56 protein-coding genes and 2 tRNA genes (2 of these 58 running past the window's edge) are annotated in these 57,050 nt (G+C 47.4%); 14 read left to right on the top strand and 44 right to left on the bottom strand.

What is annotated here, in order from left to right; translation table 11 throughout:
* The 18 genes from GJQ69_RS03925 to GJQ69_RS03840 all read right to left on the bottom strand — a co-directional run.
* A protein-coding gene (locus tag GJQ69_RS03925; protein ID WP_174193013.1) for a lipopolysaccharide biosynthesis protein crosses the window boundary here: on the bottom strand, positions 1-1,231 show its 5' portion. The gene continues 311 nt to the left of window position 1, outside the view; the window shows 1,231 of its 1,542 coding nt (coding positions 1-1,231); its start codon is at positions 1,229-1,231; its stop codon lies beyond the left edge, outside the window.
* A gap of 21 nt (positions 1,232-1,252) precedes the next feature.
* Positions 1,253-2,410, bottom strand: coding sequence for a polysaccharide pyruvyl transferase family protein (locus GJQ69_RS03920; protein ID WP_174193011.1), 1,158 nt, complete (start codon positions 2,408-2,410; stop codon positions 1,253-1,255).
* 167 nt (positions 2,411-2,577) lie between these two features.
* Positions 2,578-3,639, bottom strand: coding sequence for an IS3 family transposase (locus tag GJQ69_RS03915; RefSeq protein ID WP_174192710.1), 1,062 nt, complete (start codon positions 3,637-3,639; stop codon positions 2,578-2,580).
* Between the two features lie 2 nt (positions 3,640-3,641).
* On the bottom strand, positions 3,642-4,163 hold the full coding sequence (locus GJQ69_RS03910) for an HTH domain-containing protein (protein WP_174192708.1): 522 nt from the start codon (positions 4,161-4,163) through the stop codon (positions 3,642-3,644).
* A 250-nt stretch (positions 4,164-4,413) separates the two neighbouring features.
* Positions 4,414-5,424 carry a glycosyltransferase family 2 protein gene (locus GJQ69_RS03905; protein WP_174193009.1) on the bottom strand — a complete coding sequence of 337 codons (1,011 nt, stop codon included), beginning with the start codon at positions 5,422-5,424 and terminating at the stop codon, positions 4,414-4,416.
* A gap of 12 nt (positions 5,425-5,436) precedes the next feature.
* Positions 5,437-6,552: a glycosyltransferase family 1 protein gene (locus GJQ69_RS03900; protein WP_174193007.1), complete on the bottom strand. Its 1,116-nt coding sequence runs from the start codon at positions 6,550-6,552 to the stop codon at positions 5,437-5,439.
* Positions 6,553-6,567: 15 nt separating this feature from the next.
* Positions 6,568-7,788 carry a glycosyltransferase family 4 protein gene (locus GJQ69_RS03895; RefSeq protein ID WP_174193005.1) on the bottom strand — a complete coding sequence of 407 codons (1,221 nt, stop codon included), beginning with the start codon at positions 7,786-7,788 and terminating at the stop codon, positions 6,568-6,570.
* Entirely contained in the window at positions 7,785-9,038 is a 1,254-nt protein-coding gene (locus tag GJQ69_RS03890; RefSeq protein ID WP_174193003.1) for an O-antigen ligase family protein, read from the bottom strand. Before GJQ69_RS03890 ends, GJQ69_RS03895 begins: the two co-directional genes overlap by 4 nt.
* A gap of 60 nt (positions 9,039-9,098) precedes the next feature.
* The gene (locus tag GJQ69_RS03885; RefSeq protein WP_236849733.1) at positions 9,099-10,202 is read right to left on the bottom strand and encodes a glycosyltransferase family 1 protein; all 1,104 of its coding nucleotides are present in this window, start codon (positions 10,200-10,202) and stop codon (positions 9,099-9,101) included.
* Between the two features lie 27 nt (positions 10,203-10,229).
* The gene (locus GJQ69_RS03880) at positions 10,230-11,135 is read right to left on the bottom strand and encodes a hypothetical protein (protein ID WP_174193001.1); all 906 of its coding nucleotides are present in this window, start codon (positions 11,133-11,135) and stop codon (positions 10,230-10,232) included.
* An 11-nt stretch (positions 11,136-11,146) separates the two neighbouring features.
* Positions 11,147-11,830 carry a class D sortase gene (locus GJQ69_RS03875; protein WP_174192999.1) on the bottom strand — a complete coding sequence of 228 codons (684 nt, stop codon included), beginning with the start codon at positions 11,828-11,830 and terminating at the stop codon, positions 11,147-11,149.
* Positions 11,827-12,627, bottom strand: a complete 801-nt coding sequence (locus GJQ69_RS03870; RefSeq protein WP_174192997.1) for a hypothetical protein — start codon at positions 12,625-12,627, stop codon at positions 11,827-11,829. The genes GJQ69_RS03875 and GJQ69_RS03870 overlap by 4 nt, the downstream gene beginning before the upstream one ends.
* 7 nt (positions 12,628-12,634) lie before the next feature.
* On the bottom strand, positions 12,635-13,108 hold the full coding sequence (locus GJQ69_RS03865) for a VanZ family protein (protein WP_174192995.1): 474 nt from the start codon (positions 13,106-13,108) through the stop codon (positions 12,635-12,637).
* A gap of 1 nt (position 13,109) precedes the next feature.
* Complete coding sequence (locus tag GJQ69_RS03860; RefSeq protein ID WP_174192993.1) at positions 13,110-13,817, bottom strand: CpsB/CapC family capsule biosynthesis tyrosine phosphatase; 708 nt, start codon at positions 13,815-13,817, stop codon at positions 13,110-13,112.
* Positions 13,818-13,830: 13 nt separating this feature from the next.
* Positions 13,831-14,574 carry a CpsD/CapB family tyrosine-protein kinase gene (locus GJQ69_RS03855; RefSeq protein WP_174192992.1) on the bottom strand — a complete coding sequence of 248 codons (744 nt, stop codon included), beginning with the start codon at positions 14,572-14,574 and terminating at the stop codon, positions 13,831-13,833.
* A complete protein-coding gene (locus tag GJQ69_RS03850) occupies positions 14,558-15,283 on the bottom strand; it encodes a YveK family protein (protein ID WP_174192990.1) in 726 nt (241 codons plus the stop codon). The genes GJQ69_RS03855 and GJQ69_RS03850 overlap by 17 nt, the downstream gene beginning before the upstream one ends.
* A gap of 112 nt (positions 15,284-15,395) precedes the next feature.
* Positions 15,396-16,847, bottom strand: coding sequence for a hypothetical protein (locus GJQ69_RS03845; RefSeq protein WP_174192988.1), 1,452 nt, complete (start codon positions 16,845-16,847; stop codon positions 15,396-15,398).
* A gap of 59 nt (positions 16,848-16,906) precedes the next feature.
* Complete coding sequence (locus tag GJQ69_RS03840; protein ID WP_174192986.1) at positions 16,907-17,611, bottom strand: sugar transferase; 705 nt, start codon at positions 17,609-17,611, stop codon at positions 16,907-16,909.
* A gap of 1,578 nt (positions 17,612-19,189) precedes the next feature.
* Between GJQ69_RS03840 and GJQ69_RS03830 the strand changes: the two genes are divergently transcribed.
* A complete protein-coding gene (locus tag GJQ69_RS03830; protein WP_174192984.1) occupies positions 19,190-19,486 on the top strand; it encodes a helix-turn-helix domain-containing protein in 297 nt (98 codons plus the stop codon).
* A 439-nt stretch (positions 19,487-19,925) separates the two neighbouring features.
* On the opposite strand, the gene GJQ69_RS03825 is transcribed toward GJQ69_RS03830, so the two are convergent.
* The 5 genes from GJQ69_RS03825 to GJQ69_RS03805 form a co-directional block, all read right to left on the bottom strand.
* A tRNA-Tyr gene (locus tag GJQ69_RS03825) sits at positions 19,926-20,009 on the bottom strand.
* A gap of 38 nt (positions 20,010-20,047) precedes the next feature.
* Positions 20,048-20,123 (bottom strand) — tRNA-Thr (locus tag GJQ69_RS03820).
* 105 nt (positions 20,124-20,228) lie between these two features.
* Positions 20,229-21,173 (bottom strand): homoserine O-acetyltransferase MetA, encoded by a 945-nt coding sequence (gene metA, locus GJQ69_RS03815; protein ID WP_174192982.1) that lies wholly within the window; start codon positions 21,171-21,173, stop codon positions 20,229-20,231.
* 44 nt (positions 21,174-21,217) lie between these two features.
* Positions 21,218-22,354 (bottom strand): toxic anion resistance protein, encoded by a 1,137-nt coding sequence (locus GJQ69_RS03810; protein WP_404352886.1) that lies wholly within the window; start codon positions 22,352-22,354, stop codon positions 21,218-21,220.
* Positions 22,355-22,413: 59 nt separating this feature from the next.
* On the bottom strand, positions 22,414-23,673 hold the full coding sequence (locus GJQ69_RS03805) for a 5-bromo-4-chloroindolyl phosphate hydrolysis family protein (RefSeq protein WP_157658948.1): 1,260 nt from the start codon (positions 23,671-23,673) through the stop codon (positions 22,414-22,416).
* Positions 23,674-24,258: 585 nt separating this feature from the next.
* On the opposite strand from GJQ69_RS03805, the gene GJQ69_RS03800 reads away from it, so the two are divergent.
* The gene (locus tag GJQ69_RS03800; RefSeq protein WP_174192980.1) at positions 24,259-24,846 is read left to right on the top strand and encodes a cytidylate kinase-like family protein; all 588 of its coding nucleotides are present in this window, start codon (positions 24,259-24,261) and stop codon (positions 24,844-24,846) included.
* 64 nt (positions 24,847-24,910) lie between these two features.
* On the opposite strand, the gene GJQ69_RS03795 is transcribed toward GJQ69_RS03800, so the two are convergent.
* The 3 genes from GJQ69_RS03795 to GJQ69_RS03785 are packed head-to-tail and all read right to left on the bottom strand — an operon-like array spanning position 24,911 to position 28,529.
* Positions 24,911-26,557: an acyl-CoA dehydratase activase gene (locus GJQ69_RS03795; protein WP_086035976.1), complete on the bottom strand. Its 1,647-nt coding sequence runs from the start codon at positions 26,555-26,557 to the stop codon at positions 24,911-24,913.
* Positions 26,554-27,822 (bottom strand): 2-hydroxyacyl-CoA dehydratase subunit D, encoded by a 1,269-nt coding sequence (locus GJQ69_RS03790; protein WP_174192978.1) that lies wholly within the window; start codon positions 27,820-27,822, stop codon positions 26,554-26,556. Before GJQ69_RS03790 ends, GJQ69_RS03795 begins: the two co-directional genes overlap by 4 nt.
* Positions 27,819-28,529: a hypothetical protein gene (locus GJQ69_RS03785; protein WP_086035978.1), complete on the bottom strand. Its 711-nt coding sequence runs from the start codon at positions 28,527-28,529 to the stop codon at positions 27,819-27,821. The genes GJQ69_RS03790 and GJQ69_RS03785 overlap by 4 nt, the downstream gene beginning before the upstream one ends.
* 224 nt (positions 28,530-28,753) lie before the next feature.
* Between GJQ69_RS03785 and GJQ69_RS03780 the strand changes: the two genes are divergently transcribed.
* Complete coding sequence (locus GJQ69_RS03780; protein WP_086035979.1) at positions 28,754-29,866, top strand: metallophosphoesterase family protein; 1,113 nt, start codon at positions 28,754-28,756, stop codon at positions 29,864-29,866.
* A 71-nt stretch (positions 29,867-29,937) separates the two neighbouring features.
* On the opposite strand, the gene GJQ69_RS03775 is transcribed toward GJQ69_RS03780, so the two are convergent.
* Both GJQ69_RS03775 and GJQ69_RS03770 read right to left on the bottom strand, forming a co-directional pair.
* The gene (locus GJQ69_RS03775; RefSeq protein ID WP_086035980.1) at positions 29,938-31,257 is read right to left on the bottom strand and encodes a hypothetical protein; all 1,320 of its coding nucleotides are present in this window, start codon (positions 31,255-31,257) and stop codon (positions 29,938-29,940) included.
* Between the two features lie 67 nt (positions 31,258-31,324).
* On the bottom strand, positions 31,325-31,828 hold the full coding sequence (locus GJQ69_RS03770; protein WP_086035981.1) for a glycosyl-4,4'-diaponeurosporenoate acyltransferase CrtO family protein: 504 nt from the start codon (positions 31,826-31,828) through the stop codon (positions 31,325-31,327).
* A 90-nt stretch (positions 31,829-31,918) separates the two neighbouring features.
* Between GJQ69_RS03770 and GJQ69_RS03765 the strand changes: the two genes are divergently transcribed.
* From GJQ69_RS03765 to GJQ69_RS03745, 5 genes are all read left to right on the top strand, one after another.
* The gene (locus GJQ69_RS03765; protein ID WP_157658950.1) at positions 31,919-32,224 is read left to right on the top strand and encodes a hypothetical protein; all 306 of its coding nucleotides are present in this window, start codon (positions 31,919-31,921) and stop codon (positions 32,222-32,224) included.
* Positions 32,208-33,284, top strand: coding sequence for a peptidoglycan-binding protein (locus GJQ69_RS03760; protein WP_174192976.1), 1,077 nt, complete (start codon positions 32,208-32,210; stop codon positions 33,282-33,284). Before GJQ69_RS03765 ends, GJQ69_RS03760 begins: the two co-directional genes overlap by 17 nt.
* Before the next feature lie 6 nt (positions 33,285-33,290).
* Positions 33,291-33,533, top strand: coding sequence for a hypothetical protein (locus GJQ69_RS03755; protein ID WP_086035984.1), 243 nt, complete (start codon positions 33,291-33,293; stop codon positions 33,531-33,533).
* On the top strand, positions 33,523-33,786 hold the full coding sequence (locus GJQ69_RS03750) for a phage holin (protein ID WP_086035985.1): 264 nt from the start codon (positions 33,523-33,525) through the stop codon (positions 33,784-33,786). Before GJQ69_RS03755 ends, GJQ69_RS03750 begins: the two co-directional genes overlap by 11 nt.
* Positions 33,787-34,218: 432 nt before the next feature.
* Positions 34,219-35,031, top strand: coding sequence for a purine-nucleoside phosphorylase (locus tag GJQ69_RS03745; RefSeq protein ID WP_086035991.1), 813 nt, complete (start codon positions 34,219-34,221; stop codon positions 35,029-35,031).
* Positions 35,032-35,099: 68 nt separating this feature from the next.
* Here the strand turns inward: GJQ69_RS03745 and galE are convergent, their stop codons facing one another.
* Positions 35,100-36,107, bottom strand: coding sequence for a UDP-glucose 4-epimerase GalE (gene galE / locus GJQ69_RS03740; RefSeq protein ID WP_086035992.1), 1,008 nt, complete (start codon positions 36,105-36,107; stop codon positions 35,100-35,102).
* A 239-nt stretch (positions 36,108-36,346) separates the two neighbouring features.
* Positions 36,347-37,648: a galactokinase gene (locus GJQ69_RS03735; protein WP_236849732.1), complete on the bottom strand. Its 1,302-nt coding sequence runs from the start codon at positions 37,646-37,648 to the stop codon at positions 36,347-36,349.
* A gap of 323 nt (positions 37,649-37,971) precedes the next feature.
* Between GJQ69_RS03735 and GJQ69_RS03730 the strand changes: the two genes are divergently transcribed.
* The 3 genes from GJQ69_RS03730 to GJQ69_RS03720 all read left to right on the top strand — a co-directional run bounded on the left by GJQ69_RS03730 (position 37,972) and on the right by GJQ69_RS03720 (position 40,210).
* Positions 37,972-38,913: a DMT family transporter gene (locus GJQ69_RS03730; protein WP_174192968.1), complete on the top strand. Its 942-nt coding sequence runs from the start codon at positions 37,972-37,974 to the stop codon at positions 38,911-38,913.
* Positions 38,914-38,986: 73 nt separating this feature from the next.
* Positions 38,987-39,964 (top strand): YihY/virulence factor BrkB family protein, encoded by a 978-nt coding sequence (locus tag GJQ69_RS03725; RefSeq protein ID WP_086035995.1) that lies wholly within the window; start codon positions 38,987-38,989, stop codon positions 39,962-39,964.
* A gap of 45 nt (positions 39,965-40,009) precedes the next feature.
* The gene (locus tag GJQ69_RS03720; RefSeq protein ID WP_086035996.1) at positions 40,010-40,210 is read left to right on the top strand and encodes a hypothetical protein; all 201 of its coding nucleotides are present in this window, start codon (positions 40,010-40,012) and stop codon (positions 40,208-40,210) included.
* Positions 40,211-40,365: 155 nt separating this feature from the next.
* Here the strand turns inward: GJQ69_RS03720 and GJQ69_RS09825 are convergent, their stop codons facing one another.
* Complete coding sequence (locus tag GJQ69_RS09825; RefSeq protein ID WP_274379845.1) at positions 40,366-40,488, bottom strand: hypothetical protein; 123 nt, start codon at positions 40,486-40,488, stop codon at positions 40,366-40,368.
* Positions 40,489-40,612: 124 nt separating this feature from the next.
* Between GJQ69_RS09825 and GJQ69_RS03715 the strand changes: the two genes are divergently transcribed.
* Positions 40,613-41,611, top strand: a complete 999-nt coding sequence (locus tag GJQ69_RS03715) for a helix-turn-helix transcriptional regulator (protein WP_086035997.1) — start codon at positions 40,613-40,615, stop codon at positions 41,609-41,611.
* Between the two features lie 63 nt (positions 41,612-41,674).
* On the opposite strand, the gene GJQ69_RS03710 is transcribed toward GJQ69_RS03715, so the two are convergent.
* On the bottom strand, positions 41,675-42,655 hold the full coding sequence (locus tag GJQ69_RS03710; RefSeq protein WP_086035998.1) for a D-isomer specific 2-hydroxyacid dehydrogenase family protein: 981 nt from the start codon (positions 42,653-42,655) through the stop codon (positions 41,675-41,677).
* A gap of 190 nt (positions 42,656-42,845) precedes the next feature.
* Between GJQ69_RS03710 and GJQ69_RS03705 the strand changes: the two genes are divergently transcribed.
* Complete coding sequence (locus tag GJQ69_RS03705; RefSeq protein ID WP_174192966.1) at positions 42,846-43,700, top strand: AraC family transcriptional regulator; 855 nt, start codon at positions 42,846-42,848, stop codon at positions 43,698-43,700.
* Positions 43,701-43,772: 72 nt separating this feature from the next.
* Here GJQ69_RS03705 and GJQ69_RS03700 read toward each other — a convergent pair whose 3' ends face one another.
* From GJQ69_RS03700 to GJQ69_RS03685, 4 genes are all read right to left on the bottom strand, one after another.
* Positions 43,773-44,084 carry a hypothetical protein gene (locus GJQ69_RS03700; protein ID WP_086036000.1) on the bottom strand — a complete coding sequence of 104 codons (312 nt, stop codon included), beginning with the start codon at positions 44,082-44,084 and terminating at the stop codon, positions 43,773-43,775.
* A 109-nt stretch (positions 44,085-44,193) separates the two neighbouring features.
* Positions 44,194-44,451, bottom strand: a complete 258-nt coding sequence (locus tag GJQ69_RS03695; protein ID WP_086036001.1) for a hypothetical protein — start codon at positions 44,449-44,451, stop codon at positions 44,194-44,196.
* A gap of 2 nt (positions 44,452-44,453) precedes the next feature.
* Positions 44,454-45,056, bottom strand: a complete 603-nt coding sequence (locus tag GJQ69_RS03690) for an NUDIX hydrolase (RefSeq protein ID WP_157658952.1) — start codon at positions 45,054-45,056, stop codon at positions 44,454-44,456.
* 169 nt (positions 45,057-45,225) lie between these two features.
* Positions 45,226-45,624, bottom strand: coding sequence for a secondary thiamine-phosphate synthase enzyme YjbQ (locus tag GJQ69_RS03685; protein ID WP_086036003.1), 399 nt, complete (start codon positions 45,622-45,624; stop codon positions 45,226-45,228).
* A 157-nt stretch (positions 45,625-45,781) separates the two neighbouring features.
* Between GJQ69_RS03685 and GJQ69_RS03680 the strand changes: the two genes are divergently transcribed.
* Positions 45,782-45,958 carry a DUF4250 domain-containing protein gene (locus tag GJQ69_RS03680; protein ID WP_174192964.1) on the top strand — a complete coding sequence of 59 codons (177 nt, stop codon included), beginning with the start codon at positions 45,782-45,784 and terminating at the stop codon, positions 45,956-45,958.
* 98 nt (positions 45,959-46,056) lie between these two features.
* Here GJQ69_RS03680 and GJQ69_RS03675 read toward each other — a convergent pair whose 3' ends face one another.
* The 8 genes from GJQ69_RS03675 to GJQ69_RS03640 all read right to left on the bottom strand — a co-directional run.
* Positions 46,057-46,464 (bottom strand): C-GCAxxG-C-C family protein, encoded by a 408-nt coding sequence (locus tag GJQ69_RS03675; protein WP_086036005.1) that lies wholly within the window; start codon positions 46,462-46,464, stop codon positions 46,057-46,059.
* Positions 46,445-48,463: an ATP-dependent zinc metalloprotease FtsH gene (gene ftsH / locus GJQ69_RS03670; protein ID WP_086036006.1), complete on the bottom strand. Its 2,019-nt coding sequence runs from the start codon at positions 48,461-48,463 to the stop codon at positions 46,445-46,447. The genes GJQ69_RS03675 and ftsH overlap by 20 nt, the downstream gene beginning before the upstream one ends.
* A 212-nt stretch (positions 48,464-48,675) precedes the next feature.
* The gene (locus tag GJQ69_RS03665) at positions 48,676-50,766 is read right to left on the bottom strand and encodes a glutamine synthetase III family protein (RefSeq protein ID WP_086036008.1); all 2,091 of its coding nucleotides are present in this window, start codon (positions 50,764-50,766) and stop codon (positions 48,676-48,678) included.
* Between the two features lie 301 nt (positions 50,767-51,067).
* The gene (locus GJQ69_RS03660; RefSeq protein WP_086036009.1) at positions 51,068-51,877 is read right to left on the bottom strand and encodes an HAD-IIB family hydrolase; all 810 of its coding nucleotides are present in this window, start codon (positions 51,875-51,877) and stop codon (positions 51,068-51,070) included.
* Positions 51,878-51,913: 36 nt separating this feature from the next.
* Positions 51,914-53,569: a putative manganese-dependent inorganic diphosphatase gene (locus GJQ69_RS03655; RefSeq protein WP_086036010.1), complete on the bottom strand. Its 1,656-nt coding sequence runs from the start codon at positions 53,567-53,569 to the stop codon at positions 51,914-51,916.
* 451 nt (positions 53,570-54,020) lie between these two features.
* Positions 54,021-54,962 (bottom strand): substrate-binding domain-containing protein, encoded by a 942-nt coding sequence (locus GJQ69_RS03650; protein ID WP_086036011.1) that lies wholly within the window; start codon positions 54,960-54,962, stop codon positions 54,021-54,023.
* A 60-nt stretch (positions 54,963-55,022) separates the two neighbouring features.
* Positions 55,023-55,973 (bottom strand): ABC transporter permease, encoded by a 951-nt coding sequence (locus GJQ69_RS03645; RefSeq protein ID WP_174192962.1) that lies wholly within the window; start codon positions 55,971-55,973, stop codon positions 55,023-55,025.
* On the bottom strand, positions 55,970-57,050 hold the 3' portion of the coding sequence (locus tag GJQ69_RS03640) for a sugar ABC transporter ATP-binding protein (RefSeq protein ID WP_086036012.1). It continues 434 nt past the right edge of the window; the window shows 1,081 of its 1,515 coding nt (coding positions 435-1,515); the start codon falls outside the window, past its right edge; it ends in the stop codon at positions 55,970-55,972. Before GJQ69_RS03640 ends, GJQ69_RS03645 begins: the two co-directional genes overlap by 4 nt.

The following is a 57,050-nucleotide window of genomic DNA, read 5'->3' as shown; positions in this document are numbered from 1 at the left end:
ACACTATCGTGCCTACATAAACACCAGGGAGACCCATTTTTATAACGCAAACAATACTAATAATGAGATTAAGTATTGCCTGTATAATGGATGCATATTTATCAGGATCAAAAAGGCCGCCCGCAGATTTAAAATTAAATACTGCAGCCCTTTGACCAACAAAATAATTATTGAACAAAATAAGGGCCAATGAAATATTATCTATTTTTTTATCTGCACCAATCCATAATGTAATAAACGGTTGGAACAGAATTACCAGTGCTATTGTTTCAAAACTATATAACCAAAATCCGCAGAAATCATAAACGTTAAAAACTTCAAACTGTTTATCTTTGTTCTCAGTTGCAATTAAGTTTCCGCAGCTTGAAACAATGCCTGTCATAGCAACGGTTATAAACCCTGTTGCAGCTGATATAATAATATTATAGTTTGATACCAGTCCAACAACCGCGACGTTGATAAAAGCCGATATAATAATATTATCAGTTTGATAAACACTGATATCCCCGATTTTATGAAGAATAAGAGCTTTAATGTTCTTAATCAAATTGTTCTTGGTCTTTTTATCAAGTGGTTTAACATCTTTGCTTCTTAGATATTCGTATCTTTTATCCAGATATAGCGCAGTGATAATCTTTTGAACAAGTTGTAAGCCGGCCTGAACAAGAAGATAGACAAGAAAATTGTGGTATAACTCTAACGCAATTATTTGAACAATAGTAATAACGATACGACATACAGAATCAATATTTGTAAGTATATAATTCTGTTGTTCCGCATTTACCAGTCCATATTTATAAGATACAAAATAGGAAGAAATCGTATTAAAAAGAAATATCAAATAATAAATTTGTAGATTTGCTACCCCTTCTGCACCTTTAATAAAGTATCTCAAAAAGGGTAGCAAGATAAGCCCAACCGTTGCAACAATAGCTGCTACAATCCGATAGGCTTTCTTATAAACATGCATTAAGGATTTGATCTTTTCTTTGTCATCTTCGGCAACTGGTTTATATAAGCTGTAATTCATAGCAGTACCGATGCCCAGTTCGGAAAAGGACAATATATTCAGCACATTGGTAAATAGCCCATTAATTCCAAGGTATGTAGTACCGAGCACATTAATAAATACAGTTCTTGAAATAAACGCGAGTAACAAATTTAATACTGTTCCCGCATATCCCCAAATAATATTTTTTGCCGAATTAACTGATCTGGACTTCTGTTGCATCAATCTTCCCACCTTTATTGTTTATCCAACAGCACCAGGCACCAGTTGCTTTACTTCATTTCCCGCCTCCATCGCCTTGGCACAATAAGACGGCATAAACTGCTGTAAATGTGTTCTAATGGTCACTTCGTTCTGCATAAGCCAGTCAAAGGCATGCATCAGCTCATCCGGGTCTTTAAGCGATTGTACCGGCAAAACATAATGGTCATATGTTCCGAAAATATCTTTTGCAATCCCTTTTGCTTTAACAGAATACCCCACCACCAAAGTTGGCACACAAGTTGAATACGCTGCTATAGTGGAATGCGTACGCGCGCCAACAAAAAACCGGCAGCGGCTGATATAGCCTTTCAGTTCCATGCAGTTGTGGTCTTCTATCATTACAACGCGGTGTGTGTCCTGAAAAGCATGGTACAATGCTCTGAGCGGTACACGGTCGTCATTGGCTTCCCAAACAACGTGAGGAATGAGAGCAACCGCCATATCTGTTGTATCAAGAATATACTGTATCAAATTTTCATAATTTTTATATGTAACTCCGTCAGCAGTTTCGTTGTCAATTATCATAGGACTAAGGTTAATGCCAACCGTATTGCCCTCAATAAAGCCATCCAGCAACGGTAATTTTACACAGTCCAGCTGAAAGGCCGGGTCCGGAAACAATCTTGTGTTCCCTACACCTGCATTTATAAGTGCGTGATAGGTAATAGATTCGCGCGCTGTAATGAGGGCATATCTATTCATATCCTCAACGATTTCTGGATTTTGAAGAATCTCTGGCTCGACTGAACAGCCCCACAGCACAGTTTTGCAACCCACTTTGTTAAGCTTGCTGTTCATATATGCAAGTGATTCCGGAAAACCATCATAGCAGTAATTATCGCCGCCTATAGATAAGGCGACATCTGGGGAATCTTTAAGAAAATAATAGTATATTTTTTTAACGGGATTTGATATTTTGAGTTTGCACAGTACTGACCAAAAAAACCATGTAAGTGTACCATGTTTAACTACACTCTCTTTAATACTTGCAATATCGTTTACTGAATATTTTTTGTCCTCTAAAGGGTTAAGGGAAAAGCAATCACATTTTAAAGGATTTAAAATTTTAGCTGTTGCCCGTACTAGTGCTTCACAGCCATGATTTCCGCTTCCACCATGTGCATACAAAGATATCATAAACAGCCCTTCTTTTTATGTTTGATATTGGACAGCATTTGAAGTGTACCCCGTTGTTCGGACAAAATAATCAAACTTGAAATCCGAAAGCTGAATCCGTGATATAATGTTCCTGCTTTACTGACAGACAGGATAGGGCAACGCTGGAGAGCGACCCGAGCGGGCTGTCAGGTTTGCGGGGAAGGCGGAGCTTTGGCTTCGTCTTTTTCTTTGCCTTTCCCGGAAACAAAAGCGTTAAACTCCGGGGGGTTGGGGGCAGCGCCCCCAAATGTATCCAACGGATAAATTCCCGTCATGACAAACTTGTAGTACTCACACGGCGAGAGCTTGGCAAGGCTCCATTGATACCGGTCGTTGTTATAATACTCAATCCAAGCGTAAACACGTTCAGCAATTACTGCATGTCCATAAGATCCAACCGGTGGCAGTTCATCCTTCATGTGTCCAAATAGGCTTTCCTGCGGTGCATTGTCCCAACAATTTCCTCTGCGGGACATGGATTGACGGAGGTTGTAATCATTCAGAATGGCAACGAATTTAGAACTGGTGTATTGGCATCCTTGATCTGAATGGATCAGGGCGTCCGTGTGAAGTTCAGACCCATGCTTTTCCATCAGTTGATTTACGGTGTCCAAGACGAAATCTGTATCACAGGAGTTACTGCAGGTACAGGCCAAAACTTCTTTTGTGAATGCGTCCATGATCACACAGACGTATGAATAATAGTAAGCTCGTTGGCTGCTATCTCGGTGTACCGGTCTCGGAATATATGTAATGTCCGTCAGCAGAACAGTGCGCGGTCCAAATGACTTAAACTGTCTGTTTAGTATGTTCGGAGCTGTCCTGTTTTCCTGTAGACGCTTGCCGAGCTTGCGGTACGGATTTACCTTTCGTACCGGACATACGAGGTGATACTTTTTCATCAGTCTGCGAATCTTCTTTGTGTTCATAAGCACCGGGGGATCCTGATGCCGCAGTCTCATGTGTATACCGCGTGCGCCTTTTGAATATCCGCGGAAATTGTATGCAGCCACAATGAGGTCAAAGTCTCTTTGATCGGCCTCATCGGATGCTGTCCGCTCGGTCTGATGTCCACGCCAGTAATAAAATCCCGAACGAGATACGCCTGCTATTTCACAAAGATAAGAAATATTCAGAAGATTGTCATCCTGGCTAATGGTTTCATTTATGATGCGGTAGCGGACTTCTGGGGAACCATTCATATACATGGCTATTTCCCTTTCTTCTCCGCAAATATAATTTTTTTTATAAACTCAATCTCTTGGGACATGTAGGCAACCTTCGCAGCGAGATGGTTTATTTCTGACTCGCTCATCAATGGAGGATGCCCTTTGTTTGCCCTACGAGGCGGCGCTGGCAGTGGAGGTGCATCCTCGTTGTCATCCGGATAAGGATCATTTCCTTCGGTAAACTCGAGGCCACGTCCTTTTGCTTGCCGCAGAAGCTTAAAAAAGCCGAGAATGCGTGCACGTCCTAATGTCTCCGGGTTGAGGCCGACCTCAGAAAAAATCTGTATCGGATCGACCCCATCGCAGTACCGTTGCCAAGCTGCATCTTTAAAAGCTTTTGTGTATGACACTGTTTTGCTTGAGACATATGCCACATGAGGCGAGTCCGTGAGTTCCTTGAGTTGTTCTGCAGAGAACGCAGCATGCTCATATGTGCCGTCAGGATTCTTTTTCTTACGGCCTGCACCAGGACGTGAACCCCCACGATTACTGCTGTTTGCCATTGATAATTCCTCCTTTTGCAGAGAGAAATGATTTCAAATACAGATATTATAGCATTATCTGTCCGGTCTGTGGATGCAAACTATATTATCTGTCCGAAAACTTGATTTCCAACTCTGCGATTTGTGTGATGATTTTGATTTCACACTCTCGAATTTCAATCAATGACTGTCCAAATTTCGGGGTACGGATCACATTAGCCCTATTTTTGGACAAACCGCAACACTTATTAGTGGTTTCACGATTATCCCCTCACTCATTTTTATCAATAGGGAACTTTCTTCTGATTTCCAAGTAACCTAAACCTGGGAACCACGCGGAAATTAAAACACCGATCTTAGTTTTAGTTGAATATTGGTCACTTTTCAAAAAAGCTTTTAAGTGGGCACGGACATACTGCTGCAACTCCTTACGTTTTCTCTTCCATTTGGGATATGGAAACATAAGTTTTGATTGTGTAGAAGCAACCCGGACTCTGCATGCATTCAAAATATTTTTTGACATTGTATCATCTTGAGAAATAACTTTGTCAATTTCCTGGTAAACAGTAAATACCGTTAACCATTTCGCATTGTATTCTTTAGAAAACAATTCTTTATGCAGCGCGCTCATAGTATGTTGAACATACGTATATTCTTCTTCTGATGTATACACAATTTTTGTACAATATTGCAGATAAGTACAAACAAAAAGTAAATCTTCAGCTATCGTAATCTTCGTATTAAACTGAATATGATTCTTGCGAATAATTGGAAGTTTAAAAAGTTTATTAACCGAAAATCCCTGAATATCATTTGATGAAAGGACGTTATGGATAGCTTCCACTTTGCTCCAAATAGTTAGAGCCTTAGCCGCCTTTGATAGTCGTTCCCTAATCCCAACATAATCTTTATCATATATAAAGTTAACACTGCAGATAGACAATTCGCAACCATTTTGCATGGCATTTCGTAATAATACCTCAATCCACTCTGGATTCACATAGTCATCGCTATCAGCAAATGCCACCCACTCTCCGTTGGCGATATCCAATGCAGCATTACGAGCGGCAGAAACGCCAGAATTTTTTTGGTGAATTTCTTTTATGCGTGAGTCTTTTTCTGCCCAATCGTCACACATCTGTGGACAGTTATCCGGTGAGCCGTCATCTACAAGTATAATTTCAAGATTTGTATACGTCTGATTGACTATACTTTGGACACACTTATTTAGATATTTTTCCACTTTATAAACAGGGACAATCACACTTACTAATGGTTTCATTCATCCGTCTCCTCATTTTGAAAAGAATACTTCCAATTCCTTTGCAGCATGATTTATATCATAACCAGCACTAACGACTTTTTCAATAGCTTCCGGGCTTCTGCTTTTTTTCAAAGCTTTATCCAATTCATCCCGCCATTCATTGATAGGTAAATCGAGGTTTACAAAGTCAACCAGTCCGGTCAAATCAACCTCTGGAGGAATCACATTGCTTGAAGCAACACAAGGAAGTCCTGCGGCCTGAGCCTCTACTAATACAATGCCCCAGCCTTCAAAACGAGAAGGAAGTAAAAAAGCATCCATCGCCTGGTATAGGTCAGCTACATCGTTCCGTTCACCAAGAAATTGCACAGAAGTTTCAAGTGCAGACTGCCTTACATACGCTTTGCATTCTTCTGCAAGCGATCCCGTACCAACCACTACCATCTTCCCTGCGGGATTGCCTTCGTGATACGCATGGAATATCTGCAGCATAAACAGCGGATTTTTCTGATACTGCAAACGCCCGACAAAGCCAATGACTGTTTCATTGTCTTTGATGCCAAGAAGTTTCCTAACCTCCGCACGTTTTTGTGTATTGAATTTATATTTTTCGGTATCAATGGCATTCGGGATTACACGAAATTTCTCACTATTCATGATTTCGGAAGAATAAAACCAACGGCCAGCGGTTTTTGAACAGGCCCAAAAATCCGTTGCCACCTTATCGATTTGTGCTTTGTTCCTATTGTGCAGGATGGTCATGAGGCGGCCCTTCGTACCAGTTTCCATATTTTCGGAGTTATGGCTGTGAATAATCCGTTTTGGTATTCCGTATTTTTGGGCGAATTTCAAATCATCGATATTGCTAAGCATACACTTGCTGGCCCAAATGCAGCTGTACTTCCCGGCATTTCTTCTAAAAAATGCTTTTGTATCTTTATGTGCCTGCAGTGGGTCCTTGCCGTAAGCACAGCCGTGAAAGACTTCACAGCCCAATTCTTTTAATTTATCTTCAAAAGCACATTGCGCGTTGTTGCACCAGAAATCAAAATGGATTTTCTGATACAGTCGTTGTACATAATTGAGTATAAACGTTTCAACGCCGCCTGTATTCGTTGTCATGCCGGTTATCAATATCTGTTTCATGTGCTTGTCACTTCCTCATTCTGAAAGAATGTTCATAAAATTACGATAATAATTATCCAAAGTAAGTTTTTCTGCTGCTCTCAGGCTTTCTTTTCCCATTCTCTCTCTTGCCTCCGGATTTTCAGCCAGATACTGAATGCCTTTTGCTAAATTGTCGACTATCTTCCCATCGCGCGGCAAAAGCAGTGCGCATTTATCATTTGCATATTCCGGTATGCCGCCAGAAAGCGTCGTTATTAGCGGAAGACCACAAGCCAAAGGTTCTATCACTGCCAACGGGGCTGGGTCATCCCACACAGAAGGTATACATACCACATCTGCTGCTGCATAAACGCCCGGTACGTCATTATACGGGATAAAACCTGTCAGCACGATTTTGTTTCCAGAAGACTCTGCTATATAGCAAAGTTTCTGCTCATAGGCACTTTTTACTCCGCTTCCATAAAAATAGCCGCCTGCCACTATCAGTTTTGTATTCGGTACATCCGCTTTACAAAAAGCCGTCATGAGTTCCTTAGCGCCTTTTTCCGGTGTAACACGGCCGCAGAAAAGAAAAACAATTTCATTTGATTTGATGCCGAATTTTTCACGCCATATTTTGCCGTCTTTCTGTGCCGCAGCACTTCCAAAGCGTTTCTCATCCACACAGTTACGCAGCACCACTGTCTTTTTCCGTGGCAGCCCACCGAGATATGTTGAAATCGACTGACTGATAAAATTACTGACAGTTATAATCTTATGTACCTGCCCCATCAGCTCTTTACAGCCGAAATCGTTTGTTATTTCGTTGTGTAGGTGATAATAGCACTTACCTAGGTATCTCTGCGCATTTCCATGTTTTTTTAGCACCATAAAAATAGTCGGGTGATTTTCAAGGATCAACTTGTCGTAATTGCTGACCGCTAAATCCGCACTGACTTTTTTAAAAAACCATAGCCGCTGTAAAATATATCTGTATTGTTTTGCATTCTTGCTCTTGAAAAATGTTTTGACTATCTGATAAATGGCCTTGTCCCCTGCTTTTATAAAGTCTGGAGTTTTAATGAATTTATATCTGCAATTGTGCTGTTTGCTTGCTTCTCTCTCCGCTCTTTCATCATACATGCTGTAAACGGTAAAATTGGCTTTGTGGTATTTTTCATTCATCTTTATGAGATAATCGACTAAAGACTCAACTGCGCCGCCGATCACCGCAGGCACCGGCAGATAGCCAGATGTAACGAATGCTATATTCAAAGTAAATCACTGCACCTTTCAGAAGTTTTACTGGTTTCATTCTCTGCATGACTCCGTACTGTAGCTTTTTTGTCCTGGTATCTGAGCGAAAGCATCGTAAACATAAAGCAAAGCATCAATGTTGGCGGATAATAGTAAGCCTGGTCTACACAATACATCATAATGACACATAGGATGCCAAACGACATTGGCCGTGCCTTTTTCCAGCAGGCGACAAGCAGTGTAATGAAACTTGCAAAAAATGCGACTGTCGCAATGAGACCAAAGTGGATTAAAAATTCTGGTAATCCTTCTCCCCCGCCTTCCTGTAATGCAGGTTTCCCAATCGCTAAAAATCTTAGAAATGTAGGCGTGTCATAATTTTTAATGGTTTCATTGATTGCAGCCCATTGCCCTGTTCGTCCTGCCATTGTCGTGTCATTGGAAGTTTGTATTACAAGTCTGTCAAAAAATTGATTTGCGACTTTAGGGAAAAAGATGTAAATGAACGCCCCAAAGGCTAGTGCCACCTCAAACAGTATCATCCAAAATTGGATTTTACTATTAAGTGACTTGTTTTGCTGATAACTGGCAAACATGAAAAGCGATGTTAATATGAATGGAATCTGCACAGAACGTGAACCGCAAAGAATGATTCCCGCAACCGCCATAAGCAGCGATACAATCTTGATTTTTTGCCATTTTGGCATAGTCGGTTTCCAGCACAGCAAGCACGGAAAAGCCATAGACAAAAACAAACCAAATCCATTTCCGTTTTGATAGGTCGATATCATTTTTGTTGATTCTGCATTGTCCGAAAACCCATATCCAATCGGCTTTTCTGTAATATTCTGCCCTTTCGTATATGTAATTCCCGGAATTGCCGTGGACGTAATTCCGGCCACCCACTGTACGGCAGCATATAAGCTGGTAATCATGATTGCCACACATATCATCTTATACGCTTTTTCTGGTTCCATGAGATAGGTCACCGCTATCGCTAAAGGTGACCCAAGCAAGACCAGCACTTCAGCCAAAGCAAAGGGCGGAATATCTCCAAGATTGAAAATACAGTAAAAGATGAGCGCAAAAAATAGAACTGCATAGCAAGTTAAAAGTCCCTTTACTTTGCGCATTGCCGGAAATATATAGTTTATATTTTTAAAAGCGGATAATGCCAATAATACAGTAGAAATTGTGAGTGGTACAGAAGCAATCTGTATTCCGGCTTTAGGAAACGCCATAGATATGAAAAATAAAAATGAATTCATTTACCAAGCATCCTTGTAACTCTCTTTTTACTTGCCCTGTTGAATGGAATAAAAGAAATTTTATAGACTGAGATAAAAATCCTGCAGCTTTTTTGCCTCACAGTGAATATCATATCCACTTGCCGACACATCTTTCCTTCTGTCTTTTCGTATATCATTCGAATGTACAAGTAACCTTTGTGCCCATCTTTCTGTGGTTTCCTGCAAAGGACAATATTCCATTGTTTCACATATTTTTGCTTCAGCAGGGACTTTTTCAGAGGCAACAACAGGTAGGCCTGCCGCCTGCGCTTCAACCGCAACTAGGCCCAGCCCCTCATAGTTGGATGGAAAAGCAAATACGTCCATTGCTTGATAAAGCTCATTGACGTCCTTTCGGACTCCGGTGAAAATGACTTTATCGGTTATTCCCAATTCGTTCGTCTTTTGCTCAATCTGTGGCCGCATATCGCCGTCCCCTACCAACAGCAGAAGAGAACGCGGATGATATTCCAGTACCCTTGCGAAAACATCCAATAAAAACGTTTGGTTTTTCTGGAAGCACATTCGGCCAGCATGCCCCACAACAAATTGGTCCGTAATTCCAAGCTCATTTCGCTTCTGTTTCCTTATGTCGGGGTTGTATGTAAAATCATCCGGATCAATGGCGTTTTTAACAATCCGTATAGGATTCGTTTTACAAAAATCTTCTCCAAACAGCCAATTCGCCGCATGTGTTGAACAGGCACAGTAATGCGTTGGATATACTTTTGAAAAAGATCTTAATATATTTTTGAGGATATTCTTTTTCGTTTCTCCTGGACTCGATGTACTGTGACTATGCGCAATACGGACAGGGACATTTGCTTTTTTCGCAGCATAAAGGGGGAACAAACTCAGCGAGTTCATATTGGAATGTACAATAGGATAATGGTTTTTCTGAAATAATATTTTCAAAGCCTTCGTATATCTAAAAATATGTTTATATGAAGGAATTTCATAAACGTGTCCGCCTAAAGAAGAAATCTCATCATAAGGAATGACTGTTGAATCATTGTTGACAATAAAATCAAATTGTACTTTTTTATGATCCATATGCCTGTAATAATTCATTACGACTGATTCCACGCCGCCAGCCATCATACGTCCCATCACTTGCGCCACTCGTACAGGTCTGCTATTCACTGATTGTCATCCTTTTAAAATTGTATATTATATTAACAGTTTTCCATCATATACACCTGGGCTATGCTGACTATCATGTTTCTTGCCCGTATGCTTCTGCCATTGCAGAATATAGGCAATGGTAAGCACTGCCGTGAACACCGCCAAAACAGCTGCCGCTATCAACGTGCCGAATACAATCTGGTGTAGGCAGGTTACCACTAACTCATACAAGGACTGCTCGACAATACCCACACATTCTATTTTCCCGGAACACAAAACACCTATTCCGGCAGCAAAAAACAGCAGCGCCGCTCCACTGGTTGCAAAGATACAATATCTGAAGAAGTGCCTTTTATGATGCATATTGTAAAGCAAAACAAGAATAATAACGGCCAATATTCCTAACGCTGCTTCAACCGGAACGAGTAATTTTTTTGCTTTTGGTATCAGAGAACGCATCGCTGATACCACCGGCGCCGAAAAAGATACATGCTTCCGATAAGATTCTGCACAAACCCGTGACAAAGCCTTGATTGCCTGCTTATTTTCTTCAGTCATTTGGATGTTCCGCTTTTCGGCATTTTTCGCAAACTGGCTATAAAATATTTTTTCTTTAGCATCATAGTCAGGTCCGGTTCTATTTTCGTAAATGGATTTTACAAGCTGATTGGCATCGGAAGATATTTCGCGCTCGCTAACCAACGACTTGCAGAAGTTCTGGTCAAAACCACTCGCCTGTCCATAGGATGTCAGCTCATTTTGTACGGCATAAAGCGCATATTGACTGTACTTGCTTTGAACAATTTGACGCTGCAAAAAATTTTCATTTGGAACAGTTACCTGAAAAACGGCACATAAGGAAAGACAGATAAATAACAGACACAAAACAAATGAAAGAATGTATGACATTACCGTCTTCACTCGTGAATGATGTTGTATTCTTCTTGACATGGCAATTCCTTTCATCCTGCGGAGCTAATTTGCTTTCCAGACACATATTTGGCATAAACATAATACCTCTGTGACGTTAAACCGACGACGTTACTGGAACGGTCACAAGTATACAAAACCAGGTTTTCTTCTTTTTTAAGCAGATTGATAGCCTTGCTATCTGTGTCCTTGGCGGATTTTTGGCCTGTCACCTGATATTCATAATCACCATAAGTGGTTTTAATTTTAATCAAGTCGCCCGTTTTGACGCTTTTTAAAGAGGAAAACACGGTATCAACATGCCCACTGATTAAGATTGTGCGCCTTTGCCCCGGAAGACCGCTGCCTACATAAATGCAGGCGCCCTTCTTTAAGTTTTGCGTATCATCACCATATATGACGGGAGTATCAATTTTTGCACTCTGGATTGTAAGTGTCCCTATCTGCTGTCCTTGAATCGGCATATCGTTGGGAGACTTCATGCTTGATTTGGTCAATTCACTTTGGCCATTATTCTGATAAATGTTAGATATTCCACCACTAAACGTAGGCGGCTTCTGCAAAAACGTCACCTGAAATAAATCTGTGTACGGCTTTATAATAGGATTCGCTACAACTATAATTAGAGAAGCCGCAATCGCACAAAACAGCAGCGGCGTGACGATAAACTTCACGATGTTGCGGAAACGAACATGACTATGATGACTCTCTTTCATATTGATTCCCCACCTGCATTCAAACGCTTTTTCTTTAACCAAATAAACACACACGCACTTCCAATGACAACCACAACGATACTGGAAGCAGCAAGAATGGCCGGTATCCATGAATAATGAATTCCCGTATCCTTAATAGGATTCGCTTGTTCAACATTGTATGTATTTCCATATTTGTCGACGATAACAACGTTGTCTCCATTTGTCGTTACGGTAGCACCTGCTGCTTCTGCCACTTCCACCACTGCACTGCTAAGTGCAAGCCGCTGCTGTGTCGTGAGATTTTTGTTTCCAAAGTCAAAGCTTTTTATAATTGCATCATCTGTTTTTGAAGGCAACGCAGAGCCTGTATTTATCTTGGGGGTACCAGCATAACTGTCTGCACTGGCTGTTCCCGTCATCGATGCTTTACTGGATGCTGTAGTGGATGCACTTCCAGCTGGCTGGCCGCTGGTTGTTCCATTATGATTGACAGCACTGTTTACTGATGACGAATTTACCTGTGAATTAGCATTTTCTTTCTCCGATAGCTTTTTTGCTACTTTAACCTTGACAATCTGAACGGCATTCAAGATGCGGGTGAGTTGCGCATCCGTAAGGTTGTGAGAATTCAAATAGCTCTGTGCCATAGCTACATACTTATTAGGAGCATATATCGTTCGGCCATTCACAACCACGCCGGCCTCAATTTCAGCCATAATTTCACCTTTTGAAGCCGCATATGATGGAATTGCCGCACTCATGAAAACCATGGCCGCAAGTGCAGCTGCAACGATTCTTTTCAATTTCATTTTCATCCTTATATCACCCTTTACCAGGATAGCTGGAGTGCTTTCTATGTTCCACAGAACGGACAATGAAGACTGCCAACAGCACACCCGCCGTATCTATACAAACATCACGGAATGAAGAAGTTCTTGCCATAACAAACCGCTGATGAAATTCATCTCCACAGGCGCATATAAATCCTGCAGCTAAAGAAATCACAAGCCTTTTGCTGTTTGAAAGGTGGCCAAAGGTCCACACAATCATGCTGATGTTTACACCGAGCAGAAAGAAAATAGTAAAATGTGCAATCTTTCTAATACAGACGTTTACCGCTTGATAAGCTGTGCTGCTTCCCGCCGGTACAGCGCCCACGTCTTTAGCAATTTGAACGATTACCATGGAAATTTTGCCGCTTGTGTTATTTGTCTGATAATAATTTTGACTTGAAAAGAAGAATATAGCGGCCAGACAAGCTCCCAATAATAGAACCCAGAAAATGCGTTTTTTCATATCATATCCGCTTCTGCGAAAGGAACCATTCTTTTGTTTTTTGCAGCCATGGTTCCCATTCCTTAAAACGATATTTGTGAATGGTTGCTTCCATGATATTGAGGTTTGGACACCTTGAGCCGCAGTTATGAGAATCCGTTCCAACTATGACCGGAGCATTCTGTTCATATAGTTCTTTTATCAATTTCCGTCCTTCACGCTTTCCAAATGCACTGGCGTTTATCTGTACAACAAGGCCTGGTATCTTTAAAAGTTCTTTTATATCTTCCGGCTCATACCACAGGTACCTTTCCAGATGTGCCAAAACGGGAAGTACCTTGAAACCATAACGGATGTTTTCAATTTCCTGCAGCACCCAGCTTTTATATCCCCTGCTAGGCAATTCCAACAAAATAGCTGAAAGATGCTCGTAGCAGAGCGGAAGACAATCCTGTTTTGAAATATCCGGCTCAATGGCAACCTCAGCTGCTTTCTGTACGGCCGGCAAATTTGGACGAAATAGTGGGCTGCCTGTTAGCTGCTGATAAGCATTTTCCCTTGCCTGTACAAATGTGTGGATGTCGGTATTGTGCAAGATAAAGTGGGGAGTTGCAAAGACGGAATCGACCTGCTGGCGGCTTAACGCTTCAAGCATTTTTATAGACATTTCGATGCTGGATGCACCATCATCAATCTGTGGAAGAACGTGCAGATGAAAGTCTGTCCACATTGTCAAATCCCCTTTATTTTGAAGAAGGGCCATCGCCATAGCTTCCATAACAGCTTCCATAAGAGCCGTAGTAATAGGAGCTGTATGGTTTACTCTTCTCCCGGACATCATTGATAACAACGCCCAGCACCGTACCATTTACTTTCTTTATACTGTCAATTGTCTTTTGCAGTGAGTCATATGTCGTTTGATTTTGTCTTGCAATTAAAACAGTGCCGCTGACATATGGTTCCAGTACCAATGCATCCGACAGCATATTGATTGGCGGTGTATCAATAAAAACGTAATCATAACCACCAGAAATGCTGTCAAGGAAATCCTGCATATTTTTTGAGCTCAGCAATTCCACCGGATTAGGTGGTATTGGGCCAGCCGAAATAACATCCAAAGATGTGTCTTTATAGTGGTGAAGTATTTTATCTGCATCGGCGGTTTTGCTTAAAATGGTTGAAAGGCCATCCGTATTGGCGAATTCAAAGATACGGTGCTGAACAGGTTTTCGCATATCCGCGTCTATGAGGACGACATTTTTCCCTGTTTGTGCCATGGAAATGGCCAAATTGGCGCAGGTGATAGACTTGCCGGCGGCCGCTTCTGGGCTTGATACCAAGATAATATTATTTTTGGCAGATGCCAAAGTAAACAGTAAATTTGTCCGAATGATTTTATAAGCTTCTTCAGCATGGAAATTTGTATGACTGCTTAGCCTATTGGACACCTCATTCTCAAAAGTATGCTTTTTATTTCTTAGCTTCATCAGTTTTACCTCCTGCACGAGTTTGATTTTCTAGATGAGGTATTTCGCCAAGTACAGGGATATTTAGCCGCTTTTTCACATCTTCTTCACCCTTAATCGTTGTATCCAACACTTCTGCCAGCAAGGATACAATAATCATAATCATCAAACCAATCAGAGCGCCTATCGCTGACTGCTTTGCAACATTTGGCGATGACGGTGACGATGCCGGCGTTGCCTTGCCGATTACTTCCACAGACCCAGCCTTTACAACCCGTTTCAGTACATCTGGGGCGACATCTGCGATTGTATTGCAGATTTCAGCGGATAACTCCGGATTGGTTGTTTCAGCCGAGATAGATAAAACCTCTGTCTTATTGGCGGATTCCATGTGGACCGCTTTCTTCATCTGCCCCACCGATACCGGCTTGCTCAGCTTGTCGGCAATGCTTTGCATGACTCGGTCGTCTTCCAAAATGACAATATAGGTATTAACTAACTGCTGTGAAGCATTCAAGTCATCTTGATTAACGGTATCCTGCGATGTGGCTTTCTGCTGGCTGTTGTTAACATAGAGAGAAACTGAGGAGGTATATTTTTTGGGTATTAAAAAACTAGAGGTGACAAACATAAGTGCCAGTCCTATGATGAACCCAGAAAGTATCCATTTCCAGCGCTGCCGAAAAATGAACAGGATTCTGTGCAGATCGAGTTCTGTCGTTTCATTCATTGTATCATTTCTTCCTTTTATTGAAAATGTCAATACTTATAAAAGCACAATCACTGTGCAGACAGTTTCATGATTCATACTGCCCGCACAGTGATTGTGTAATGGAATGTAATTATTTACAGCCAACTGCAAACAATTTATAATTCATATTGTCAATTTGGCAATAGACACCAACCATGCCGCTGTACTTCTTTGTAACCTTAACACGGCAGAAATATCTACCATTTTTATCCGGATATAGTCCTTTGACTATGCTTGTCTGCAGGACATTTCCATTGGCTGTGGTGAAAGTGTAGTTCTTATATGCGTTTTTCGGCTTTACATAAAATACATATGTCTTGCCAGGTTCCACATGAACATCACAGGTCGTATCAGAGAAGAGTGGACGTGCAATAATCTGCAGCTTAAAGACACACTTGCCATTGATATAAACGCCAGTTTTATCGCCGATATTGCCGTGCGCATATACGCTATAATGGCCGCTGGTGCCGTTCCACTTCGTCTTAGTTCCTGTATAAATCGTATTACCGTTGCCGGTTGTGTAGTTGAACTGGTCCATCTTTTCTGTGGACGAAAAGTCGACGTAATAGGTGCCCGAAATTGGAATCTGCAAAGTGTCATTTTCCGTTACCGTACGGGTTGTGCCGTCGTTCAGGGTGACCTTTGTTGTGAGCACCGGTGTAGTAGTCGTTCCACCGCCACCGCCGGGATGAGAGGACGTTTTATAAGCATTTTTAAGTGCTTCCGCTATCTTTGCATTGACATCATAATACTTCTTGTAGGTGTCAGAGTTGTCAAGTGCCTTTTTGACGCAGGTTTCTACAACTTCATCGCTGAAAATCTGGTTAAGTTTTGTATCAGAAGCGGTTGATTTTTCTATTGCACCTAAATAATCTTTGAGATTCTCGCTGTCGTTGTCTGAAACACCACTCAGTGCTTCCCCGAGTGTACAGTTTGGCAGCATAGCAGACTTAAAATAGCGGTTTATCATGCCCGCGAAAGCCGTTGTTTTCTTAACTTCCTGCGCATAACCATACCATGCAGAGTTTGCTGTTGTACCTTCATTCTCATGTCCAGACTCCGTCATGTAAGCACGAAGGCCTTTATTGTTATATGTTGTAGTATTCAAAATACCGGCAATGTCCGAAGTGCGTGCAGAATCATTTGGGAAGTCCGGTGCTATCTTGATAGCATTTGCAATACATTGGTTGAGACCGTCACCACTCACAGATGTTTCTGCACCATTGGGATGCTTTAACTGAATGCCTTCATCAATGATGCCAGTTGAAGATACGGTTGTCCCGTTATTAGATACTTTAAACGGGCGGTTATATGCTACCAATTCAATAGCTGTTTCGCCCTGTGTAGCATAGATAGAACTATCATTCTTCATCGTCTTCAGTTCACTATTAAAGAAATTGGTGAAAGATGTTTGTAAACGATTGTCAACAGTATTGGAATCTGCTGCAAAGGCACCACCTGTCATACCGCCGAAGCAGCTAAACGTCATGGCCGCAGACAGTACAGCTGCTGCAATGCGCCCGCCTGTGCTGGTTTTCTTCATGTTTTTTCCTCCTATGTTCAATTGTTTTTCGCTTAGAGCGTTTATCCTCTCGATACTGCTTACTCATCTCCTTTGTTTTTTAGGACAAAAGTAATCGTCTGCAAAATAAGCTTTGCATCCACTCGAAAGTTTTGATTTTGTATGTATTTGATATCCAGCCCAACCCATTCATTAAATGTAGATACTTTACCTTTATGTGTCTGCCAATAGCAGGTAAGCCCTGGCTTTGCAGCTAGCCGCTGATATTGATAAGGTGTATACTGCTCTACTTCCGCCGGCAGAGGTGGGCGTGGACCTACAATACTCATATCACCTTTCAAAATATTCAGCAGCTGCGGCAATTCATCTATGCAAGTGCGGCGAATCACCCGTCCCACCCTCGTAATACGAGGGTCATCACTTATTTTAAAAGCCGGGCCTTCCCGCTCATTTTGTGCAGCTAGTTTACCCAGATACCGATCCGCATCTACGCACATACTTCGGAACTTATACATTCGAAATGTTTTGCCGTTTTTTCCTACACGATTATGAATATAAAAGGCTGGTCCCGGGCTGTCAGCCTTAATCAGAATGGCAACAATTAAAAACAATGGGGAAAGTAAAATAAGGGCAAGCAAACTTAGTACAATGTCCATCACTCTTTTAACTGCAAAATACAGCCGTCGTTGTTTTACTCGGCTTTTAGAAGCAAAACATATCTTTCGTTCTTTTTTTGCATTGTCCTTTGCAAAGTCAGGGTTAAATAGCGCCTCTTCGGATTTCATCTTTCTCTTCCCTTCCATTTTTCTCTGTCTTAGCCATTCCTATTGTGATGATATACACCCAATTAACAAATAGAGAACCGGTCGTTCGACGATTTATATAAACACTTTTTATTATAATCTGCTTATATCCGTCCAAACTAAGTTCGATATATAATAAAAAATAGTCATTTCACAGGAGGGTAGAAGATGAAATTCATTGTTGGAATGATTCTTGGATTTTGGGCTGGCATTACAACCATGTGTTTATTCCAAATAAAGCGAAAAAAATAAGTTGAAAATTATTTAAATATATTTGAATGTCGCGACTTATTTCATGTTTTTTCTTTATTTATTCAGTTTATTTCTGGGGGCATTTCTTCCCTGTTTTATCTCTATTTCCATGTAACAGTCATATTGTACTACATTTCCCCATCTGTTGTCAATAATTACAACTGTGTTTATTCCAAATAAAGCGAAAAAAATAAGTTGAAAATTATTTAAATATATTTGAATGTCGCGACTTATTTCATGTTTTTTCTTTATTTATTCAGTTTATTTCTGGGGGCATTTCTTCCCTGTTTTATCTCTATTTCCATACAGTAACAGTCATATTGTACTACATTTCCCCATCTGTTGTCAATAATTACAACTGTATAGATCAGTCATTTTCCAAGTATCTGCCGGATTTTATCCTGCACAAATAAGTGCCCACTGAACAATAGGTAAAGAAAGCGCCTGTTTTCTATGGGTCCTTGTTCTATCGTAAAACATCATTGAAAGGGGACAAGCCTTATACACTTTTTTCCTTTAGTATAAAATAAACGATCTTTGATTCCCCCATTTTTTACCACCTGTTTTTTATTATATAGTCTGCTTTTTTACAATGTTCAACCGTTTTTATGAATATTTATAGATTAGGCCATTTTTTTGTTACCGTATGATTTTCAGTGATTGCGAAAAATGTTTTTCCGCACGTCAACTGAATTTGATCTGTTGTAAAACATCATTTTATAGAAGATAAGCCTTATACGCCTTTGTAATGGCAAGCAATTTTGTGTCCGCACCCCCTAGCATATAATAAAAAAGTTCGCAATTTTGAAATGGCAAAAAGGGTATAGAAAAGTCATTGGGATTCCGGTAAAATGAATGGTGTCTAAGACATTCAAAGAATGAGAATCCCAATGACTCAAAAATAGGGTACATTTTATTTTGACATTATTTTGACATAATAAAAAGCTGAAAGCCATGAATTACTGGACTTTCAGCTTTAACTATGCCGCAAATTGCAAGTGCAAGTTGGACACCCGCACAGTAAAAATTAGTTAATCAGAACCACGGACGAGATAGAAGCCTTGGCTTCCGTCGAGGGCGTGGTTGCCACAGCCGTCAGGTTGCGAAAACAGAATCAAGGAACACTTCAAACAGTTCCTCCGGGGTACGGTAGCCGAGTTTTTTGCGTGGCAGCCCGTTCAGATCGTCAGCGGCGGACAGGATGTACTTTTGAGAGGAGTCCTCAACAGATGCGCCCTTGGGAATGAAGGCTCGGAACAGACCATTTGTTAGGCAGTATGATATACTGAAAACAAATGGGGTGTTTTTATGCCAAAAGGTAAAGCAAAGAAACGATACACAGGAGAATTCAAACAGCAGGTTGTAGAAGCTATGCAAACAGAGAAACTCAGTTACAGTGAAGCAGCGCGGCAGTTTCACGTGTCTGACCATAAAAGCGTTGCTCAATGGGAACGAATTTATCTGGAAGAAGGACCAGAAGGGCTATATGTGGAACGCCGTGGTCGAGCCAACTCTAATGATAAATCACTTATAGCAGATGCTAAGGATTATGCTTCAAAAAATGTAGCCGGGATATTAGCTTCTTCTCAAGTAATTCCGACATAATAAATTCAAAAACCATCTTCATAATCAGAGGAGTCCGACATAATGTCGGACTCCTTTTTGTGTACAAAAGCGGTATATAAAAGAAAGAGCTTTCCCAAAAGGGAAGGATGTAAATTCTTACCAAATTATCATGCCATATAATGGTATAATAAAAGAAGTAAAAAATAATTTACACTCACAGGTGCGGAATGTTTGGAAGACATCCCGCAACCTTGCGCCATAAAGGTTTACGAGAACCATTATGACTTGTGAAATGCAGTTTATGCTTCATTATAGCATTTACTTCATACATTAAGCGGTTCACACCTTTCGCACAAGGTTGTGAGCCGCTTCATTTTTTACTTTTCAATCCGAACCTTGAAAGCTTATGATGATGTCTGCCCCCAACGATAACAAGGCCAAGCAGGAAACTGCTTGGCCTTGTTATCGTGGAACATTTTGGTGGAGGAGAATGGATTCGAACCATTGAAGCCGAAGCAGCAGATTTACAGTCTGTCCCCTTTGTCCACTCGGGAACTCCTCCATATCGCAGCCAACCAGCAGCTGCCTTGTCCGTCAGATTGGAGCTGGCAAAAGGACTCGAACCTTCGACCGGCTGATTACAAATCAGCTGCTCTACCAACTGAGCTACGCCAGCGTATCTCTGACTGACAAGTATATATTATAAAGGATACTCTTCAATTTGTCAAGCATTTTTTGTAATTTTTTGCTTTTAATTTAGAAAAAACGTCTGTGCTGTTTTTTAGAGCATAGCGCAGTCCAAAGAGTCATTTCCCATTGTGCGCAGGTCAAACGGTGTTGTCTGATACACAAAGTAGTTAAGCCAGTTGGTATACAGCAGCTGGCCGGTCGCACGCCAATTATTAACAGGCGCACGGGAAGGGTCATCACCGGGATAATAGTGCTTCGGCATGGCAATAGGCTCGCCTTTTTCTAAGTCACGCCGGTACTCCTGCCCCAGCGTTTCCGTATCATATTCCGAATGACCCATGACGAAATACTGGCGGCCGTCCTGGTCACTAACAATATGCACACCTGCTTCCGGTGAAACGGACATAATGCGCAGCTGCGGCACCTTTTCAATATCCTTCGCATGGACCTCTGTCTGGCGGGAATGCGGTGCCCAATAAACGTCGTCAAAGCCCCGAAACAAACGGGATTTTTTCTTCAGTGCATAATGTGGAAAAACGCCGAACAGCTTTTTGGGCAGAACATACTTGGGAATTCCATAATGGTAATATAGTCCGGCCTGTGCCGCCCAGCAGATATGGAAAGTGGAATGGACATTGGTCTTAGTCCACTCAAAAATGCGGCATAACTCCGGCCAGTAATCCACATCTTCATATTTCATCAGTTCCACCGGTGCACCGGTGATGATGCAGCCGTCATAAACACGGTCTTTAATGTCGTCAAACGTCTCATAAAAACGCAGGAGATGGTCCTCCGGCGTATTTTTAGACTTATGTGTGACGGTCTGCACCAAATCAACCTCTATTTGCAGGGGCGTACTGGCAAGGCAGCGCAAAATTTGCGTTTCCGTCGTAATTTTTGTTGGCATCAGGTTCACCAGCGCAATGCGCAGCGGACGAATATCCTGATGTAAAGCCCGTCGTTCCGTCATGACAAAGATATGTTCGTTTTCCAGTACGGAGCGAGCCGGCAGTGAATTTGGTATTTTAATGGGCAAGAAAGGCGCCTCCCGATAAATACAAAATGGGTTGCGGCCGTTTGTCAGCGCAGCTGCAAAAGCTTGTTCTTCAGGTCACTTTCCAGTTTGCCAAGTTGCTGTTCTGCCTGTGCGCGCTTTTCGCGGCCTTGCTGTTGAATCTGCATGACTTCATCCAGTGTAGAAATCAGCGTTTCATTGGTATGCTGCAGCGTCTCCATATCAACGACACCGCGCTCAGATTCTTTCTGCGTTTCAACCGTAGCTATCTTCAGGGTATCTGCATTCTTACGCAGCAGTTCATTGGTCATATCCGTTACTTCCCGCTGTGCTTTGGCAGCCTGGGTGGAATGTTCCACGCCCAGTGCCAAAACCATCTGACTTTTCCACAGAGGAATTGTATTCACCAGTGTAGACTGTATCTTTTCGCTCATCAGCAGGTCATTGTTCTGCACCAAGCGAAGCTGCGGTGCCATTTGAATGGCGACCATGCGTGTCAGCTCCAAATCGTGCAGCTTCTTTTCAAAGCGTGTACACATGTTGGAAAGGTCATTGGCAGACTGGGCATCCTCCGGCAGACCGGACACCTGTGCCTTTGCCTGCATTTGGGGAAGGTCCTGTGTACGCACCTGCTCCAGCTTTTTCTTGCCTGCAATCAGGTACATGGACAGTTCCTTAAAGTAAGTCTTATTGACCTCATACATTTTATCCAGTACAGAAATGTCCTTTAGCAGCTTCACCTGATGCTCTTCCAGTGCGTCGCAGATTTGGTCCACATTGGTTTCCGCTTTGGCATAGCGTGCTTTCAGGGCAGTAATCTTATTGCTGCTGCGTTTAAAGCGGGCAAACAGACCTTTATCCTTATCGTCCGTTTCAAAGCTTTTCAGTTCCGTTACCACGCCGGAAAGCATCTTGCCGACCTCGCCCAAATCCTTAGTGCGCACATTTTCCAGCGCACTTTCGGAAAAATTGGCCATTTTTTTCTGCGCACCGGAACCGTACTGCAGCACTTGGTTGCTGTTGGTCAGATCTATTTTGGTTGCAAAGTCGTCCACCATTTTCTGCTCTTCTGGACTCAGCTGCGGCTTTGGTACCTGCTGGGCCGCCATGTTTACCTGCGGTGCTGTCTGCAGGTCGGGTGCAGCCGGTGACGGCGTTGGGTCCAGTATCAGTTCTGGAGTAGGTATTTTATTTTGTTCCATATCCATATTGTGACCTCCTTGTTCCTATCACATCGTTCACGACGTGTTCGGCCGGACTCTTATTTTTCTTCCGTAGACTCCATTTTCGGCTGCTTTGGGGTAAAGTCGCTGCCGGTCAGTCCCTCCTGTTTCAGCATGGTTTCCAATGTGGAAATATCCGCTGAAACATCCAGTACATCATTTGCAAAAAGGCTGTCCAACAGATTTGCAAAAGCAGTATTGATGGTATCCAGCGAGCGTTCAATTTCCTGTTTTGCCTTCGTGATATTCTCACCCTGCACCGGCTGTGTATCAAATTCTTGATAAGATTTCACCAGTTTTAAGGTCGTGGGCAGATAGTAGCGCATGAACCGGCGAATTTCCGGCAGCTTCTCCGGGTGCTGTTCCACACACTGAAAGATACGGCCGGTGACCTGTTCCAGTTTGTCCAGCTTGGCGGATACTTCTTTTCCTGGAATCGCATCATTCGCAGCCTGAATTTCCTGCAAATATCGATTTCCCTCCTGCCGAACTTCCTCCAGTTGTGCCTGCTGCGGGTTCTCTTTTTTCTTTTCCTCTTTTTCTTTTGCAGCCTCTTCACGGGCGTTGTAGTTTTTCTCCGCGTCCAGATATGCCTGATATGTTTCATCATCAATCATAAAGCAGGTTTGGTCCTTATCCAGATGTCCCTGCGGATAAACGCCGTCCATAATCATTTTCTTTAAATCTTTCACGGCGCGTTCATGTGTTTCGCCGGCAGAGTCCGCCAGCTGGTCCACCATACCAAACGCGGCACCGTCCAGTGCATCCCGATAGCGCCGGAAACGGCGGACCTGACGGCGCTTGCGGATACCGTGCCCCACAGCAAAAAAAGCCGCCGCTGTCATAGAAAACGTAACCGCCCCGGCAACCATGAACTCCGAAAAAGCCACCATGCCCGTAGCCGCGGCCGCCACCATGGCGATATCCGCAATCAAAAGCGGCACACCCATGACCAGACCAGCTATCGCCCATGTCATGCCGGATATTGCACCCGGAATTCGGCTGTTGTGCAGATTGGGCGAAGAATAAGAGGGCCGAATAGGCTGTTGCGGTGGTCTCTGCCCATTTGGCGGACAGTTGTCCGGTGTCCCCTTCGGCGGTGTCGGCGGCGCATACGGGTGCGGCGGACGATGTCCGGCGCTGCCAGGCCCGCCGAAAACTTCATTGATGTCATCGGCAAAACCCTTTACATTATCTTCTACGGTACGTCCGATATTTTCAAAATCAGCCGCACGCATGGCTTCCCGTACTGCGTGGCTGATTTCCTGTCCTATTTTAGAATAATCCTTCTTCCCCATGATACCCTCCGGAAGGCCCTGCTTGTGCGGCATATGCCGCAATGCATAATTTCTTTTATTATAGCGCATAGGCAGAAAAATGACAACTTCACGGGCACACAGTTTTTTGAATCTTTTCTGGAAAGGGTTCACATTTTCTTCACGTAAACTTGACCGAATCTTCGGCTGTGATTAAAATTCTGTACATAAAATTTCAATATACTAGAATTGTTCCAAGAGAACAGGAATAAAAGATTCCAACTGATATACACTGTGCAGACCTTCGGAATGGACGGAATACCGAACCGACAGGTGCACAGACAAACTACAAGCTCCCCAGCGTGGGACTTTTCATAACTTTTTTCCTCTCCCCGCCGTGCCTTTCCGCACGGCAAAGATTACAAGCTCCCCAGTGGGGGACTTTTCATACACTTTTTCATAATTTTCTTCCTTTTTTTAAACTCCTATACCAACAAAGCAGTTGCTGATTGTAAAAAACCGGCAGCTGCTTTTTGTATATCAATTTCATAAAATGCGTGCATTTTCGTCAGATTTATTGTATAATCAATCTATCTCCAGAGTTGGACCATGAAAGGGGTTTTCTTGATGTCACATCATGTTATTTCCATCAGCAGACAATTTGGCAGCGGCGGCCATGAAATCAGCGAAAAGCTTGCCAAAAAACTTGGCCTGCCTTTCTATGACAAAGAGCTCATCACCCGCGCCGCCCAAGAAAGCGGGCTGAGTGTGGACACGCTGAAAGCTTCCGATGAACGCTACGACAGTGCTGTTCCGGAAGATGAGCGTAAAACCTACTTTGGCCTTTCCAACAGTGACACACTGTTCGTTGCACAGGCAAAAATCATTCACCGCATTGCGCACCAGGAAGACTGCATTATCATTGGCCGCTGTTCCGACGTGATTCTGCTGGACGATGATGTCAGTCTGCTGCGGGTATTTATTCATGCTCCGCTGCAGGACCGTATTCAGCGCATTCGCCGCCTGCACAATCTTTCCGCACAGGACGCCCAGCTGATGATTCGCAAAAGCGATCAGGAACGCCGCAGATACTACAGCTGCTACACCGAAAAGGCATGGGGAAACCAGGAAAACTACGATATTTCCTTAAACAGCTCCTACTGGGGAATTGACCGCTGCGTAGATTTGCTGGCACACACGGCATCCCTGCTGTAAAGCATACATTTAATTAAAAAGCATCCGGGCCCTGCGGCAAAAGTGCTGCAGGGCCCGGCCTTTTTTAGTCAAAAGCAATCAATGCAGCCCCCAGTGCGCCGCACAGCTGGTGTTCCGGCAGCACAAGCAGCGGTGCGCCCAGCTTTTCCTCCAGCGCTTTCACTACGCCCCGGTTGGAGGCAACGCCGCCGGTCATCATAAAGCGCGGCTGTGGGTCCACCCGCGCAGCTAGAGCGGCCGCCTTCACCGCCACGGACACGTTTAGCCCATGCACAATGTCGGCGGTCTGTTTGTTCTGCGCAACAAGGGAAACAACCTCGCTCTCTGCAAAAACCGTGCACATACTGCTAATGACAATATTCTCTTTCCAGTGCAGGCCGCAGACGCTCATTTCGTCCATAGAAAGCTCCAGCGCGTGCGCCATCATCTCCAGAAAACGGCCAGTACCTGCGGCACACTTGTCGTTCATCACAAAGCTGCGCACATTTCCGTCTTCATCCAGCCGAATCGCCTTGCTGTCCTGTCCGCCAATATCAATAATTGTACGCACAGATGGGTTCAAAAAATGGGCACCCCGCGCGTGGCAGGTGATTTCCGTCACATCATGCCCGCCCGCACCAATATAGGCACGGCCATAACCGGTCGTGACCACATCCGCCAGCTGTTCGCGAGAAATGCCCGCCCGCAGCAGTGCCTGCTGCAGCGCTGCATCGGCACTGCGGGCCGCGTGTGCACCGGTCGGCACAATAGAGCTGCCTATCATTTTGCGGTGTTCGTCCAGAATAACCACGTTCGTACTGGTAGAACCGCTGTCAATTCCGGCAGCATAGTATCCAGTGGATGTTTTGGCAGTCATCGTCCGCTTTTTCGGCACGACAGCGTGCAGGCTTTCGGCAAACGCCTGCACTCGGGTGCGCAGCTGCTCTTCCGCGCCGTCGGTGCCGTCGGTTGACAGTTTCAAAAGCGGCAGGTGCGTTTGTTTCTGCAAATCAGCGTATTCAAAACCGTAATAATCACAAAACTGAATGGTATGGTACAGAATTCCCTTTACATACGGGTCCTCCAGCAGCTGCCGCCGCGGTGCCGCGTTGGTCATGCGCATACAGGGAATCTGCTGGAGCAATGCACCAGCATACCACAAAAGAAATTGGTCCAAAGTCTGCCCCGCAGGTGGAACCTGCAGGCCGCGGTTTCCCACACAGGTGCGGTCCTCCACCGGCAGCGGCAGCTCCTGCCGAAGCATTTGCAGCAGTGCCGGATTGGATCGCGCTCCCAATAGGGTAAGATGGTCCGTCTGACCGGTCGGTTCCGCCGGAGCAAAGGCTGCCAGACACTTTTGCAGGTCAAACGGCACGCCAAACCATACACTGCAGGCGTCAATCAAGCGGTGCAGCTCGGCCGCATAGCGCTGACGGGCGCAGGGGCCGTCAGCCCGCGGCAAGTCCAACATAAAGACAAAGCTGTCCGGAGCAGCGGCTGAAAGCACGTCCCCTACCCGCCGGAGAGAATCACAGCAGGAAGTAAGCACCAGATTTTTGATACCGTGCTCCCGGCAGGCCTGCAGCAGGGCCCGCGCAAAACTGCACAGGTTGCGGTGGCTGAGACGGTCAGCCTCGGAAAACGCGTGGACGGTCGGGTTCAGCCGTTTCGGTGCTTCCCCAAAGCCCGCAAAAAGTTCAATCGGTGTATATTTACAGGTGTACGCAATCATGCTTTTTCCTCCAGCATCTCCAAAAATGCCTGCATACGAGTGGTCATCTGCCCAGGCGGGCAGTTGGAACGGTCACAGGCATCACCGTCCAGCACCAACGTGGGAAATCCCGCCTTCTCCAGTTCTGCCCGCCCCATTTGGCTGGCACCGCTGGTTTGGCGGCAGCCCCAGTGGCAAAACCAGACAATGCCGTCCGGCTGCAACCGCTTTGCCTGCTGCAAAACAGCGTCAATGCGCCGCTGTGCTGGTCCATTTAAGTGATTTTGTACCAGCCGCCGCGCCATCGTCTGCCATGGGTCATCTGTTTCCGGCAGTTCCGGTACATCAAAGCAAAGGTCCGCCGCAAGGATTTGACAGGATGGGTTAAAGTCCAGCAAGTCTATCATGGCATTGTCCAAATTTGGCAAAGTGTGTACCCACAATAGACGCAGTTCCTTTCCGCGGGACGGCGCTGCTTTTGCTTCCTTCAAAATACCCTGCGCAAACTGCAGCGCCGCCGGTGTTCCCAGCAGCACGTGCAGCGCAAAGACCGCGTACATTTCCGAAGTCATCTCATCCGGCATGGATTTTCGGGCGCGTTCTTCCAGATACTGCTGATAAGTATCCAATGTCTGCCGACCGCGGGCAACACTGGCGCACAGTTTTGCTTCGTCCAGCGGGCGGTGCAGCAGTCGGCTGATACTGCGGGCACAATCCTTCAGCTGTTCCGCTACATAAGTGACGGCCGCCTCATCCTGTGTCTGGGGTATGTCCAAAACCAAATGCGGCACGCCGTAAAACTCAGCCAATCTGCGAAACGTAAGCGTGTTGGCATCGCAGGCAAGCGTTGTGTTAAAAATGAAGCGCGGCTTCGGCAGAATGCCGGTCTGTGCGGTGCCCAGCAAAATTTTATGGTAGGAACAGAATGTTTCCGGAATGCCGGAAGCTTCCGCCGCTTCAATAAAACCGCGTTCCGCGCCCGCACCGGAAATATAGCAGGCCAGTGCCTCCGGAAACATGGGTGCCAGCCCAAACATCTGCAGCAGCTCACACGGCGTGAACAGGCTGACCATTGCGCTCTGCTGCGGGTGGTCAAAAGGCTGTAAAATGGCGTTGTTGCACACATCGGCCAGCGCAAGACGCGCCGGTGTGGTCTTTTTGAAAAGGTGCTTCCCCGCCCAGCCATTCAGCCGATAGGCGGTTGTCAGCAGATTCCGCGCTGTTTTGGGGTGGTCCGGCAGCTGATTGTCCACCATACGGCCGAATTTTTCGACAGCCTGATTCATATATTTCCTGTATCCTTTCTGTTATTCCGATGATTTCCACATAAAAATGCAGTATATGCTTCCAGCAGAAGCTGCATATTCTGCACACTGGCCGCTACATTGCCGGGTATCTCCAGCGAATGGTTTGCACCAGGGAACAGGTACATCTGTACGCTCGCTGTATGCTGCATTTTTTGCTGTATTTCCGTGGTTACCCATGAATCCGCCGTACCGGAAGCGGCAAAACAGGGATGTGCCTGCATATAGGGCAGTGTTGCTTCCAACGGCGTCAGGAAAAATTGATGAACCTTTTTCCCGGTCAGCCGGCGTTCCAGTCCGCCGGCCACCACTGTGCCGAAACTTTTGCTGAAAAAGAAAAGTTCCCGGTATGGCTGACGGCGGAAAACAGCCCGCAGCGCTTCACCCGCCGCATGAAGTGCCTGTGAAAGGCAGTGCTGAATTTCCTGTGTCATATTCCGGCAGTTCCGGTCCAGCACAACCTGATAAGTCAGCGGCAAAACGTCACAGCCGGCCTGCTCCGCTGCCCGACGGGCGTAGTAAAGCAGCGGCTGGTCACAGCTGTATCCAGTGCCTGGAAAAAAGACAGCAAGCTGCTTTTCCATACGTTCCGGCTGCTGCCGCGGCAGCAAAACGGACTGTCGGCTTTCAAAACGCCATACCGTTCCAAAGGCAGAACCAAATGCCTTCTTTTCCTCCGGCTTCTCCATACGGCATACCCCTCTCTGCAATATTTGCTGCCGTTATTATAGCACAAATCTTCCGAAAGAAAAAACAAAGGAACGCTTTCCCCTGTTTTCCACAAAAGATGCTGCGGTTTTTAGCCGCCGCAGGGCTTGCAGGAGGCCGCCATTTATGGCATAGTATATATGTACAGGTTTCCCGCAAAATTTCAGTGCTTTAGAGGACAAGAAGGAAAAGAGGAAATGCTTATATGAGCAGAAAAGACGTACCGCTTTGCTTTCATGAAGATGGAACATTCCGCATTATGCAGATTGCCGATATACAGGAAAGTCCTATGGTATGTGAGGATACATTGGAATTTTTGGACACTGCGCTGGACCGGGAAAATCCGGATCTCATTGTCCTGACCGGCGACCAGCTGAAAGGCTACAGTGTCTATTTTCATATGCCGGGCAGCGAAGGAAAAGCCGCTGCCACCCTGCATAAAGTGATGGAACCCATTATAAAGCACCACATTCCGTTTTTGGTTACATTCGGCAATCACGACACGGAAGCCGGCCTTTCCAAGCAGCAGCAAATGTACTATTATTTACAGTATCCGGAATGTATCAATCCAATAGAAAACCCGGAGGACTGCGGCACCAGCTGCGTAACCATCTCCGGACAAAATGGCAGGCCTGCCTTTGCCGTATACTTGATTGACAGCAACGCGAACCGTTTTGCCCCCGTGCTGCCAAAGCAGCTGGACTGGTACCGGGAAAAACGAGACCGCCTTGCCTTAAAAAACGGGGGAAACTGCCTTCCCTCTTTGGTGTTTCAGCATATTCCAGTACCGGAATTTTATGAATTTCTGCAGGAAGTACCAAAAGGCACGCCGCATGCCATTCAGGCATTCGGCAGCCGCCGCGGCCACCGCTATATTCTGGACCAGAGCAAAGTGTACAGCGGTGAACTGGGAGAACCGCCCTGTGTGCCGGAATTTAACTCTGGAGAACTGAACGCCCTGACAGAAAAGGGAGATGTTTTGGGACTGTTCGTGGGACATGACCACCGCAATTCCTTCTGGGGTGCTCTGCACGGCATAGATGCCGGCTATACCCCCTGCTGTGGCTTTAACACATACGGTCCGGGGGCCAACCATGCCGTGCGTATGTTTACACTGCACGAAGCAAACCCACGCCATTATGAAACAAAGCTGGTATCCTACCTTGACCTATTCGGCCATGGTCCTTCCCACCCGGCGCGGGACCTATTTCTGGACAAGACACCGGCTACCCCCGAGCAAATGCTTTCTATCCTCATTAAAACAGCGGCTGTTACCGGTGTCGCCGCCTGTATTCTCCGCCGAAAGCATCGCAACTAAATAAACACATAACAAAGAAAGAGCAGACTGCTGCTGCGCATTGTGGCAGCAGTCTGCCCTTTTTATTGCTGTTATTTTCCTTGTTCGTCCGGTCCGGTTTTGTTGGTATCATTAGCTTCTTGCTCCGCTTTACCCTCCGCTTTTCGCTTTCGGCAAACAGCGCGCACCACCAAGACGACTGCCGTGGCGGCGCAGGCAATGAGCAATGTCACCAAAACACCCGTCTGAAAGCCGCTGAAGCCGTCAGAGTGCCGGGCCTGCAGCCCGCCTGTCTGCTGAGCACCGGGCTTCTGCGAAATGCCGGAAGGCGCATATGCCTCCGTATCAGACGCCGCAGAAGAGGATGAACGTTTTGTTTTCTTGGAAACTTTGGACGAAGAGGCGGACGTCTTCTTTTTATGCGTTGTTTGTTTGGAAGCAGAAGAAGTCCGCTTTTCCTTTTTGGAAGATACAGCTGATGGTGCCCGCTCCGTTTTTCTTTTCTTTGTCTGTGCTCCCACCGTTCCGGCCGAAGAAGCATCATGTGACCGGTGCACCAAAATGGTGTAAACGGTTTTAGTATGGCTGCCCGCCGTTTGCGCAGTCACCTGTATAACAGTGTCGGAACCGGCCGCTTTCAGGGAATGCCGGTCAGCGCTGACCGCTGTGCCGGCCGACTGCTGGGTACGCAGCCACAGGTCCGTACAGCTCTGCGGCACCGTTACCTGATAAAAGGTGATGTCCGGTTGAAAAGTCGGCCGCAGCTGCCCTAATGTATGGTCTTCCAGCTCCAGCGCTGACAAATGCGGCTGCTGTATAACGGAAGCAGAAGAAGGCAGACTGGAACTGGCAGACGATATGTTTGATGACACGGCGGACGACGCCGAACTTTCCGCACTTGTCACAGAAACAGATGTTTCCGTCTGTGCGCATGGCGGCAGGGACTTGCCCGCAAAGTCACAGATTTCGTCCGTGGACAGCCGAAATGAATAGCGGCCGGCAGATGTACCCTGCCGCACCCGAAATGTATAGGTGATTACATTTCCGGCAAGCTGGGGCGCTGCACTCTGCTGTGTATTGCAGGTATAGACCGTTACCAGAGGATTGGACTGCCATACATAAATATCTGCTCCGTAGGTCTGCGGTGCACCTTCCTTGGAACAGTACTCAAACGCATCAGAATCATACTGCAGAAGTGCCCGAAAAGCACCCGGTGCCGTGCGTCCGGGAGAAGCAGATAACTGTACCTGCACTTTATCGCCTGAACGGCACCATGCAGAACTGGTCTGTAGCTGGAAAGACGGGCCGTCCCCACTGCGCAGATTGGCATAAACCGAAATACAGCATACCACTGCTGCGGCTGTCGCAGCCAATAGAACCCATTTCCATCGTCCATGCTTTTTCCGTTTCATAGAGCATTGCTCCCCCAAAAAGGACGCAGACACATCCTGTTGTCTGCGGCCTTTTATTTTATCATTTTCATGTGGCAGCGGGAATACGCGCAGTTTCACGCTGCAGACGATCACGCAAAGCTACTAAACGAAAACGATTATAGCGCTGAATGACCGCACACGGACCGTTCCCCATAAAAATCAAAATTGAAAAAGTAATTCCCACTATCGATTGATTCATCAGCAAAACGACAAACACACACCCAAGGTTCCATGTATGTGTCCACTCACCCCGGCAGGTCTCCACAATAAAGGTGCCTAAATATTCCGGAGAAAGATTGGTCAGGTGCCGTTTGGAAAAGCCACCCTGGCTGATAAACTGTGGAACACGGTCCTTCCAGTCGTTAATATGCAGGTGGTCCCGATACCAGCGGCCTCCCTTTTCCCACTTCCATGGTTGGAACTGTGCGGAGGTCGGCTGAAAATAGGAATTTGGCAAATGTGTAGACATTAACAAAGTAGTCCCGTGCCAAACTGCTATTACCAGCACATTGGTCACCAGCATAGTTAAATAATTCATTGACTGAAGCATCTGTTTCTCCCTCCTTCCGCTATAATCCACTATTAAAAGACATGGTCCTCTTAATAAATAATATTATAATACGCCTTTTTCTCCTTGTAAATGGGAACCCCTAAATTTTCAGGTATCGAAAATCTGCCATATCGTTCAGAAAAAGGTTTCTATACCCTTTTATATTATGAAGAAGAAGCGAAAGTGGCAGGCTGTTTTGAAAAAATTTTTAAAGATTCGCCTAAAACAGCGAATTTGCACATCCGTTTTTCAGGAATAGCAGAGAAGTGTTTTTCTCACTTCTTCGGCAGCGGCGGCAGGCAGCTCTGCAAAACCGTGGCATACCACATATTAGCAGGCTGTCCTGCCTGTGGCAGCAGCCAAACAGAGGAGGATTTTTATGAAAAATGGCATTGATGTCAGTTCTCACAATGGCACCGTTGACTGGGCAAAGGCAAAGGCTGCTGGCATTCAGTTTGCCATGCTGCGTGCGGGCTACGGCAGTGACCGCACAGACCAGGACGACACCCAATTTGCACGCAATGTCGTCGAATGTGACCGGCTGGGTATCCCGTGGGGTGCATACCTGTACAGCTATGCACTGACGTTCAGCAGTGCGGAAAGCGAGCTGGCACACCTATTGCGGTTGCTGCATGACAAGAAACCGCTGTACCCCGTTATTCTCGATATGGAAGACGCAGACGGTTACCGGAAACGGCACGGCATGCCCAGCCGCCGCATGCTGACGGATATTACAAAAAACGTATGCAGCGGCCTCCGGCAGAAGAACTATCTGCCGGGTTATTATGTCAATGAGGACTGGTACGAAACAAGGATTTACCCAAATGAATTGGAAAATTACGTTTTCTGGTATGCACGACCAGGTGTCAATAAGCCGGACAAGCCCTGCGGCATTTGGCAAAACAATTTTCCGGAAACCGGCGGCAGCTGCCCCGGCGCCAACATCGGCACATGCGGCTGCGATACGGACGTGGCCTACATAGATTATCCGCAGCTAGTACGTCGTAAGGGTCTAAATGGCTGGACAAAAAGCGCTGATACCGCGGCTGCTCTGACCCAGACCACCGGCAACTCTTTGGTGCGGCAAGCGCAGGCATGGTACAATGCCCGCGGTGCTGGCCTAACGGTGGACGGCGTTTACGGTCCGGCAACCCGTAGAGCACTGATTATGAGTGTTCAGCGCGGCTGTAATCAAGCCTATGGCGCGGGACTTACCGTGGATGGCATTTGGGGACCAAAAACAGCGGCAGCTGTCCATACCCTGCGGCACGGCAACAACAACGAAAGCGTCTTGTCCCTGCAGGCCGCCCTACTGGCACACGGACGGAACTGCCAAGATATTGACGGCATTTTTGGAGAACACACAGAGTTCGCCATCCGCAGCTTTCAGCGCAGCGCGGGCCTATCTGCTGATGGGCTAGCTGGCAAAAACACCTTCGCAGCACTGTGCAGGTGATAGGAAATGCTTCCAACGGATGTAATTGTCGCACTGATTGCCTTTGCTGGAACCGCTGTGGGCAGCTGTGCAGGCATTCAAAAAGCAAATCAAATGGTAAATTTCCGCTTAAAAAAACTGGAAAACGAAGTGGAACAGCATAATCTTTTGGTCGAGCGGGTTGCAAAAGTGGAAGATTCCACAAAATCTGCCCATCACCGTATTGATGAAGTCCATGAAGAACTGGAGATGATAAAAAATGAAACTTAACTGGAAAGTCCGTATCCGCAACAAAGCGTTTTGGATTACTATCATTCCCGCTCTGCTGCTTTTGGTGCAGACAGCATCCGCTCTGTTTGGCGTACATCTGGATTTGGGAACACTGGACACACAGCTGCTGGCAGTTATTGACGCTTTGTTTGCAGTGCTGGCCGTTTTGGGTGTCGTCAATGACCCGACAACCGGCGGCTTGTGCGACAGCTGCTCCAAAACCGAAACAGACGAAGCACATCTTTCCAAATGAGCCAGAATGCCCTGCGGCGGTTCTTTATAGACTGCTGCGGGGCATTTTTTAACTATTTTTAGAAATTTCCCTGCAATAATAAAATTAAAATAAAATAAAAATTTACAAGGTAGTCAAAATGCAAAAATCCTCGAAACGCAGTAATGGCGCGGGTCCCTGACTGGGCCCGCGCCATACTGTAAGAGAGAGGAGAAATCTTTTATGAAAACAAACTGAAAGTTCCCCGGACACCCCGCAGCCGGCATACTGCGGGTCGGCTTTGTGCCCTTCGAACAAGATTCAGTATACCGGCAGGTTGTGACTGATACTTGAATGAGTTGTGAATGGTTTGTAACACTTTTTTGCATAAATTAAAAACAGCCTGTCAGCTTGCATCCCACGATAAAGTCTTTTATACTAAATGAGTTGATTTTTAGACTGGAGGCAAAGAAAATGGAGAAAAAAGCAGTGGCTGCCGTAGCAGCCATTCGGGAAAAAACGGACCTGATTCCAAAGGTCGGCATTGTGCTCGGTTCCGGACTGGGCGGCCTCGCCGACCAGATAGAGCAGCCATGCGTCCTGCCATACCGGGACCTGCCGGGATTTGTGCCTTCCACCGCGCCGGGCCATGCTGGTCAGCTTTTGCTGGGGCATATTGGTACCGTCCCCGTTGTATGTATGCAGGGCCGCCTGCACTACTACGAGGGTTACCGCATGGAAGACATCATCTTTCCAGTACGTGTGATGAAAGCGCTGGGGGTACAGGTGCTGATTCTGACCAACGCCGCTGGCGGGGTGAATCTGTCGTACCGTCCCGGTGACCTCATGCTCTTGACGGACCACATCAACCTTCTGGGGACGAACCCGCTGATTGGACCGAATGACGAGGAAACCGGCCCACGCTTTCCGGATCTGAGCCATGTGTACACGCCGGCCCTGCGAAAGCTGGCATTGCAGGCCGCCGATGAATGCGGCATTTCCCTTCAACAGGGTGTTTATTTGGCGGCAACAGGCCCAAGCTACGAAACGCCCGCTGAAATTCGTATGTTCCGTACGCTGGGTGCAGATGCCGTTGGAATGTCCACAGTACCGGAAGCGATTGCCGCCGCCCACTGCGGGCTGCAGGTACTCGGTTTCTCCCTGATTACCAACATGGGCGCCGGCATACTGGACCAGCCGCTGAGCAGTGAGGAGGTTATCCGCACCGCCGACGCACGCGGTCATGACCTACAGCGTCTTATCAGTGCCATTCTGCCAAAACTCTGACTGCATTAAAAAAGGGCACCGTCGTTCAGCTTTCCTGAACAGCGGTGCCCTTTGAATATCTGTAAAGATTACTTTTTGACGTGCTGAATGAAGTTCCACGAATCGCGGCACATATCATCCAGCGTATACTTTGCTTCCCAGTCAAGCTCCCGCTTTGCCTTGGAAGCGTCCGCGTAGCAGGTAGCAATATCGCCGGCACGGCGCGGTGCAATCTGATAGTTTACTTTTTTGCCGGAAGCTCTTTCAAAGGCATGGACAACTTCCAGCACGCTGCTGCCATGGCCGGTGCCAAGATTGTAAATTTCACAGCCAGAAACAGAGTCCAGCTTCTTCAGCGCACAGATATGGCCGCGGGCCAAATCGCACACATGAATATAATCACGCACGCCGGTCCCATCCGGTGTGTCATAGTCGTCACCATACACAGACAGGCACGGAAGGACACCCGCCGCCACCTGTGCGATATACGGCATCAGATTGTTTGGAATTCCGTTTGGATTTTCACCAATCAGACCGGAGGGATGCGCACCGATTGGGTTAAAATAGCGCAGCAGCGCTACTTTCATTTCTTTGTCTGCCACACAGATGTCCTGCAAAATCTGCTCGGTCATCACTTTTGTGGTCCCATAAGGATTGGTCGTGCCGCCAATCGGCATATCTTCCTTGAAAGGTACCGTGTTCTTACTGCCGTACACAGTAGCGGAGGAACTAAAAACCAGCTTCTTTACGCTGTACTTGTGCATCAGCTGCAGCAGGTTCAGCGTGCCTGTCAAGTTATTGGTGTAATACTCCAGCGGCTTCTGCACGCTCTCCCCCACTGCCTTTAAAGCGGCGAAATGGATAACGGCATCAATTTTATTTTCTGTAAATACTTTTTCAAAAGCATCTTTATCCAGCATATCGCACTGATAAAACGGAAACTGCTTCCCGGTAATCGTACTGATTGCTTTGACCGCATCCATGCTGGAATTTGCGAAGTTATCCATCACAACAATCGAAAAGCCGTTTTCCAGCAGCTCTACACAAGTATGACTGCCGATGAATCCAGCACCGCCGGTGACTAAAATTGTCTGCATGGTGGTTCCATCCTTTCTGCCGGAAAAACCGGCCGCACCGCAAGGGGTGCCCTTTTTTCTGTACATCATACACCGCAAAATGCAGCTGGTCAAGCATTCACCGGTCCTGCCAGGGGGTGATTGGTCAGATATTTCCGATAGGCATTACGCAGCTCTTCACTGTTTTTTCCGGGCAGTAATCTTTCGGCCTCTGCGGGCGATTCTGCCGGTTGCCCGCTTTATCTTATTACTGTACCTGTTTACAGCATTTGTGTTCCGCCTGCCGGCCTCACACGCAGCACACGGCAGGAGCCTTCTCCCAGCCATGCATCCATCGCTGTCACAAAACTTTCAATATACTTCTGCGGCACAAATGCCTGTACTGTGCCGGCAAAGCCGCCGCCGTGCACCCGCCAAGCAAGGGCGTCCTTTTCCGGAAGGTGCGAAGCAAAGTGGTCAATCAGCCCCAGTGTGACGGACACTGCCTGCTTGTCCCAGCTGGAAGCGCTGTAGATGTTTTGCAGGTACATGAAAGAGGAATTACCGGATTCCCGAATCAGGCGCTTAAACTTCTCAAAATAGCCGCGCCGCAGAGCCGACGCTTCCGCTTGCGCGCGACGGTCGTCCGCGTAAAAATGCATAGCACGCAGTACCGGTCGGTCCCCCACTGCTTCCCGCACCTGCGGGATATTTTGGTAAAACAGCGGTTCCGGTACTTCGCGCAAAACGTCCTTGTCAAAATAAGCGGCCACCTGATGCATTTCCGCAGGAATAGCGGCATAGTCCGGTGTCAAGTCCGCGTGGCTTGCGTGTGTGTCAATAATGCACAGCACATAGCCATAGGAATTGAGGTCGAAGACAACCTGTTTGGCCTTTGGCTTTTTGATGTCGCCGAAGTCCATGCTGACAAAGCCGCCGATACTGCTGGCTGCCTGGTCCATCAAGCCGCTCGGCTTTCCAAAATAAACATTCTCCGCGTACTGTCCTGCCTGCGCAATCTGCATCATGCTCTCTTTGCCGTCACAGAACAGGGCATTGAGGATCGTGCCAATCAGGACCTCAAAAGCGGCACTGCTGGAAAGGCCGCTGCCGCTTTTGACCTGTGAAGTTGTATAAGCGTCGAATCCGTTGATGGGATAGCCCATCCGCACAAAGCGTGCCGCCACACCGCGAATCAGTGCACGGCTGGTGTCCTTTTCCTCTTCCCTTACCGCAAGGTCTGTTAAATCGATGACATCTTCCGGATATCCCTGCGACTTTACACGGATAAGGCTGCTGCTGCTGCGGGCCGCTACAGCAATCGTGTCTAAATTGACCGCGGCTGCCAGCACATGGCCGTGCTGGTGGTCCGTGTGGTTGCCGCCGATTTCTGTACGGCCCGGCGCACTGAAAATGGAAATATCCCGGTCCGTACCGTACAACGACGCAAAACAATCCATTGCGTCTGCGTACCGCTGTGCAATGGTCTCACAGTCCTCATCGCCGCAGCCATATACCTGCTTGATTTTCTCATGCAGTCCGCCCAGCATAAATTCTTTTTTCGCTTCCTGCAGTTCCATCATTTTACTCCTCCTGCCGTGAAATCTCTGCAGCCGTACCGAAATACTGCCGTATTTTTCACTGTCTCGTCTTTTTTATCTTAGTCTGCTTTTGGTACAGATGTAAGAATGGAATGTTCCATTTTTATGGACAAATGTTGTACAAATTTTCCCCATTTTCAGTTGTACTACATATCGGTTCGCCTGCTGTGCCGCCTTTTTCGGCCGCTCAAAAACAATTTTCGCCTCATCACGGCTGGAAATAGCCGTACAAATATTGTATAATAATAGAAATGATACAAAAACTACTGGCTGCCTTTCCGCAGTCGGTCCAAAGGACGCTGAAAATGCAGGAACAAACAACTATCCAAAAAAATGCGCTGGCGGTGCTGCCGCCGGCCGTTTTATGTACGCTGCTGTGGGGCAGTGCTTTTCCGTTCATTAAAATCGGCTACCAAGTGTGCCGTGTCGAGGGACCGTTTTCACAGATTTTGTTTGCGGGGTTCCGCTTTGCAATGGCAGGGCTGCTGGTGCTTCTATTCCAATCGGTTCGGCTGAAACAGCTGTGTGTCCCGCCGCATGGCAGCCGTATGGCCGTTTTTCGGTTGGGGCTGGTGATGACTGCCGGACAATATCTCCTGTTTTATTTGGGACTTGCCCATACCACTGGCGTACGCGGCTCCATCATTCAGGGAACCGGCACATTTATGACCGTTATTCTGGCGCACTTTTTTCTGCGCGGGGCTGACCGGCTGACCGCTGGGCGCATTCTTGGCTGCCTAGTCGGTTTTGCCGGCGTCGTGCTGGTAAACATCGGTGGAACCGGCGGTGCCTTTACTTTTCAGGGTGAAGGGCTGATGTTCCTCGCCGCGGCAATGTTTTCCGTCGGTACCCTGATGAGCAAACGTTTAACAGACCGTGTGGAACCTTTCTGCACAACAGGCTGGCAGCTGTTTTTCGGCGGCGTAGTGCTGGTTGCAGTTGGTCTGCTGGGCGGCGGACGCTTTACCCTTTTGGGCGCCACTGCATGGGGCGTCCTCCTGTATCTGGCGGCACTGTCCAGTGTGGCTTTCACCATATGGACCATGCTGCTGCAAAAATTCCCCGCCGGGCAGGTTGCCATCTATTCTTTTTTGACACCGGTATTCGGTGTACTGCTTTCCGCCCTGCTACTGCATGAATCCCTTGCGGGCGGCCGCACTGTCGCCGCACTGGCACTAGTCAGCGCAGGCATTCTGCTGGTAAATATAACAGTTCCAATCGGCCATAAAAAGCACCTGCACCCGTAAACCGTTTCTATTTTATCTTTTTCTGCATAAAAATACTGTCGAAAAAGCGCCGGAGAAAGGAGGCGTCTGCGGCATGAAGGAAAAACTGTCGCTGCCTTATACGGAACAACCCATATACGTACGGTTGATTCACCGCTACCTTGCCCACGACATCGGGCGCTGTGCCGCAGCGCTTGCCTATTATTTCCTATTTACGCTTTTCCCAACGATGATTTTGTTATCCCTGATTTTGACATGGCTGGACCTCTCCCCTCACTTTATGAGCATTTTAAAGGGCATTGTCCCAAAAAATGTGCTGGACGTTCTGTGGGGATATATGCGGCATGTGCTGTCGGTAAAAAATGATTCCAAACACGTTTCCCTGTTTATTACCAGTATTTTTCTGCTCTTTTATTTTATCATGCGCGCCATGAACTGTGTCCTGCGGTATGTAAGCACCGCCTATGGCTACCGCTCCACCAAATCACCGGTACGGCAGCAACTGAACCTGTTTGTTGCAACGCTATTCATGCTGTTTGGCATTCTGGTCTCTCTGGGCATTATCAACATCGGTCAAAATGTGCTGCGTGTACTGGCGCCGGCGCTGCACATCAGCGCAAACTCTATCAGTATCTGGAATTTGCTGCGTTTTTTCCTGTTGGCGGCTATTCTGTTTCCCATCTTGTTCAGCACCTATTACTTAGTGCCGGACCGCAAATATACCCCGCAGCAGGTGCTGCCAGGCACTCTAATTGCCATGTTTTCCTGGATGATTTTTTCCTTGATTTATGCTTTTTATGTGGAGAACATTGGGAACTATTCGCTGATATATGGCACGCTGGGTGCCGCCATTGTACTGCTGCTGTGGCTGTATTTCAGCGGCTTTGTCTTGATTTTGGGCGCAGAAATCAACGCGGTAATCATGGAAATGAATACAGAAATGAAAAACCGACACATAACCAAATTCTCCGAAAAACGGCGGTATATATGGGTGTGTGGCTGGGACCCGCAGCACAAAGATTCCAAAGAAAATAGCGGAAAAAATCCCGAAAACCGACAGTCCGGAAAATGAAAATCACCTCCCGCAGCGGGCAAGCTACTGCAGGAGGTGATTTTTTTGACAGAAAACAAACCTGATTTCTTCTACCATGACTGCCGCAGCGCTGTTTCGCCGCCGCGGATTCCCACTGACGGCAGTGATTTTCCGCCGCTGCCGACAAACACACCGGACATTCCGTACCAAACCGACAAGCCCACGGAGGACGGAGAGGACAGCAGCGCACAGCGTCGCTGCCGGCCACCCCGATTTTATCCGTGACGCCGCTGCCGCAGGAACAGCTGGACCTGGAAATGGCCGCATACTTTGACAGCCTGCCACCCAGAGTACAGGATTTTCTACTGCGTTCCGATGTGGAGATTTCCACCCCAGGTGAACTGCAAATGGTAGCCGAACATTTGGAAAACACCTTATAGTCAGGCAGCCATGGCCCGCAAATCCTGCCACGCTTCCTGCGCGGTATCCGCCGAAAATGCAAAGTTTCCGTACTGGTCATACACTTCCACATGTCCGCCCACATTTTTGATTTGGTAACTCATCACTGCCATCTCCTTTTTGATTTGTTAGTATCAGTATAGCAGTCTATTTGTACGTTTACCGGTACTCTTTCCGTTGTATTTATGGAAAATACCTGATATACTGAGAAAAAGGAGATAACCTGCCATGGCGAAAACAGAAAAGCAGAAGGAACGCATAATTGAGCTGTACCGCCTGCTACAGCGCGGTACAGATGAAAAGCACCAGCTGACCATGAAAGAAATTCTGCAGGATATGGACGAAAAAGGAATTCCGGCTGAACGCCGCAGTATTTACGATGACCTGCAAAAACTAAATGACTGCGGCATCGAGGTCGAAACTACACGCGGACCGAACGGTGGTTATCGGCTGCTGAACCGCCCGTTTTCCCTGGAAATCTCTGACTTGAAAGTTCTGGCAGATGCGGTCGCTTCTGCAAAATTTTTGACAGCAGGAAAATCCCGCCGGCTGATACAGAAAATTGAATCCATGGCCAGCCGTTATGAGGCAGAACAGCTGCAGCGGCAGGTTTATGTTGTGGGACGGGTACGCTCCGAAAATGAGCAGTCCTACTACAGTGTAGACTGCCTGCATCAGGCGATTGCAGAGGGAAAAAAGGTCAAATTTCAATATTTCCATTACAATGAGAAAAAACAGAAGCAATACAAATACGGCGGTGCTCCCTACACGGTTTCGCCCTATGCGCTCTGTTGGGACAATGAATTTTACTACCTGCTGGCGTGGTACGACCGTACTGATGAAATGCGAAATTTCCGAGTAGACCGCATGGAAAACGTTACCCTTTTGTCTGTTCCGGCAAAGCCTGCGCCAGACTCCTTCCATCCAACTGATTTTACCCGGCAGGCATTTAGTATGTATAATGGGCGGGAAGAAAATGTAACACTGGAGTTTCAAAATATACTGGCGGGAGCAGTGCTGGACCGGTTTGGCATGGAAACCTCGCTGCATCAGGCTGACACACCCGGCTGGTTCCGCATCATTCAAAATGTGCGTATCAGTCCGCCGTTTCTGGGATGGCTGTGTCAGTTTGCCGGGAAAGTACGCGTTATTTCTCCCGAAAGCGTCCAGGAAGACCTTCGCCAGCAGGCAGAGCGGACACTTTCCGCTCTGCCGCCCAAAAAGTAGAACCACTAAGAAGCGGCAGGAACGCCAAATGCTTTCCTGCCGCTTCTTTTATGCACAGCTGTGTTACACAACCTGCCATGGATTCTTTTCGCCTTTTGCATACGCAATGCAGCTTTTAATGGAATTTTCCACCATGTCACTGACTGCCTGGTCCGTATAAAACGCCGTATGCGGCGTGACAATCACATTCGGGAAAGATTTGAGCAGAGCAAGGTCGCGGTTTTTCAGCGGCTGGTCCTGCAGGTCATTGTAGTAAAGTCCCGCTTCGTTTTCAATGACGTCCAGTGCCGCACCGCCGATACTGCCCGCTTCCAGTGCGTCAATCAGTGCATCGGAATCAATGAGGGAACCGCGGCCGGTATTGACCAGAACCGCGTCTTTCTTCATTTTTGCCAGATTTTTTTGATTCATTATGTGGTAGTCGTTTTTGGTCGCCGGCATATGCAGCGTAATGACATCGCTTTCGTGCAGCAGTGTATCCAGCGGCACATACTGTGCGGCTTTCTTTACCTCGTCATTTTCGTACAGGTCAGTGGCAAGAATACGGCAGCCAAAGCCGACAAGACGCCGAATGACTGCCCGCCCGATATGTCCGGTACCGACAACACCGACAGTCAAGTTCGGCAGCTCCCGTCCCTGCACGCCATCTAGGGAGTAGTTCTGCACCAGCGCATGGCGCCAAATGGACTTCATCCGCCGTGTAGACATCAATATCAGCATAACCGCATAGTCCGCAACACTGTTTGGGGAATAAGAAACATTTCCTACATGCATACCCAGTTTTTTAGCATAAGAAACATCAATATGGTCATAGCCGATGGTACGGGTAGAAATATACGCAATACCCGCTGTATGCAGGACATCCAGCAACGGAGCCGTTACCTGTGTAGTAATAATGCTGATGGCTTGACAGCCACGTGCCATTGATACTGTCTTTTCGTTTAATGGTTCCTCCGTTCTCCGCAGGGAAACGCCATATTCTTTCTCGAACTTATCCATAGCCTGTATCTCATCCGGACGGCAGGAATACACCGCAATTTCCATTTTTGATAATCCCCTTTCTGCTGCAACACCCGCCGGACTTCCGTCGGGAATCCTGTTTCTTATTATTATAGACCTCACGCCGTATAAAAATCAATAAAGATACATAATGCTTGCCGCATACCCGCAATTATGCTATAATTTTTGTTATCACACTTTTTGTACAGACATGAGAAAAAGAGGCAGAGAACAGATGCAGGACACGACTGAAACGCAACCTTCCACCACGCTTTCCAATGAATTTTCACTGCTTTTCTGCGGCGAGCGGGCCTGCCCGCCCGGCCATGCGGCGGGCCCGGCCATACGAGAATACTACCTGATGTACTACTGCCTGTCCGGCCACGGCATTTTTCAAACCAAAAACTGCAGCTTCTCCCCCGGCCCGCAGGATGGATTTCTCATCTTTCCGCAGGAAGTGACTTTCCATGAAGCAGACCTGCAGGACCCATGGCACTACATTTGGGTTGCATTCCGCGGTTCCAACGCGGAGCAGTACTTAACGCGCTGTGGCCTTTCCCGACAGCAGCGTACCTTTCACTGCGGCAAAAGTGCGGCATTGCAGGACTGTGTCACTCAAATGATGCAGCATATGAAGCTTTCTGACTGTAACGAGTTCTTCCTGCAGAGTCTCCTGTACCGGTGGTTCGGCATTCTGGCTTCCGCAGTCGCTTCCCCCAACCACAGCAAAAAAGCATCCGAAAGCATTTACGTCAAAAAAGCCATTGAGTTTTTACAAAAAAACTATCAAAACGATATCACCATTGCCAAAGTGGCGGATTACGTCTGTCTAAACCGCAGCTATCTGACCTCGCTGTTCCGGCGGCAACTGCATACCTCTCCCCGTGAATATCTGGTGAATCTGCGCATTTCCCACGCTGCCGACCTGCTCCGCCACTCTGATTTGCCGGTCAGCCACATTGCCTGTTCCTGTGGCTACCCAGACCCATTGGCGTTTTCCCGTGCCTTCCACCGGCTGAAAGGCATTAGTCCAACCGAATACCGTACTGCCTGCCGTGCAGGAAAAGCAGCCGCACCGCAGCAGAAATAAACTTTCGCATAAAAAAGCAGCAGCCTAAAGATTTGAAACAATTCTTCGGCTGCTGCTTTTCTGTATTGTTTTTTACTCTTCAAAAACGGATGCCACATACGCTTCCACAGCGCTGTTCAGCATTTCTTCTGCGTCATTGAAATTTGTGCGCTTCCACACATCGCTGTCACCCAGCGCGGAAAGGTCCTCCACGGCCGACAGTTTCTTCCCACAGGCGGTTTCAAACGCAGGCAGGTTCTGGAACTGCGTGTTCTTCTGTAAAAAATCATCTGTTAAAAGGTCCGCCAACTTAAAATTATCTTCCATTTTCCCAAGCATACCGGAAAATTCCCGATACCGTTCAAGCACGCTCTTCTTCTTTGATTCCTTTGATTCCTGTGCCATACTGCTCCCTCCTTTGCAGTGGAATGATTACTAAAGTACACAGTATTATGTACAGACGATTATACTCTGCCCTCCGAAAAAAGGCAAGCGAAATTCGTCCATTCACGCTTTATTCTTCTTCTGTAAGAACTTCATCTGCCAGCGGCAGTGTACGCTTTACCAAATGATGCGGGTCCGGGCAGGTATCCCTCAGCAGGTCGGCGTCGTCCTCCAAATCGCCCCATACTGAATAGCGGCCGTCGTCATGCCAGACGATTTCCAGCTTCTGATAGGGCGTGTAGTCCTCCGCGCGAAACCGTGGACGGCTGCCAAAAAACAGCTCCGCCACGCGGAACTTATGTTCCCCACAAAAATAAAGCCGTCTCATTTTTATACCTCCAATTTAGGAAATACTAGATGGACAAATTCATTAGGATGAATACAGAATTGGTCAGCACGCAGGGACAGGCTGCCGCGGCTGAGCGAAACAGCTGGAACTGTTTTGATATCCTGCAGGTCTTTGCGGCACAGGTCCTCTGCCCGTACCCGCACAATGTCCTGTACCTCTTCCCCGGGACGAAACAGCGGGTGTGCATCTCGATGCAGAAACACGTAGCCAAACTCCCGGTCCGGAAACGGTGACGCCGAGCTGACGCAGTTTTCTTTAGTGACGCCCAGCAGCTCTACATCTTCTAAATGCAACAAAAGTCCAAGCTCCTCTTCCGTTTCCCGAAGCACCGCCTGCAGGGGACTTTCCCCTGCACGGATATGGCCGCCCACAGAAATATCGTAATAGTCCGGTGCGTTGTCCTTATTATGTGCACGCTGTTGCAGCCATACCCATGTTTCCTTTTCTCCGGAAGCGGCCGTTAGCTGTGAAACCACCCAGCAGTGGGCCACCGCATGCCACAAACCATTTTTATGGACAAACGCGCGGTCCTTGGAACCAAGCGGCGTAAAGAATGAGTTGTAAACGGTCAAATTTTCCGGCATATTACATTCCTTTATTCGGTAATTATTTTCACTCTCATCTATCATTTCCCGGGAAACAGCAAAGAAAACCGGCTCTTGTATGTAGAGCATTTTACTTTTCGCATCTTTTTTCTGCTCCGATTTTCACTAGCTAAACCGCGTTTCTACCTCTGTGGATTGTTCGTTCTTTTCAGTGATCCACATGAATCTCCACTGCAAAATGTCGGTGACGTGGGCCGTCAAACTCACAGAAATAGACGCCCTGCCATGTGCCTAGCACCAAACGGCTGTCCTGCACCGGTATAGAAACGCTGCAGCCAACAATCGTAGATTTCAGGTGTGCTGCTGAATTTCCCTCCTTGTGGCAAAACTCTGGACGGTCTGGAAAAGTTTTGTCCAACGCAAACAGAAGGTCCTTCACTACATCCGGATCTGCGTTTTCATTGATAGTAATGCCGGCTGTTGTATGTACGCAGTAAACCAGACAGCTGCCGGAACGAACACCACTTTTCTGTATGGCGTCCTGTACATCCGCTGTTATATCGTAGAATCCTTCTTTATCCGTATCTAATTCATAAGAATACAGCAAAGCACGGCCCCCTATCAAATTATTTTTCCTTAGGCAATATTCTTTATTATATGACATTTTCATCCTTTTTGCAAGGGAAGCGAATGTCGGCTGGCCACTTGCTTCCCTCCCACAAACACGCTATACTTGGTTTCATAAGGAAAGGAGATGCCGCCCTATGTGCCTGCCAAAAGATGCCGCCATGCTGCTCAGTGTTATCAACACGCGGCTGCGCGATACATATTCCAGTCTGGACGAACTGTGCAGCAGTCTGTCCATTGACCGAAAAGAATTGGAGCAAAAGCTCTCCGCAATTGATTATGTATATGACGCAGACCACAACCAATTTGTCTAAATTCACACCGCTAAAAAAGGCCGACAGCATAGACAGAGTTTTATTCTACTCTGCTGTATCTGTCAGCCTTTTTATTATCATTTTATTTTGATATGCGCTTAACCTTTCGCAAACAAAACGGATTCCACCAATGTGCAGGCGTCCTCAATACAGCCGTCACAACTGCGCAGCGGAATACCTGACTCTGTGCCTTTCAAGTCTTTGCAAATGGCAGTGGTGTTTTTCTTCAGAAAAGCATTCACTATTTCCCGGGAAAGTGCATAGGTGCCGCCCTTTGTGCGCTGACGCATACCGCCGCTGCTTTTCATGCCGGCAAGCAGCATAGCACCGCTGACTGCACCGCAGGTCTCTTTCATACCGCCCATACCGGCGCCAAATGCTTCAGCCAGACGGAACATCTGGTCCTCTGAAACACCCACCAGGTCACAGTAAGTACAGGCAACAGCCTGACAGCAATTATATCCCGTACGGTGACGTTCCAGTGCCTTAGGAATTCGGCTCTCCATCTTCTTTGTTAACCTCCTCCGAGGACACACCTGAAAGCATAGGGGTTCCCCCATCCTCATTGTCCAATTCCGGTTTTTCCTCTCCGCGCAGAATACGCATGAATTCATCACCGGTAATCGTTTCTTTTTCCAGCAGATACTTAGAAATCTCATGCAGTTTCGGTGTATTGTCCTTTAAAATCTGCAAAGCTTTTGCATGCTGCTTTTTAATGATATTTTGTACTTCCGCATCAATTTTTGTTGCCGTTTCTGGAGAACAGGAAAGCGAAGCGTCTCCACCCAAATACTGATTCTGAACGGTTTCCATGGCTACCATCCCGAAGTCATCACTCATGCCGAAACGTGTAACCATGGCGCGCGCAATTTTTGTTGCTTGTTCAATATCGTTGCTGGCACCGCTGGTGCAGTCGCCGAAAATCAGTTCCTCGGACGCACGGCCGCCGCACAGAGTAGCAATTTTCTCCAGACATTCCTTTTTGCTCATCAGGCACTTTTCGCCTTCGTCCACCTGCATGGTATAACCGAGGGCACCGCTGGTACGCGGGATAATTGTAATTTTTGTGACCGGCGCGCTGCCTTTCTGCATGGCAGCAACCAGCGCATGGCCCGTTTCATGGTAGGCAATGATTTTCTTTTCATTTATTGGAATGACTGCGCCTTTGCGCTGATAACCGGCAATGACCGTTTCAACGCTTTCCTCCAGGTCCTCCTGAATGACCGCTTTGCGCCCACATTTTACGGCGCGCAGGGCCGCTTCGTTAATAATATTGGCCAGTTCAGCGCCGGAAGCGCCGGCGGTTGCGCGGGCAATCGCATTATAATTTACGTCCGGCCCTATTTTAATTTCGCGTGCGTGTACTTTCAGAATGGCCTCACGGCCCTTCAAGTCTGGCAGCTCCACCGGAATGCGGCGGTCAAACCGCCCTGGACGCAGCAGTGCCTTATCCAGGCTGTCCGGCCGGTTCGTTGCCGCCAGAATAACAACACCCTTGCGTCCGTCGAATCCGTCCATTTCTGTAAGCAGCTGGTTCAGTGTCTGTTCCCGTTCATCGTTGGTGGAAATGCTGTTGTCACGCGCCTTGCCAATGGTATCGATTTCATCAATAAAGACAATACAAGGTGCTTTTTCCTGTGCCTGTTTAAACAGGTCACGCACCTTTGCTGCGCCCATACCAACAAACATCTCTACAAATTCCGAACCGGAAATAGAGAAGAATGGCACATGCGCTTCACCGGCGACAGCCTGTGCCAGCAAAGTTTTACCGGTACCGGGAGGGCCCACCAGCAAAGCGCCCTTTGGCAGGGTTGCGCCAATATCCGCATATTTTTTCGGATTGTGCAGGAAGTCTACAATTTCGACCAGTGCTTCCTTCGCCTCATCCTCACCGGCTACATCATCAAAGGTTTTCCCCGTCTGTGCTTCCACATAAATTTTTGCGTTGCTCTTGCCAAATGACATGGAGCCAGCGCCGCCGACCCGTTTCTGCATCATATGCAGGAACAGCCAGCCAGCAAGGACAATCAGCCCAAACGGCAGAACGACTTCAATAAAGACGGCAAGCAGCGGTGATGCTTGCTGAGGAATATCCGCTGTAAACTGAATGGTACCCTTCGCCAGCAAACGCTCTGTCAATTTTTCGTCCGGCATCAGGCCGGTTACATAGGTATTCTCACGGCCGGGGTCCGCTGGCTGTTCCTGCACGGTCTGTGTACTGCCGCCTGCCAATATCGTACGAGAAGATACTGCCGACGATGATGAAGCTGTAATTGTGGGGACTTTTCCCTTGGCGGTAAAAGTGATTCTTTGGTTAGAACGGTCAATATTCACTTTTGCCACCTGGTTGCTGTCAACCATTTTCAGAAACGTCGCATAATCCACTGAAATCGTTTTCGGCTGTGTAATGGTGGGGAATATCACCATATTCAGCAAAACAATCACCAGAATGGCAACAACGTAGAAAATAATTATTTGCTTCTTAGGTGTTTTTTGCTCTTTCATTGCATTTTCCTTTCTGGGAAGCAGGGCTTAACAGCATTTCTGCTCCCCGCACAAAGCGGGGAAAACGGCACCTTTCCTGTGCATTTATCATAATAGCACATTCTTTTGCGGATTGCCATAGATTTGTTTGAAAGGAGCTTCTGTAATTAAACAAAAAAGGCAGGTTCCCACCATTTGTGGAATCCGCCTTTTCTTTGAAACAAAGCCGATACTTATACCACACTGAACAGCATCTCGCCATAGGTGGGATACGGCCAGTACTCTTTCGCTACCAAAGGCTCAATCTGGTCTGCAATTCTGCGTGTTTTCTCCATCTGCATGAACAGCGTATCGCGGGAATAGGAGGCTTGCTCCTGAATATTCCCTTTGCCTTCGCCAGCCACATTCTTTTCCAGTGCACGCGTTTCCGCATAAAGGGAATCGCTCAGTTTGGAAAGTGTCTGGATGGTGTCCTTCTCAAATGTGGAAGAAGCATCGCTGCAGGCAGTGGCCTTTGCGTTGACGGTATTGCTCAGTGCACTGACATAGCGGTTAGCCGCCGGCAAAATGTCCTTATAAATCATATCGACCATGGTTTCCGCCTCGATATGTATCTGCTTTGTGTAGTTCTCCATCTGAATCTCGCAGCGGGAATACACTTCATTCTTTGTCAGCACGCTGTGGTGTTCAAACAAAGCAACATTTTCAGGACGCGTGTAGTACGGCAGTGCTTCCGCAGTAGAGGACAGGTTCAGCAGGCCGCGCTTTTTCGCCTCGGCAATCCATTCATCGGTATAGCCATCGCCGTTAAAGACAATATGCTTATGGTCATGGTATGCTTCACGGATAATGTGATTCAGTTCTTTGTTAAAGTCCTTGGCCTTTTCCAGACGGTCAGCATACTGTTCCAGCACGTCGGCCACAATGGTGTTCAGCATCATGTTCGGGCAGGCAATGGAAACGGTAGAACCGAGCATACGGAATTCAAATTTATTGCCGGTAAAGGCAAACGGAGATGTACGGTTGCGGTCCGTTGTGTCCTTCGGCAGCGGCGGCAGTTCGTCCACACCGATTTCCAGTACTTCTTTATCCTTCTGTGCATAGGGCTTGTTCTGATCGATAGAATCCAGAACGGTGGTTAGCTCATCGCCCAAGAAAATGGAGATAATTGCCGGCGGCGCTTCGTTGGCGCCCAAACGGTGGTCATTGCCTGCGCTGGCAACGGACAGGCGGAGCAGGTCCTGATGCTCATCTACCGCCTGAATGACAGAGACAAGGAACAAAAGGAACTGTGCATTTTCACGCGGCGAATCGCCCGGGTCCAGCAGGTTGCTGCCGCCGTCAGTGGAAAGGGACCAGTTGTTGTGTTTGCCGGAACCGTTGACACCCTCAAAGGGCTTTTCATGCAGCAGGCAGGCCAGGTTGTGGCGGGCGGCCACTTTCTTCATGATTTCCATTGTCAGCTGGTTGTGGTCGGCAGCAACATTGGTATCGGTGTAAATAGGTGCCAATTCGTGCTGAGAAGGAGCTACTTCGTTATGCTCTGTCTTCGCAAGAATACCCAGCTTCCACAATTCGTTGTCCAGGTCATCCATAAAGGCCTTGACACGCGGCTTGAGAACACCAAAGTAGTGGTCCTCCATCTCCTGCCCCTTCGGCGGCTTTGCGCCGAACAAAGTACGGCCAGTGTAAACCAAATCACGGCGCTTGCAGTACATATCACGGTCAATCAGGAAATATTCCTGCTCCGGACCTACATTGGTGTTTACACGCTGTGTTGTGGTATCACCGAACAGGCGCAGGATGCGCAGTGCCTGCTTGTTGATAGCGTTCATGGAACGCAGCAGTGGTGTTTTTTTGTCCAATGCTTCGCCGGTATAAGAACAGAATGCAGTGGGAATGCACAGGGTATTGTCCTTAATAAAAGCATCGCTGGTGGGGTCCCATGCGGTATAGCCGCGTGCCTCAAAGGTAGCGCGCAGACCGCCGGAAGGAAAAGAGCTGGCATCCGGCTCGCCCTTGATAAGCTCTTTGCCAGAAAACTCCATAATGACCTTTTCGCCGTCCACCGGATAGATGAAACTGTCGTGCTTTTCAGCAGTGATGCCTGTCATTGGCTGGAACCAGTGCGTAAAGTGGGTGCAGCCGTTTTCAACTGCCCAGTCCTTCATGGCGTTTGCCACTACGTTGGCCACGTCCGGAACAAGGGGCTGGCCCTCCTTGCGGGTCTTCATCAGCGCCCGAAACGTGTCTTTCGGCAGGCGCTCTTTCATGACCGTTTCATTAAAGACCAGGCTGCCGAACAATTCTGGAACCGTACTCATGCAAATCCCTCCATGCAGTTTTATCTTTCTTAAAACCTGTAAACAGAGAAAAAGCGCTATAGGGAACACGCCCCACAGCGCCTTTACTGTCATTACCGTTATTATATGCCCGCCTTGTGGAAAAGTCAACGGCAGAAATGGGGAAAAAGCGGAAAACGGCCGATTTTTTCCGCCTTTACTTTCTTTATTTCAGAAATGATGCCAAAATCGGCATATTTTTTCTGTCTTTCACTTTATTTTTACAAGTGATGCCATCCACAGCGGTAGCTCTGCTTCTCATTGTATGAAACCACCCGGCTACTCATGCTTTTTCATCCTGTTTTTCGGCTGCCGGCAGAAGATGAAAATGCCGAAGTGCGTTCCAAATGCCGTTGTCCCCTACCGCACTTGTCACATAGTCTGCCGATCGCTTGACAGGTTCTATTGCGTTGCCCATGGCTACACCGATGCTGGCCGCTTTGATTAGTTCCAAATCATTGCCGCTGTCACCAAAAAACATAACGCTGCTAAAGTCCGAGTCATAATAATCCAGCAGCCGCCGCACGCCCTCCGCCTTGGAAAGTGTGCGCGGGATAATATCTGCACCGCGCTTTTTTCCGAAGAGCGGCACCCTCACCTGTGGGAAGCGCTGTTCCAGCAGGCGAGCTTCCGGTTCACTGCCGACCAGTGTCAGTGCACTGACAGGCTGACCAAACACCTGCTCCGCCGGACGAACCTGAATTTTTTCTTTCCGGACACAGGTGTGAACAAAGCTTTCCAGCAGTGACGAATCTGTTGTATAATAGATGCCGTCCTTTACACAGCTGATGCACATTTTTTGCTGACGGCCAAACAGAATGACCGTCTGCAGCAGTGCCTGCGGCAAATAATAGCGGTACAGAATCTTTCCTTCTGCACGGATACGGGCACCGTTCATCTCCACAACAGCGTCCGGATGGACCGTCGTAAGGCCGTAGGTGCTTTCGGGCTGTGCCATGTCGCGCCCTGTCGCAATCACAATTTTCCACTGTGGACGCAGCAGGTCAATCGCTCGCAGCGTACTGTCCGGCACCTCGCCGGTCGCGTGATCCAATAATGTCATATCATAATCAAAGCAAAGCAGCCTGTTCACATTTTCGTCCCTTTCCTGCAGGGCAGCTTGCAGAAATCACAGTTCCTGATAGGCCCCCATAATCTTAGGAATAAACTGTTTTTTACGGCTGACAACGCCAGCCAACACGGTAGTGCCGTCCTTTTCCGGCTTCACACCGAAGCCGGCTGTCAGCATATCAGCCGCATGGTGTCCGGCACACAAAACGGTGCTGGCCTCTTCCGGCACATCTGTCAGCAGCACGTACAAATCCTCTAAACTCTGCTTTTGCAGGGCTTCCGGCAGATACGGTGTCAAAAGCGCCTGTGCCGCCCGCAGGTTGCTGTCTGTCATGTAGTTACCCTGTGCCACGCCGAAGCGAATATCGCCGCACATAAATACCTTGAAGTCCTGCAGGAACACTTCTTCAGTGGTCTTTCCGTCCAGCTTTTCGCCGGCCTCGAACATCTCTTCTGAGAAGGACTCCACGTCCACACCGGCCGTTTTTGCCAAACGCTCCGCCGCTTTTTTATCCTGCGGTGTGCAGGTCGGACTGCGGAAAACGAGCGTATCCGAAAGAATGGCCGCCAGCAGAATACCCGCTGTCTTCGGCGTAATCTCTACATTTTGTTCGTCATACATCTGCGAAACAATGGTAGCCGTGCAACCGACCGGCTGATTGCGGAAATAGACCGGTCCGCTGGTTTCAATGCTGCCAATGCGGTGGTGGTCAATAATTTCCAGAATCTCCGCTTTGTCGTAGCCTTCTACTGCCTGCATTGCCTCATTATGGTCTACCAAAATAACCCGCGGCTTGCGCAGATTGATAATATTGCGGCGGCTGAGCATGCCGCAGTATTTTCCGTCTTCGTCCAGAATAGGGAAATAGCGGTGACGCACTTTTGCCATTACGCGTGTCACGTCGTCTACCGGCGTGACCAGCGTAAACTTTTTAATATCTTTCGTTGTCATATAATAGGAAATAGGCGCGCACTGGCTAATCAGTTTTGCCGCCGCATATGTATCCATCGGCACACTCATAATGGCAACGTCGTTTTCATCGGCGAGCTTGACAATGGTCTTGCCGACCTTAGCCCCCTGACACACAATAATCAAACTTGCGTGCATTTCAATCGCGCACAGCTGACTTTCGTACCGGTTGGAAAGCAAAACAATATCGCCCGGTTCCATCAAGCTTTCCATCGTTTCGGGGTTGGCTGCACCCAGCAGAATGCGGCCGCGGTCCACGACCGCGTTCTCATTCCCCACCAACATGGTGCCGTCCAGCGTTTCCAAAATATTGTGATAGGTTGTATGGCTTTTCGCCAACACAGTACGGTCGAAAATATCCATATTGGCCGTAGCAATATCCTTAACCGTAATCAGTCCCAGCAGTTCACGGTCCGAGTCAACAATGGGCAGGGTATCAATTTTCTGGTCACGCATAACCTGCCACGCGCGCCGCAGGCTGGTATTGCCGGAAAATCCGGGCACTTCACGGTAATCCACGTCACGGACCTTCGGGTTGATATCCGTCACCATGCGTGGCGGCCGTACGTCGAATTTGTCCAGCACAAAGGCGGTTTCCTGATTCAACTCGCCTGCTCGGCACGCTTCATATACCAGATTGCTGGTTTTATTTTTCAGTTCTGCATAAGCGATTGCTGAACAGATGGAGTCCGTATCCGGATTTTTGTGACCGATGACAACGACCTTATGTGTGGTTTTTGGCATGAATTTTTCCCTCCCAGATGATAGTTACCGGCCAATACCGGTAAAAATTGCTCACACCAATCAGCGCAGAAAACCTTTTGCAGGACAAGCAGAGCAGGCCGCCAAAACCAGCATAATCCCGTCTGGCTATACAAAAAAGCTCTATTAAGGAAGTGGTTTGACCAAAAAGCAATATCCGCACTGTAAAAAGAAAATTTCCGTCTATTTTTTAACTAGATTATGAAAAATCAAATATATTTTCATCGTTCCCCATAGAGGAAATGGTACTCCCATACAAATAGATTGTCAAGGAGAATTCCTGTTGGATTTGCAGGCGTTTTCCCCCTTTTGGGCAGGAATTTGTATGCTGTCCTGCAAAACAGACAAAAAGAAGCTCTCCGGTGCTGCCCGGAGAGCTAAAACGGAGAGATTCAGTTGATGAAAGGATTTATATCAACTATCGGCTCAAAAATTAGCCTTTGTGTGTAATCAATGTAACAGAAACCGGTACGTTTGCTGCAACTTTTTCGCCCTTCAGCAGTTTTTGTGCATTATCGATTGCCGTGGCACCCATCAGGTCCGGTTTCTGCTGTACGGTAGCGGCCATTTTGCCGGACTTGACAGCGCTCTGGCCGTCTGTTGTGGCGTCGAAACCGACAATCACGACATTTTTCTTGGCAGCGGCAACTGCTTCCACAGCACCGAGTGCCATTTCATCGTTCTGCGCGAAAATGCCCTGCACATCACCATGTGCCTGCAGAATGTTTTCGGAAACGTTCAGTGCAGTTGCACGGTCAAACTTTGCGGTCTGGCTGGCAACGATTTGTGCCTTGCCATCTGCGGCCTGGTGGAAGCCTTTGCCACGGTCAATCGTTGCGGAAGCACCGGTTGTGCCTTCCAGCTGGGCAATCTTTGCGTTCTTGCCCACTTTGCTCATCAGGTACTCTGTTGCCATTTTTGCGCCCGAAACGTTGTCGGAAGCAATTTTGCAGTCCACATCGACGCCGTTTACCACACGGTCCACAGAAATGACCTTAATGCCTTTGCTCTTTGCATCTTTTACCGCGTTGGACACTGCATCGGAGTCAACCGGATTGACAATCAGGACACCGATATTTTTGGAAATCAGGTCCTCAATATCGTTGGTCTGCTTTGCCGTATCGTTTCCTGCATCCGCAACCGTTACCTGCACACCCAGCTTTTTGGCTTCTGCTTTGGCGCCGTCGGACAGGGTAACAAAGAACGGGTTGTTCAGTGTGGAAACAGAAAGACCGATTGCCTTGCCTGTGGACTGTTCACCCGTGGCTCCGGCGGCTGCGCCGGAAGATGTCTGCTCCGCGCCGGTCGTACAGGCAGCTGCGGACAGCAGCATTACAGAGGACAGTAATACTGCCATTACTTTCTTTAACTTCATTTTTTACAACTTCCTTCCCAAAAAATGTAAGTGAATATTTTGTAAATCCGCTTTTTTGTTTCAGCGCTTCCGGTCCGAAAGCACCGCCAGCAGGATTACAATGCCTTTAACAACATCCTGATAATAAGAGGAAACATTCATGATATTCAGGCCGTTGTTCAGAACTGCGATAATCAAAACACCAATAAGGGTACCGTAAATCTTGCCGCGGCCGCCCATCATGCTGGTGCCGCCCAGTGCAACTGCCGCGATGGCGTCAGTTTCATATCCCACGCCAATGGTCGGCTGTGCGGAACCCAGCCGGGAGAGGAGAATCAGTCCGGCGGCAGATGCCAGAAAACCGGAAATGGTGTACAGAATGACTTTGGTCTTGTGTGTGTTCACACCGGCCAGCTGGGCCGCTTTTTCATTGCTGCCGGTCGCGTAAACCTTGCGGCCGAAGGTTGTCTTGTTCAGTATGAAGAAGTACAGCGCAAACAGGACCACCATAATCCACACTGGCACTGGAATGGACATCATAGTGCCGCGGCCTACACCGGAAAGCAGCGGGTCGGAGCCGAGGCCGGAAATCGGCATGCCGTTTGAAAAGATGTATGTAAGGCCGCGGTAAACAGTCATGGTAATCAAAGTAGCGATGAACGGCTGCAAACGACCCTTTGTAATCAGAATACCATTGAGCGCACCAAGGACAACACCCAGCAGCAGCACGCACAGCATGGCAATTACCGGTGCCGTGCCCGCGTGGATCATCAGAGCACCGACAACCGTGGTCAATGCCAGAAGTGAACCAACGGAAAGGTCAATGCCGCCCGTCAGAATAACGCCTGTCATACCGAAAGCAATCAGGCCGTTGGTAGATGCCTGTTTGAGCAGTGAAAGGATGTTGTTCATACTGCGGAAATCAGCGCTGATGATACTGAACGCGACGAACAGAACGATGAGAGCAATCATTGCGCCGAGGTTTTGAAGAATGTCGCCGATACGCGGCCGACTGAGCGTTTTTGTATTCATTTTAACTTTCCTCCCGTCGCCAGTGTCATGATATTTTCCTGCGATGCCATTTTTTCGCCGGCAGCAGCTGTTTCCGGTCTGTTGTTCAAGATTCCAGCCATATGTCCCTCATGAATGACCATAACACGGTCGCTCATGCCGAGAATCTCCGAAAGCTCCGAGGAAACCATAATGACAGCGACTCCCTTTTCAGCAAGGGTATTAATGATATTGTAAATTTCCTTTTTGGCACCCACATCTACGCCGCGGGTGGGTTCATCCAAAATAAGAATTTTGGGTTCTGTAAAAATCCATTTGGAAAAAATGACTTTCTGCTGATTGCCGCCGGAAAGGCTGTCACAGCTCTCCTCCGGACCGGAACAGCGAATGGTCAGTTCCTGCACAGCTTTGCGGGCAAGTTCCATATCCTTTTTCTTGTCAATCACGCTGTGGTCGGAAATACGCCCAAGGTTTGTAAGCGACACGTTTTCACGAATGCTTTTTTCCAGCATCAGTCCTTCGGTTTTACGGTCCTCTGTAATGAATCCGATTCCGTAAGAAATAGCCTGCTCCGGCGAATGTACGGAAACCTCTTTGCCTCTTATCAGCAAGGTACCGCCGTCCCGCGGCAGATAACCGAAAATGGACTGCATAATCTCCGTACGGCCCGCGCCAATCAAGCCGGAAACGCCCAGCACCTCTCCGGCTCGGACCGAGAAGGAAACGTTTTGGAACACGCCTTTTTTTGTGAAGTCCTTGACCTCCAGCATGGTGTCGCCAATTTTGCTGTGCCTTGCCGGATACCGCTCGCCGATTTCGCGGCCAATCATCATTTTAATCAAGCTGTCCATATCGGTTTCGCTGACTTTTTTGGTGCCGATGAACTGTCCGTCCCGCAGGACTGTGACGCGGTCACAAATTTCAAAGATTTCTTCCATTCGGTGGGAAATATAAATGGTAGACACGCCTTTTTCTTTTAGTTCACGCAGGACACGGAACAAAACGCGTGTTTCTTCCAGCGTCATAGCTGCAGTCGGTTCGTCCATAATGATGACTTTCGCGTCCACCAGCAGTGCCTTTGCTATTTCAATCATTTGC

This window comes from Caproicibacterium lactatifermentans (assembly GCF_013315815.1).
GTDB lineage: Bacteria > Bacillota > Clostridia > Oscillospirales > Acutalibacteraceae > Caproicibacterium > Caproicibacterium lactatifermentans.
This window is presented reverse-complemented; position numbering and strand designations above follow the sequence as displayed.

Coding starts and splice junctions, on each gene's coding strand:
- GJQ69_RS03805 (WP_157658948.1), bottom strand. CDS start 23,673: ATGGGGAAGAAGGATTATTCTAAAATAGGACAGGAAATCAGCCACGCA.
- GJQ69_RS03780 (WP_086035979.1), top strand. CDS start 28,754: ATGAGCAGAAAAGACGTACCGCTTTGCTTTCATGAAGATGGAACATTC.
- GJQ69_RS03645 (WP_174192962.1), bottom strand. CDS start 55,973: ATGAATACAAAAACGCTCAGTCGGCCGCGTATCGGCGACATTCTTCAA.
- GJQ69_RS03705 (WP_174192966.1), top strand. CDS start 42,846: ATGCAGGACACGACTGAAACGCAACCTTCCACCACGCTTTCCAATGAA.
- GJQ69_RS03680 (WP_174192964.1), top strand. CDS start 45,782: ATGTGCCTGCCAAAAGATGCCGCCATGCTGCTCAGTGTTATCAACACG.
- GJQ69_RS03810 (WP_404352886.1), bottom strand. CDS start 22,354: ATGGAACAAAATAAAATACCTACTCCAGAACTGATACTGGACCCAACG.
- GJQ69_RS03665 (WP_086036008.1), bottom strand. CDS start 50,766: ATGAGTACGGTTCCAGAATTGTTCGGCAGCCTGGTCTTTAATGAAACG.
- GJQ69_RS03730 (WP_174192968.1), top strand. CDS start 37,972: ATGCAGGAACAAACAACTATCCAAAAAAATGCGCTGGCGGTGCTGCCG.
- GJQ69_RS03715 (WP_086035997.1), top strand. CDS start 40,613: ATGGCGAAAACAGAAAAGCAGAAGGAACGCATAATTGAGCTGTACCGC.
- galE (WP_086035992.1), bottom strand. CDS start 36,107: ATGCAGACAATTTTAGTCACCGGCGGTGCTGGATTCATCGGCAGTCAT.
- GJQ69_RS03880 (WP_174193001.1), bottom strand. CDS start 11,135: ATGTCAAGAAGAATACAACATCATTCACGAGTGAAGACGGTAATGTCA.
- GJQ69_RS03890 (WP_174193003.1), bottom strand. CDS start 9,038: ATGAATTCATTTTTATTTTTCATATCTATGGCGTTTCCTAAAGCCGGA.
- GJQ69_RS03840 (WP_174192986.1), bottom strand. CDS start 17,611: ATGAAATCCGAAGAGGCGCTATTTAACCCTGACTTTGCAAAGGACAAT.
- GJQ69_RS03775 (WP_086035980.1), bottom strand. CDS start 31,257: ATGAAACGGAAAAAGCATGGACGATGGAAATGGGTTCTATTGGCTGCG.
- GJQ69_RS03755 (WP_086035984.1), top strand. CDS start 33,291: ATGCTTCCAACGGATGTAATTGTCGCACTGATTGCCTTTGCTGGAACC.
- GJQ69_RS03790 (WP_174192978.1), bottom strand. CDS start 27,822: ATGAATCAGGCTGTCGAAAAATTCGGCCGTATGGTGGACAATCAGCTG.
- GJQ69_RS03785 (WP_086035978.1), bottom strand. CDS start 28,529: ATGGAGAAGCCGGAGGAAAAGAAGGCATTTGGTTCTGCCTTTGGAACG.
- GJQ69_RS03650 (WP_086036011.1), bottom strand. CDS start 54,962: ATGAAGTTAAAGAAAGTAATGGCAGTATTACTGTCCTCTGTAATGCTG.
- GJQ69_RS03870 (WP_174192997.1), bottom strand. CDS start 12,627: ATGAAAATGAAATTGAAAAGAATCGTTGCAGCTGCACTTGCGGCCATG.
- ftsH (WP_086036006.1), bottom strand. CDS start 48,463: ATGAAAGAGCAAAAAACACCTAAGAAGCAAATAATTATTTTCTACGTT.
- GJQ69_RS03865 (WP_174192995.1), bottom strand. CDS start 13,108: ATGAAAAAACGCATTTTCTGGGTTCTATTATTGGGAGCTTGTCTGGCC.
- GJQ69_RS03735 (WP_236849732.1), bottom strand. CDS start 37,648: ATGATGGAACTGCAGGAAGCGAAAAAAGAATTTATGCTGGGCGGACTG.
- GJQ69_RS03860 (WP_174192993.1), bottom strand. CDS start 13,817: ATGTGGACAGACTTTCATCTGCACGTTCTTCCACAGATTGATGATGGT.
- GJQ69_RS03905 (WP_174193009.1), bottom strand. CDS start 5,424: ATGAAACCATTAGTAAGTGTGATTGTCCCTGTTTATAAAGTGGAAAAA.
- GJQ69_RS03845 (WP_174192988.1), bottom strand. CDS start 16,847: ATGAAGAAAACCAGCACAGGCGGGCGCATTGCAGCAGCTGTACTGTCT.
- GJQ69_RS03655 (WP_086036010.1), bottom strand. CDS start 53,569: ATGCCAAAAACCACACATAAGGTCGTTGTCATCGGTCACAAAAATCCG.
- GJQ69_RS03915 (WP_174192710.1), bottom strand. CDS start 3,639: ATGTATATGAATGGTTCCCCAGAAGTCCGCTACCGCATCATAAATGAA.
- GJQ69_RS03875 (WP_174192999.1), bottom strand. CDS start 11,830: ATGAAAGAGAGTCATCATAGTCATGTTCGTTTCCGCAACATCGTGAAG.
- GJQ69_RS03855 (WP_174192992.1), bottom strand. CDS start 14,574: ATGAAGCTAAGAAATAAAAAGCATACTTTTGAGAATGAGGTGTCCAAT.
- GJQ69_RS03710 (WP_086035998.1), bottom strand. CDS start 42,655: ATGGAAATTGCGGTGTATTCCTGCCGTCCGGATGAGATACAGGCTATG.
- GJQ69_RS03750 (WP_086035985.1), top strand. CDS start 33,523: ATGAAACTTAACTGGAAAGTCCGTATCCGCAACAAAGCGTTTTGGATT.
- GJQ69_RS03745 (WP_086035991.1), top strand. CDS start 34,219: ATGGAGAAAAAAGCAGTGGCTGCCGTAGCAGCCATTCGGGAAAAAACG.
- GJQ69_RS03675 (WP_086036005.1), bottom strand. CDS start 46,464: ATGGAGAGCCGAATTCCTAAGGCACTGGAACGTCACCGTACGGGATAT.
- GJQ69_RS03910 (WP_174192708.1), bottom strand. CDS start 4,163: ATGGCAAACAGCAGTAATCGTGGGGGTTCACGTCCTGGTGCAGGCCGT.
- GJQ69_RS03725 (WP_086035995.1), top strand. CDS start 38,987: ATGAAGGAAAAACTGTCGCTGCCTTATACGGAACAACCCATATACGTA.
- GJQ69_RS03795 (WP_086035976.1), bottom strand. CDS start 26,557: ATGATTGCGTACACCTGTAAATATACACCGATTGAACTTTTTGCGGGC.
- GJQ69_RS03800 (WP_174192980.1), top strand. CDS start 24,259: ATGTCACATCATGTTATTTCCATCAGCAGACAATTTGGCAGCGGCGGC.
- GJQ69_RS03770 (WP_086035981.1), bottom strand. CDS start 31,828: ATGCTTCAGTCAATGAATTATTTAACTATGCTGGTGACCAATGTGCTG.
- GJQ69_RS03830 (WP_174192984.1), top strand. CDS start 19,190: ATGCCAAAAGGTAAAGCAAAGAAACGATACACAGGAGAATTCAAACAG.
- GJQ69_RS03760 (WP_174192976.1), top strand. CDS start 32,208: ATGAAAAATGGCATTGATGTCAGTTCTCACAATGGCACCGTTGACTGG.
- GJQ69_RS03700 (WP_086036000.1), bottom strand. CDS start 44,084: ATGGCACAGGAATCAAAGGAATCAAAGAAGAAGAGCGTGCTTGAACGG.
- GJQ69_RS03765 (WP_157658950.1), top strand. CDS start 31,919: ATGGGAACCCCTAAATTTTCAGGTATCGAAAATCTGCCATATCGTTCA.
- GJQ69_RS09825 (WP_274379845.1), bottom strand. CDS start 40,488: ATGAGTTACCAAATCAAAAATGTGGGCGGACATGTGGAAGTGTATGAC.
- GJQ69_RS03695 (WP_086036001.1), bottom strand. CDS start 44,451: ATGAGACGGCTTTATTTTTGTGGGGAACATAAGTTCCGCGTGGCGGAG.
- GJQ69_RS03900 (WP_174193007.1), bottom strand. CDS start 6,552: ATGAAACAGATATTGATAACCGGCATGACAACGAATACAGGCGGCGTT.
- GJQ69_RS03920 (WP_174193011.1), bottom strand. CDS start 2,410: ATGATATCTTTGTATGCACATGGTGGAAGCGGAAATCATGGCTGTGAA.
- GJQ69_RS03690 (WP_157658952.1), bottom strand. CDS start 45,056: ATGCCGGAAAATTTGACCGTTTACAACTCATTCTTTACGCCGCTTGGT.
- GJQ69_RS03850 (WP_174192990.1), bottom strand. CDS start 15,283: ATGAATGAAACGACAGAACTCGATCTGCACAGAATCCTGTTCATTTTT.